59 protein-coding genes, 1 tRNA gene and 7 pseudogenes (2 of these 67 only partly in view) are annotated in these 57,501 nt (G+C 44.4%); 40 read left to right on the forward strand and 27 right to left on the reverse strand.

Annotated features, from left to right (window positions below; all coding sequences use genetic code 11):
- From VY86_RS22565 to pgm, 3 genes and pseudogenes are all read left to right on the forward strand, one after another.
- A pseudogene (locus VY86_RS22565) lies at positions 1 to 174 on the forward strand (IS630 family transposase) (its annotated part extends 152 nt beyond the left edge of the window); the annotation flags it as partial.
- Positions 175 to 529: 355 nt separating this feature from the next.
- On the forward strand, positions 530 to 1,054 hold the full coding sequence (gene seqA / locus VY86_RS11410) for a replication initiation negative regulator SeqA (protein WP_046975034.1): 525 nt from the start codon (positions 530 to 532) through the stop codon (positions 1,052 to 1,054).
- A 56-nt stretch (positions 1,055 to 1,110) separates the two neighbouring features.
- Complete coding sequence (gene pgm, locus VY86_RS11415; RefSeq protein ID WP_046975035.1) at positions 1,111 to 2,751, forward strand: phosphoglucomutase (alpha-D-glucose-1,6-bisphosphate-dependent); 1,641 nt, start codon at positions 1,111 to 1,113, stop codon at positions 2,749 to 2,751.
- A 107-nt stretch (positions 2,752 to 2,858) separates the two neighbouring features.
- Here pgm and VY86_RS11420 read toward each other — a convergent pair.
- Positions 2,859 to 3,014 (reverse strand): annotated as a pseudogene (locus tag VY86_RS11420) (EamA family transporter); the annotation flags it as partial.
- A gap of 746 nt (positions 3,015 to 3,760) precedes the next feature.
- Between VY86_RS11420 and VY86_RS11425 the strand changes: the two are divergent.
- The 4 genes from VY86_RS11425 to VY86_RS11440 all read left to right on the forward strand — a co-directional run bounded on the left by VY86_RS11425 (position 3,761) and on the right by VY86_RS11440 (position 7,931).
- Entirely contained in the window at positions 3,761 to 4,903 is a 1,143-nt protein-coding gene (locus VY86_RS11425; protein ID WP_228940217.1) for an MFS transporter, read from the forward strand.
- Positions 4,869 to 5,264, forward strand: coding sequence for a ParB N-terminal domain-containing protein (locus VY86_RS11430; protein WP_046975037.1), 396 nt, complete (start codon positions 4,869 to 4,871; stop codon positions 5,262 to 5,264). Before VY86_RS11425 ends, VY86_RS11430 begins: the two co-directional genes overlap by 35 nt.
- On the forward strand, positions 5,257 to 6,453 hold the full coding sequence (locus VY86_RS11435) for a SidA/IucD/PvdA family monooxygenase (RefSeq protein WP_046975038.1): 1,197 nt from the start codon (positions 5,257 to 5,259) through the stop codon (positions 6,451 to 6,453). The genes VY86_RS11430 and VY86_RS11435 overlap by 8 nt, the downstream gene beginning before the upstream one ends.
- A gap of 107 nt (positions 6,454 to 6,560) precedes the next feature.
- On the forward strand, positions 6,561 to 7,931 hold the full coding sequence (locus tag VY86_RS11440) for an aminotransferase class I/II-fold pyridoxal phosphate-dependent enzyme (protein WP_193386949.1): 1,371 nt from the start codon (positions 6,561 to 6,563) through the stop codon (positions 7,929 to 7,931).
- On the opposite strand, the gene VY86_RS11445 is transcribed toward VY86_RS11440, so the two are convergent.
- Positions 7,906 to 8,937: an IS630 family transposase gene (locus VY86_RS11445; protein ID WP_046976622.1), complete on the reverse strand. Its 1,032-nt coding sequence runs from the start codon at positions 8,935 to 8,937 to the stop codon at positions 7,906 to 7,908. The genes VY86_RS11440 and VY86_RS11445 overlap by 26 nt on opposite strands.
- A 21-nt stretch (positions 8,938 to 8,958) precedes the next feature.
- Here VY86_RS11445 and VY86_RS11450 point away from each other — a divergent pair, with 21 nt between their 5' ends.
- Genes VY86_RS11450 through VY86_RS11460 form a run of 3 tightly spaced genes read left to right on the forward strand, consistent with a single transcriptional unit; the run spans position 8,959 to position 11,044 of the window.
- The gene (locus VY86_RS11450) at positions 8,959 to 9,516 is read left to right on the forward strand and encodes an aminotransferase class I/II-fold pyridoxal phosphate-dependent enzyme (RefSeq protein ID WP_052760824.1); all 558 of its coding nucleotides are present in this window, start codon (positions 8,959 to 8,961) and stop codon (positions 9,514 to 9,516) included.
- A complete protein-coding gene (locus VY86_RS11455; RefSeq protein ID WP_046975039.1) occupies positions 9,513 to 10,187 on the forward strand; it encodes a formyl transferase in 675 nt (224 codons plus the stop codon). Before VY86_RS11450 ends, VY86_RS11455 begins: the two co-directional genes overlap by 4 nt.
- Before the next feature lie 35 nt (positions 10,188 to 10,222).
- Positions 10,223 to 11,044, forward strand: a complete 822-nt coding sequence (locus VY86_RS11460; protein ID WP_046975040.1) for a Cof-type HAD-IIB family hydrolase — start codon at positions 10,223 to 10,225, stop codon at positions 11,042 to 11,044.
- A 60-nt stretch (positions 11,045 to 11,104) separates the two neighbouring features.
- Here the strand turns inward: VY86_RS11460 and kdpE are convergent, their stop codons facing one another.
- Genes kdpE through kdpF form a run of 6 tightly spaced genes read right to left on the reverse strand, consistent with a single transcriptional unit; the run spans position 11,105 to position 18,988 of the window.
- Positions 11,105 to 11,791 carry a two-component system response regulator KdpE gene (gene kdpE, locus VY86_RS11465; protein ID WP_046975041.1) on the reverse strand — a complete coding sequence of 229 codons (687 nt, stop codon included), beginning with the start codon at positions 11,789 to 11,791 and terminating at the stop codon, positions 11,105 to 11,107.
- On the reverse strand, positions 11,767 to 14,493 hold the full coding sequence (kdpD, locus tag VY86_RS11470) for a two-component system sensor histidine kinase KdpD (protein WP_046975042.1): 2,727 nt from the start codon (positions 14,491 to 14,493) through the stop codon (positions 11,767 to 11,769). The genes kdpE and kdpD overlap by 25 nt, the downstream gene beginning before the upstream one ends.
- Positions 14,494 to 14,502: 9 nt before the next feature.
- Positions 14,503 to 15,084: a potassium-transporting ATPase subunit KdpC gene (gene kdpC / locus VY86_RS11475; RefSeq protein WP_046975043.1), complete on the reverse strand. Its 582-nt coding sequence runs from the start codon at positions 15,082 to 15,084 to the stop codon at positions 14,503 to 14,505.
- Between the two features lie 11 nt (positions 15,085 to 15,095).
- Positions 15,096 to 17,162: a potassium-transporting ATPase subunit KdpB gene (kdpB, locus tag VY86_RS11480; RefSeq protein ID WP_046975044.1), complete on the reverse strand. Its 2,067-nt coding sequence runs from the start codon at positions 17,160 to 17,162 to the stop codon at positions 15,096 to 15,098.
- A gap of 32 nt (positions 17,163 to 17,194) precedes the next feature.
- Positions 17,195 to 18,898, reverse strand: coding sequence for a potassium-transporting ATPase subunit KdpA (gene kdpA / locus VY86_RS11485; protein WP_046975045.1), 1,704 nt, complete (start codon positions 18,896 to 18,898; stop codon positions 17,195 to 17,197).
- Positions 18,899 to 18,988: a K(+)-transporting ATPase subunit F gene (gene kdpF, locus VY86_RS11490; RefSeq protein WP_036850612.1), complete on the reverse strand. Its 90-nt coding sequence runs from the start codon at positions 18,986 to 18,988 to the stop codon at positions 18,899 to 18,901.
- Between the two features lie 539 nt (positions 18,989 to 19,527).
- Here kdpF and VY86_RS11495 point away from each other — a divergent pair.
- Both VY86_RS11495 and VY86_RS11500 read left to right on the forward strand, forming a co-directional pair.
- Entirely contained in the window at positions 19,528 to 20,478 is a 951-nt protein-coding gene (locus tag VY86_RS11495; RefSeq protein WP_046976834.1) for an Rpn family recombination-promoting nuclease/putative transposase, read from the forward strand.
- Positions 20,479 to 20,737: 259 nt separating this feature from the next.
- Positions 20,738 to 21,775, forward strand: coding sequence for an IS5 family transposase (locus VY86_RS11500; RefSeq protein ID WP_046976644.1), 1,038 nt, complete (start codon positions 20,738 to 20,740; stop codon positions 21,773 to 21,775).
- A 103-nt stretch (positions 21,776 to 21,878) separates the two neighbouring features.
- Here the strand turns inward: VY86_RS11500 and VY86_RS11505 are convergent, their stop codons facing one another.
- The 10 genes and pseudogenes from VY86_RS11505 to VY86_RS11550 all read right to left on the reverse strand — a co-directional run bounded on the left by VY86_RS11505 (position 21,879) and on the right by VY86_RS11550 (position 30,592).
- Positions 21,879 to 22,646, reverse strand: a complete 768-nt coding sequence (locus tag VY86_RS11505; protein WP_046975046.1) for a cyclase family protein — start codon at positions 22,644 to 22,646, stop codon at positions 21,879 to 21,881.
- 274 nt (positions 22,647 to 22,920) lie between these two features.
- Positions 22,921 to 23,052: a hypothetical protein gene (locus VY86_RS26200; protein ID WP_274521074.1), complete on the reverse strand. Its 132-nt coding sequence runs from the start codon at positions 23,050 to 23,052 to the stop codon at positions 22,921 to 22,923.
- Positions 23,043 to 24,254: an IS701 family transposase gene (locus VY86_RS11510; protein ID WP_238591457.1), complete on the reverse strand. Its 1,212-nt coding sequence runs from the start codon at positions 24,252 to 24,254 to the stop codon at positions 23,043 to 23,045. Before VY86_RS11510 ends, VY86_RS26200 begins: the two co-directional genes overlap by 10 nt.
- A 76-nt stretch (positions 24,255 to 24,330) precedes the next feature.
- Positions 24,331 to 25,136 (reverse strand): annotated as a pseudogene (locus VY86_RS24125) (IS5 family transposase).
- A gap of 659 nt (positions 25,137 to 25,795) precedes the next feature.
- A tRNA-OTHER gene (locus VY86_RS24730) sits at positions 25,796 to 25,898 on the reverse strand.
- A 2-nt stretch (positions 25,899 to 25,900) separates the two neighbouring features.
- Positions 25,901 to 27,187, reverse strand: a pseudogene (locus VY86_RS24735) (Arm DNA-binding domain-containing protein).
- The gene (locus VY86_RS11535) at positions 27,139 to 27,354 is read right to left on the reverse strand and encodes a hypothetical protein (protein WP_046975048.1); all 216 of its coding nucleotides are present in this window, start codon (positions 27,352 to 27,354) and stop codon (positions 27,139 to 27,141) included. Before VY86_RS11535 ends, VY86_RS24735 begins: the two are co-directional and overlap by 49 nt.
- Before the next feature lie 744 nt (positions 27,355 to 28,098).
- Positions 28,099 to 28,287, reverse strand: a complete 189-nt coding sequence (locus VY86_RS11540; protein ID WP_040149348.1) for a hypothetical protein — start codon at positions 28,285 to 28,287, stop codon at positions 28,099 to 28,101.
- Positions 28,288 to 28,338: 51 nt separating this feature from the next.
- Positions 28,339 to 28,835: pseudogene (locus VY86_RS11545) on the reverse strand (siphovirus Gp157 family protein).
- Positions 28,832 to 30,592, reverse strand: a complete 1,761-nt coding sequence (locus tag VY86_RS11550; RefSeq protein ID WP_011147662.1) for a hypothetical protein — start codon at positions 30,590 to 30,592, stop codon at positions 28,832 to 28,834. Before VY86_RS11550 ends, VY86_RS11545 begins: the two are co-directional and overlap by 4 nt.
- Positions 30,593 to 30,742: 150 nt before the next feature.
- Here VY86_RS11550 and VY86_RS11555 point away from each other — a divergent pair, with 150 nt between their 5' ends.
- Positions 30,743 to 31,852, forward strand: a complete 1,110-nt coding sequence (locus tag VY86_RS11555; RefSeq protein ID WP_046973751.1) for an ISAs1 family transposase — start codon at positions 30,743 to 30,745, stop codon at positions 31,850 to 31,852.
- Here VY86_RS11555 and VY86_RS11560 read toward each other — a convergent pair.
- The 3 genes from VY86_RS11560 to VY86_RS25865 form a co-directional block, all read right to left on the reverse strand.
- Positions 31,825 to 32,097 carry a hypothetical protein gene (locus tag VY86_RS11560; protein WP_046975049.1) on the reverse strand — a complete coding sequence of 91 codons (273 nt, stop codon included), beginning with the start codon at positions 32,095 to 32,097 and terminating at the stop codon, positions 31,825 to 31,827. The genes VY86_RS11555 and VY86_RS11560 overlap by 28 nt on opposite strands.
- 15 nt (positions 32,098 to 32,112) lie before the next feature.
- Entirely contained in the window at positions 32,113 to 32,457 is a 345-nt protein-coding gene (locus VY86_RS11565; protein WP_046975050.1) for a hypothetical protein, read from the reverse strand.
- Between the two features lie 1,025 nt (positions 32,458 to 33,482).
- Positions 33,483 to 33,848: a hypothetical protein gene (locus tag VY86_RS25865; protein WP_052760825.1), complete on the reverse strand. Its 366-nt coding sequence runs from the start codon at positions 33,846 to 33,848 to the stop codon at positions 33,483 to 33,485.
- 146 nt (positions 33,849 to 33,994) lie between these two features.
- Between VY86_RS25865 and VY86_RS11575 the strand changes: the two genes are divergently transcribed.
- From VY86_RS11575 to VY86_RS11645, 15 genes and pseudogenes are all read left to right on the forward strand, one after another.
- Positions 33,995 to 34,222, forward strand: a complete 228-nt coding sequence (locus tag VY86_RS11575) for a transcriptional regulator (protein ID WP_041380257.1) — start codon at positions 33,995 to 33,997, stop codon at positions 34,220 to 34,222.
- Positions 34,223 to 34,279: 57 nt separating this feature from the next.
- Entirely contained in the window at positions 34,280 to 34,729 is a 450-nt protein-coding gene (locus VY86_RS11580) for a toxin YdaT family protein (protein ID WP_046975051.1), read from the forward strand.
- A gap of 14 nt (positions 34,730 to 34,743) precedes the next feature.
- A complete protein-coding gene (locus VY86_RS11585; RefSeq protein ID WP_011147655.1) occupies positions 34,744 to 34,968 on the forward strand; it encodes a hypothetical protein in 225 nt (74 codons plus the stop codon).
- Positions 34,969 to 34,970: 2 nt separating this feature from the next.
- On the forward strand, positions 34,971 to 35,723 hold the full coding sequence (locus VY86_RS11590) for a helix-turn-helix domain-containing protein (protein ID WP_011147654.1): 753 nt from the start codon (positions 34,971 to 34,973) through the stop codon (positions 35,721 to 35,723).
- 8 nt (positions 35,724 to 35,731) lie between these two features.
- Positions 35,732 to 36,316: an ATP-binding protein gene (locus tag VY86_RS11595; RefSeq protein WP_011147653.1), complete on the forward strand. Its 585-nt coding sequence runs from the start codon at positions 35,732 to 35,734 to the stop codon at positions 36,314 to 36,316.
- 1 nt (position 36,317) lies between these two features.
- A complete protein-coding gene (locus VY86_RS11600; protein ID WP_052760826.1) occupies positions 36,318 to 37,535 on the forward strand; it encodes a replicative DNA helicase in 1,218 nt (405 codons plus the stop codon).
- Positions 37,536 to 37,620: 85 nt separating this feature from the next.
- Positions 37,621 to 38,378 (forward strand): annotated as a pseudogene (locus VY86_RS24130) (IS5 family transposase).
- 133 nt (positions 38,379 to 38,511) lie between these two features.
- Positions 38,512 to 38,697, forward strand: a pseudogene (locus VY86_RS11615) (replicative DNA helicase); the annotation flags it as partial.
- Between the two features lie 426 nt (positions 38,698 to 39,123).
- Entirely contained in the window at positions 39,124 to 39,795 is a 672-nt protein-coding gene (locus VY86_RS11620) for a hypothetical protein (protein WP_046975052.1), read from the forward strand.
- 15 nt (positions 39,796 to 39,810) lie between these two features.
- Complete coding sequence (locus VY86_RS11625) at positions 39,811 to 41,010, forward strand: helix-turn-helix domain-containing protein (protein ID WP_046975053.1); 1,200 nt, start codon at positions 39,811 to 39,813, stop codon at positions 41,008 to 41,010.
- Between the two features lie 100 nt (positions 41,011 to 41,110).
- On the forward strand, positions 41,111 to 41,704 hold the full coding sequence (locus VY86_RS11630; RefSeq protein ID WP_011147649.1) for a DUF1367 family protein: 594 nt from the start codon (positions 41,111 to 41,113) through the stop codon (positions 41,702 to 41,704).
- A 15-nt stretch (positions 41,705 to 41,719) separates the two neighbouring features.
- Complete coding sequence (locus VY86_RS23395; RefSeq protein ID WP_387696039.1) at positions 41,720 to 41,887, forward strand: hypothetical protein; 168 nt, start codon at positions 41,720 to 41,722, stop codon at positions 41,885 to 41,887.
- 24 nt (positions 41,888 to 41,911) lie between these two features.
- Positions 41,912 to 42,223 (forward strand): antiterminator Q family protein, encoded by a 312-nt coding sequence (locus VY86_RS11635; RefSeq protein WP_158019946.1) that lies wholly within the window; start codon positions 41,912 to 41,914, stop codon positions 42,221 to 42,223.
- A gap of 510 nt (positions 42,224 to 42,733) precedes the next feature.
- Positions 42,734 to 42,934 carry a hypothetical protein gene (locus VY86_RS23400; protein WP_011147645.1) on the forward strand — a complete coding sequence of 67 codons (201 nt, stop codon included), beginning with the start codon at positions 42,734 to 42,736 and terminating at the stop codon, positions 42,932 to 42,934.
- A 100-nt stretch (positions 42,935 to 43,034) separates the two neighbouring features.
- Positions 43,035 to 44,078, forward strand: coding sequence for a DNA-methyltransferase (locus VY86_RS11645; protein WP_193386951.1), 1,044 nt, complete (start codon positions 43,035 to 43,037; stop codon positions 44,076 to 44,078).
- A gap of 43 nt (positions 44,079 to 44,121) precedes the next feature.
- On the opposite strand, the gene VY86_RS23405 is transcribed toward VY86_RS11645, so the two are convergent.
- Positions 44,122 to 44,523, reverse strand: a complete 402-nt coding sequence (locus tag VY86_RS23405) for a YjaA family stress response protein (RefSeq protein WP_011147598.1) — start codon at positions 44,521 to 44,523, stop codon at positions 44,122 to 44,124.
- Positions 44,524 to 44,683: 160 nt separating this feature from the next.
- On the opposite strand from VY86_RS23405, the gene VY86_RS11650 reads away from it, so the two are divergent.
- The 5 genes from VY86_RS11650 (at position 44,684) to VY86_RS11670 (ending at position 47,025) form a co-directional block, all read left to right on the forward strand.
- A complete protein-coding gene (locus tag VY86_RS11650; protein ID WP_046975055.1) occupies positions 44,684 to 44,863 on the forward strand; it encodes a phage holin family protein in 180 nt (59 codons plus the stop codon).
- Positions 44,850 to 45,386 carry a lysozyme gene (locus VY86_RS11655; RefSeq protein WP_011147596.1) on the forward strand — a complete coding sequence of 179 codons (537 nt, stop codon included), beginning with the start codon at positions 44,850 to 44,852 and terminating at the stop codon, positions 45,384 to 45,386. Before VY86_RS11650 ends, VY86_RS11655 begins: the two co-directional genes overlap by 14 nt.
- A gap of 92 nt (positions 45,387 to 45,478) precedes the next feature.
- Positions 45,479 to 45,940: a lysis protein gene (locus VY86_RS11660; protein ID WP_046976839.1), complete on the forward strand. Its 462-nt coding sequence runs from the start codon at positions 45,479 to 45,481 to the stop codon at positions 45,938 to 45,940.
- Positions 45,937 to 46,233: a hypothetical protein gene (locus VY86_RS11665; protein WP_046975056.1), complete on the forward strand. Its 297-nt coding sequence runs from the start codon at positions 45,937 to 45,939 to the stop codon at positions 46,231 to 46,233. The genes VY86_RS11660 and VY86_RS11665 overlap by 4 nt, the downstream gene beginning before the upstream one ends.
- 213 nt (positions 46,234 to 46,446) lie before the next feature.
- A complete protein-coding gene (locus VY86_RS11670; RefSeq protein ID WP_046975057.1) occupies positions 46,447 to 47,025 on the forward strand; it encodes a sce7726 family protein in 579 nt (192 codons plus the stop codon).
- On the opposite strand, the gene VY86_RS11675 is transcribed toward VY86_RS11670, so the two are convergent.
- Complete coding sequence (locus VY86_RS11675) at positions 46,985 to 48,088, reverse strand: beta family protein (protein WP_046975058.1); 1,104 nt, start codon at positions 48,086 to 48,088, stop codon at positions 46,985 to 46,987. The two genes, VY86_RS11670 and VY86_RS11675, sit on opposite strands and share 41 nt — an antisense overlap.
- A gap of 299 nt (positions 48,089 to 48,387) precedes the next feature.
- Between VY86_RS11675 and VY86_RS11680 the strand changes: the two genes are divergently transcribed.
- The 5 genes from VY86_RS11680 (at position 48,388) to VY86_RS24745 (ending at position 50,764) form a co-directional block, all read left to right on the forward strand.
- On the forward strand, positions 48,388 to 48,705 hold the full coding sequence (locus VY86_RS11680) for a hypothetical protein (protein WP_046975059.1): 318 nt from the start codon (positions 48,388 to 48,390) through the stop codon (positions 48,703 to 48,705).
- Between the two features lie 78 nt (positions 48,706 to 48,783).
- Entirely contained in the window at positions 48,784 to 49,500 is a 717-nt protein-coding gene (locus VY86_RS11685) for a terminase small subunit (RefSeq protein WP_046975060.1), read from the forward strand.
- 8 nt (positions 49,501 to 49,508) lie between these two features.
- Complete coding sequence (locus tag VY86_RS11690; RefSeq protein WP_046975061.1) at positions 49,509 to 49,820, forward strand: phage terminase large subunit; 312 nt, start codon at positions 49,509 to 49,511, stop codon at positions 49,818 to 49,820.
- 47 nt (positions 49,821 to 49,867) lie between these two features.
- Positions 49,868 to 50,011, forward strand: a complete 144-nt coding sequence (locus tag VY86_RS24740; protein ID WP_158019888.1) for a hypothetical protein — start codon at positions 49,868 to 49,870, stop codon at positions 50,009 to 50,011.
- Positions 50,012 to 50,302: 291 nt separating this feature from the next.
- The gene (locus VY86_RS24745) at positions 50,303 to 50,764 is read left to right on the forward strand and encodes a hypothetical protein (protein WP_158019899.1); all 462 of its coding nucleotides are present in this window, start codon (positions 50,303 to 50,305) and stop codon (positions 50,762 to 50,764) included.
- On the opposite strand, the gene xerC is transcribed toward VY86_RS24745, so the two are convergent.
- On the reverse strand, positions 50,696 to 51,697 hold the full coding sequence (gene xerC / locus VY86_RS11700; protein ID WP_046976652.1) for a site-specific tyrosine recombinase XerC: 1,002 nt from the start codon (positions 51,695 to 51,697) through the stop codon (positions 50,696 to 50,698). The genes VY86_RS24745 and xerC overlap by 69 nt on opposite strands.
- 746 nt (positions 51,698 to 52,443) lie before the next feature.
- A complete protein-coding gene (locus VY86_RS11705) occupies positions 52,444 to 55,356 on the reverse strand; it encodes a CHC2 zinc finger domain-containing protein (protein ID WP_046973911.1) in 2,913 nt (970 codons plus the stop codon).
- Between the two features lie 121 nt (positions 55,357 to 55,477).
- On the opposite strand from VY86_RS11705, the gene VY86_RS11710 reads away from it, so the two are divergent.
- On the forward strand, positions 55,478 to 55,882 hold the full coding sequence (locus tag VY86_RS11710) for a helix-turn-helix domain-containing protein (RefSeq protein WP_046973910.1): 405 nt from the start codon (positions 55,478 to 55,480) through the stop codon (positions 55,880 to 55,882).
- Positions 55,883 to 55,955: 73 nt separating this feature from the next.
- Positions 55,956 to 56,276 carry a SymE family type I addiction module toxin gene (locus VY86_RS11715; RefSeq protein WP_046973909.1) on the forward strand — a complete coding sequence of 107 codons (321 nt, stop codon included), beginning with the start codon at positions 55,956 to 55,958 and terminating at the stop codon, positions 56,274 to 56,276.
- 95 nt (positions 56,277 to 56,371) lie between these two features.
- Here the strand turns inward: VY86_RS11715 and VY86_RS11720 are convergent, their stop codons facing one another.
- Positions 56,372 to 56,779 (reverse strand): hypothetical protein, encoded by a 408-nt coding sequence (locus tag VY86_RS11720; protein WP_046973908.1) that lies wholly within the window; start codon positions 56,777 to 56,779, stop codon positions 56,372 to 56,374.
- Between the two features lie 8 nt (positions 56,780 to 56,787).
- On the reverse strand, positions 56,788 to 57,501 hold the final stretch of the coding sequence (locus VY86_RS11725) for an RHS repeat-associated core domain-containing protein (protein ID WP_238591458.1). The gene runs 3,489 nt beyond the window's last position; the window shows 714 of its 4,203 coding nt (coding positions 3,490–4,203); the start codon falls outside the window, past its right edge; it ends in the stop codon at positions 56,788 to 56,790.

Genomic DNA, 57,501 nt, shown 5'->3' on the forward strand with positions numbered 1-57,501 from the left:
GGTAAAGGACTGGCTGGCACGACATCCAAAATTTACTCTGTTGTTTTTACCCGTCTATTCACCGTGGTTAAATAAAATAGAACGGTTATGGCAATCGCTCCATGAGACAATAACACAAAATCATTGTTGTCAATTTTGGCATCGTTTTCATCACAGCAAAAACCAGGAAGGTAAAAAATGAGTGTAGCACTATTATGAAACCTTATTTATAAAGCTTGGTTCGAATTTAGATATGGTTAACTTTTCTTCTCTGTTGAATCAGAACGTAAATGATATACGAAGGTAAAAAATTATTGCTTCTCAATTTTATCGGTTGCGGTAGAAATAGCCATTACTTATTGGTTATCTCTATCATACCCACAATATCCATGTAACTGATTGATTTGTTTTAGATGAAAATCGCCTGCTTTGTCATATCGTTTTTCACGCTGAAACACTTTTAAGTTATTGAAATTTTACCTATTTTGTTTTCTCCTTTTATACTTTATAATCCGGCTAAACTTTTTATTTAGAACAGTACTGGATAGAAATGAAAACGATAGAAGTTGATGAAGACCTTTACCGCTATATTGCCAGCCACACACAACATATCGGTGAAAGTGCATCTGACATTTTACGGCGGATGCTGAAATTTAACGCCGAGCAGCCAGTACAAAATGTCCAGCCTCTTAGCGCTGTGGAGAAAACATCAGTATCCCGTCCGCGTGATTCTGTTCGTGTAATACGTGAATTGTTACTTTCAGATGACTATTCTGAGAAGAAAAAATCAGTTGATCGCTTTATGTCGATCTTATCCACGTTATACAGCTTGAACAGTGAAAGTTTTTCTCAGACAACCGATGCTATGCATGGTCGTACCCGTGTTTATTTTGCCGGTGATCAACAGACGCTGCTTGCCAGTGGCAAACAAACCAAACCTCGTCATATTCCGGGCACACCTTTTTGGGTCATTACTAACACCAATACTGACCGTAAGCGTAATATGGTTGAACAAATTATGCAGGATATGCAATTCTCAGCCAATCTTATTGAAAAGGTGTGTGGCACGATTTAACTGACTAAAGCTGTGCTGCAACAGTCAAGGCGGTGCAGCCATCCAGGAGAGATAAAGTGGCAAATCATCCGCGCGCAGGGCAACTTGCCCGCCAAAGTGATCTGATAAATGTAGCGCAACTGACTTCACAGTATTACACCTTACATCCTCAGCCGGAAAACCCGGTGCATAAGGTTAAATTCGGTACATCCGGCCATCGGGGCAGCTCTCAGCGCAGTAGCTTTAATGAAGCGCATATTCTGGCAATTGCTCAGGCAGTTGTGGAAGCCCGTAAGCAGCGGGGAATAAACGGACCTTGCTATGTGGGTAAAGATACCCATGCGTTGTCAGAAGCGGCTTTTATTTCTGTGCTGGAAGTGTTGACCGCCAATAATGTGCATGTGATTGTGCAGGAAAATAATGGATTTACGCCAACCCCGGCGATTTCTCATGCCATCCTCTGCTATAACCGTCAGGGTAAGGCGCTGGCGGATGGGATCGTGATTACGCCATCCCATAATCCACCGGAAGATGGCGGTATTAAATATAATCCACCTGATGGCGGTCCTGCCGATACGGATCTGACCGCGATTATTGAACGTCGTGCTAACGAGTTGCTCGAAGAAAGTCTGAAAAGTGTTAAGCGTCTGCCATTTGTTCAGGCATTAAGCAGTGAATATCTGCACCAGCAGGATTTAGTCGAGCCATATGTCGTTGCGCTGGGTGATGTGGTTGATATGGCCGCTATCCAGAAAGCCGGGCTGAAAATCGGTATCGATCCGTTGGGTGGTTCCGGCATTGCGTTCTGGCAGCGTATTGGTGAGCACTACAACCTGGATCTGACATTGGTGAATGATCAGGTGGATCAGACGTTCCGTTTTATGCATCTGGATCATGATGGTGTCATTCGCATGGATTGCTCATCCCCTTGGGCAATGGCAGGCTTGCTGGCAATGCGCGATAAGTTTGATCTGGCTTTCGCCAACGATCCTGATTATGACCGTCACGGTATTGTCACACCAGCCGGTTTGATGAATCCGAACCACTATCTGGCAACCGCGATAGATTACTTGTTCCGTCATCGTCCGCAATGGTCAGAAAGCGTTGCGGTAGGTAAAACCCTGGTTTCCAGTGCCATGATTGATCGGGTGGTTGCTGATCTTGGCCGTAAATTGGTGGAAGTGCCGGTCGGTTTTAAGTGGTTTGTTGACGGTTTGCATCAAGGTAAATTGGGCTTTGGCGGTGAGGAGAGCGCAGGGGCTTCTTTCCTGCGTTTCGATGGTACGCCGTGGTCCACGGATAAAGATGGGATTATCCTCTGTTTGCTGGCGGCAGAAATGACTGCCGTGACAGGAGAGAATCCACAGCAGCGTTACAATGAGTTAGCCGCCCGTTTTGGTACACCGAGCTACAGCCGTATTCAGGCGCCCGCAAGCCATCAACAGAAGGCGTTGTTAGCCAAGTTGTCACCAGAAATGGTGAAAGCAGATAAGCTGGCAGGTGATCCTATCACTGCCCGGTTGACGAAAGCTGCCGGTAACGGAGCATCAATCGGTGGCCTGAAAGTGATGACAGAAAATGGCTGGTTTGCCGCCCGTCCATCAGGAACGGAGGAAGCCTATAAGATTTACTGTGAAAGTTTCCTTGGTCCTGAACATCGGGAGAAGATTGAACGCGAAGCGCAGGATATTGTTAACCAGGTTTTTGCCGCCGTTTGATATTTGATTCGATTGAATAATCCGCAATAGCTGTCACAGGTTATTGCGGATTTTTGTTTTTCAGCCCAGAGCGACCATTAAGGCACCGGCGGTAATCAGCGCGATGTTCCCGCTACACCACTTAGCATGATAAAAAGCAACGCCTGGCGATTTGCTAGTATTTCACCGATCAGGTTTAATTTCCCCTGTACTACAACAATACCGACCAGGAATAACGCCATAATGACCGCACGTATTGCGGTTGCGGTGTTTAATATCAAATGAGCTGAGATGATAAGACAATTCTCTCTGCTTAAATATATCATTACTCTCATTAATGAAACTAAAGAATAAACTCATTACTAATCTCAGTTTTAGTGAGTGAATATTTTGGGGCTGTGGAATGGTTTCCAGTTTTATCTTAGATGGCCTTATATAAATCTATAAATAATAATTATCCCTACCAGAGTTTAGCTATTAAACTAAAATACAATTTTATTTATCTATTTCATTCTGAATATAATATTACAGCTTATTTTTTGGTTGGATTAAGCTGAGTTTTTCCATTAATTGATCAATATTTGAATAGATAAGATTGAACTAAAAGGTTTTTATCTAAGATTAAGGGCCCTTTTTATCTGTGTTTTCGCCTGTTAAAGTGCAAAGTACTTATGTCATTATGTTGCTCATTAACATCACAAGCATTTGCTCTGCGTTTAACGTGTAACAAAAGTGTCATATTTTGTTTGCAATTAACATCTGTTTTGATAATATATTAAAGACAAGTTATACATCGTTGAATTTGCTTTATCGTACAGATCATCCTAATGCTTGCTTCTACATTTGATTTTTGTAGAGGCAAGTGGGTTTTATGGACTTTCATAAATATTTTAAATGCTTGGTTTAAACGATACCAATAAAATAATATAAGAACATAACAATGAAAAATTTTTCTCTTAAGAGTTATACATCCATCCCGGCATGTATATGGGGTCTATTTCTGGGGACTTTTATAACAAGGTCAACATCAATGATGGTATGGCCTTTTATCTCCATCATATTATATACAAAGTTCCATTTTACTGCATCGATGATTGGGTTAGTTCTCTCTCTATCCATTGCGATTTCATCAATATTAAGTTTTTATGCAGGTTACTTCTCTGATAAAGTTGGCCGGGCCAAGATAATTATCATTGGCTGTCTTATATCTTCACTGGCATATTTAATATTATGGCTATCCGAGCATCAGTCTGGTTTTATTCTTGGCACGTTATTAGCGAATATCTCTTGGGCGCTGGTTAACAATCCAATAAAAGCAGTTATCGGCGATATTATCGAAGAAAAACAGGTAAGAGAGAATGCCATGTATTTAAGGTATTTATTTCTGAATGCGGGTGCGGTAGTCGGACCTTATTTAGGGGTAAAGTTAAGCCTGGATATTAATTCTATCTCTTTTCTGATTGTATCGGTATCCTATGTAACTTTTATGATCCCGGTTTATCTATTTGGGAAGAAAATAAAAATAAACTTAACTAATGATGATGATTTTAAAGGCACGATAAAGATTTTATTGAATGATCGGGTGTTTTTAATGTTGGTCATCAATAATATTCTCATGATGTTTATTTTTGGTCATTTTGATTCAACTCTGCCGCAGTTAATTACTTCATTAGGGTTTAGTGGATATGCTGAGTTTATTGCTTCGCTTATTATGCTGCATGCGGTAACCATTGTGATTATGCAGTTGCCGTTTTCCATGTTAACGCAGCAAATGTCATTGGAAACGAAGATAAAAATAGGCACTGTATTACTCATTTTATCTGAATTAATGTTCTTTATTTCATTCAAGTATTATGATGTCTATTTATTGTGGTATCTGGCTGCGTTTACCATGAGTATCAGTCAAACTATTTTATTTCCATGTGTGAATGTTTTTATTGATCGTTTGGCACCAAATGATTTACGTGGTGCATATTTTGGCGCAGCATCACTTTATAGTATCGGCTTTTCTATCTCTCCATTAGTGGGTGGTACTGTTATTCAATTCTTTGATGGTGGCGTGTTATTTCAATTATTAGCGATATTAAGTGTGTTGGTGTTGGTAATTTTTTGCCGTATGTTTAAACTAAGGGATAAACATGAAATTAATATTAGAAGAAGTCTCGAATCTTAGACCAACTGAATTACATTGTCCTGTTCGTGTTGAGCAGTTAATAGATAAAGTTAAACTTGAAGGTTTTTGGACTCAACCCATCTGGATTGATGAAGCAACGAATGTGGTGATTGATGGTCATCATAGACTTGAATTAGCCAAAACACTTAAGTTAAGTTGTATTCCTTGTCTGGCATTTGATTACCAGAAGGAGCTGTTGGTTTATTCACGTAATGAGAATAAAACAATTAGTCATAATGATGTTATTCAGGCGGGTCTGGATGGGCAACCACTGGGTTATAAACAGACTCGTCATGAGTTTGCCGGGAATGTTATTGAAACACAAATTTCGTTAAAAATGTTAGGGTTTATCAATGAATAAGCAGTTTTATGATGTTGTAATGTGTGGTGCAGGTCCTGCAAATATCTCTTTAATTCCAGATTTATTAAAAGATGAAGCCATAAGAAATTGTCTGATTTTAGAAAAAACCGAGATGGTCGGCTCTGGCGCATTAAAGAAATATAAAATTACTGCGAACTCTTTAGGTAGTGTATTTTTAGAGAAGTTTGACGGTTGTGATGATGAATTGAGTCAATATATAAGATCAACCTCAGAATGGGAATATTTTAGTGCCAATAGAGATAAACCGGTTGAATTGAGGTTTGTCGGTCAATATTTAGAGAGAATTGCACGTTTTATTCAGGAAAATAAATATGGTGATCAGTTTTGCGTATTGACCGGTACGGAAGTAAAAAAGATCAAGCAGAATGAAAATGGTGACTATGATATAACTTATCATAAAGATAATGAAGACTATATTGTATCAACACGAAAAGTCCTGTTTAATATAGGTGGAAACCCGAACGAATCCAGATTATTACATAATAGTAATAATATGACTTCAGGTGATTTCATTAAAGGTGTTTATGATGAGGTCATCAATAAAGGTGATATAAAAAGTATATCCATATTAGGTTCGTCACACAGTTCTGTTTCCTGTTTGATTCGGCTGATAGAACAATTAAAGTTTACCGGCAAGATAAATGTTCTGGTTAATAAAGATTTCAAGCTGTTTTTTGATTCACCTGCAAGTGCTGAATCTTACAGCTATGATTTCACCCAAGAAGATATCTGTCCTTTAAGTGGCCGGGTTAATCGATATTCAGGTCTGAGATATGACTCTTTTATATTTGCACAAGAACTTAAAGCAAGAAAACATAAAAATATCTCTATTTTAAATATCTCAGAAATATCTGGTGATGAGGTTATTCAACGTATTAATTGTGACGATTTATTAATTCACTGTACGGGGTACCACTCTAAACTTGTTGAAATCATTGATAAAAATAATATTCCTCTTGAATTTAAAAGTGATAAATATGGTTTGCTGACTAATACAAAATTAAATCCTATATCAACATCGGGTGAAACGCTCAATAATTTTCATACATTTGGCCTGGGGTCGGGTGTAAAGACCGGTGGTGAAATTGGTGGCGAAGCAAGTTTCCACGGACGAATTGACGGGGTTTGGGTATATCAGCATGTTATATATGACGCTGTATTTAATTGATAAATAAATATCAATCTTACATTATTAACAGGCTATATTTTAGGTTAATTCTTATTTAAGAATACCGATAGCTTTCTAACATCTATTTAAAATAAATTATCAAAACTATGAATGAAAAAACAGTAATACTGCTTTGTGCAGGAAGAGGTAGCCGGTTATCTACCAGAACATCAAATAAACCAAAGCCTTTGGTAGAAACAAATCAAATATCACTTATCGATAATGCACTGAAAAATATCGAATCTGTCGGTATTAAGAAAGTGATTATTGTGGTGGGTTATAAAAGTGATGTTTTAATGTCTCATATTAAACAAAAGACATATAACCTGGATATTGAATTTGTTAATAGTGAAAAATGGGAATCGACCAATAATCTCTACTCTTTATATCTTGCCAGAAACTGGATTAAGCAAGATACGCTGATCCTGGAAGGCGATATATTCTTCACCAAGAAATGCTTGGAAACAGTGATATTAAAAGCAGGAGATCTCAATGTCTTGGTTTCTCCTCTTAGTGGGAATATGGAAGGGACTTATGCAAAAATAGATAAAGATAATATTATTGCATTAAATTCCACCAAGGATAGTAATTATCAGATTGAAGATGGGCAATATAAGACAGTAAATATTTATCATATTTGCAGCGCAAATTTTGCAGAATATGTGAATAAAGAGTTAGAAAATTACGTTAATAATGGATTAACCGGGCTATATTATGAAGATATATTTAAAAAATCTTTATTGGATAATATAGCTGAATTTAAGGCAAGTATTGTTGATCATTCTCAATGGTATGAAGTCGATAATACTTATGATCTTGCTATTTGTGATTTCATTTCAAGTAATAACAAGCTGGATCTTGTGCAGAATAGACATGGTGGATATTGGCGTTATCCTATTATTGATTTTGCATTAATTTATAATTTCAACTTTCCACCTAAAAAATTGAAAGATGAAATGAAGAATAATTTTGATGAGATATTACTCAATTATCCTGGTGGAAATCGTTTAGTTGAATACGCTTTATCTGAATTTCTAGGCATAGAAAAAACGAAATTATGTATTTCAAATGGTGCTGCTGAAATAATAAAACGGCTACCTGAGATTTATACAGGTAAAGTATTAGTCACTGTGCCATCATTTAATGAGTATGCTAATTGCTTTGGTAAAGACAGAACAATATTTAGCTATAGCAAAGAGAGCAGAGATTTTGAGATAGATGTTGATGAATTATTAATGTTGGCGAAAGAAGAAAAGCCAGGTGTGGTGGTAATTGAGTCACCAAATAACCCGACAGGTAAACTGACGCCGATTAATAGTTTGTTATATCTGGCAGGCGAGTTATTGACATTAAATATAGATTTGATTGTTGATGAATCTTTCTTGGATTTTTCTAAAATGCGTGATGATACAATGTTAATGCATTTAGATAATTATAATAATTTATACCCGCTTAACTTGAAGATGCAGTATTCATAACCTGGAAGTTGTCATTAATACGGCACGACAGGTTCCCGGCCAGTTCCGGTAATATTTCCGTAAAAAAGCGATGTATTGCCTGCTTGAACAAGGTCGTCGAGGCGAAATAATGGTTATTCCTGACTTGTTCATTCATCACCTTCCACAGCCTTTCTATCGGGTTCAGATTCGGGCTGTACGGTGGCAGGTAATGAAGCTCAATATTCATCACATAAGCCCAGTCTTTCACCAGCCTGCTTCGGTGGTAACCAGCTCCGTCAAGGATAATATGAACCTTCTGACTGACCGGATAGGTTTCACGCAGAGCAATGAAAAACTCTGCGATGTGATAACTGTCGATACGGTCATACTCGCGTACTACCGTTTTACTAATATCAGCCAGATTAAGGGCCCCCATCAGGTTCAGACGGGTACGGCTTCCCGTGGTTTTCACCGCGGTTTTCTGGCCTTTTCGCATCCAGCCATAAGCCAGTTTCGTCCCCTGCGTGGGATGGACGCCATCAATGAACAGGATGGGCTCATGGTCTCCGGCTTCCTGCTTGAGTTTCCCGTAGGTTTCTATAAAGGCCCGCTGCTGTTCCGCGTTGAACTTGTGTGGCACGCCGGTCGGCTTTTTATAACTGAATCCCTGGTGGTGCAGCCATTTATTCATGCCGGGAACGGTGTAACGGATATCCCACGCTTCTTTGACAAGGCGGATAACCGCCTGTGTGGTGGGCAGAAGATTTGCGGTCAGATAGGCGATAAGTTCCTGAGTCTGTGTTTCGCTGAGATGGCTCTGAGAGCCGCCATTTTCGGGCTTGATTTTACGGTGATTAAGGTAATCGCTGATATGACGATGAACGGTCGTTTCATGAAGACGCAGGGCCTGAGCGATCATGACAGAACTCCAGCCCTCAGAGGCCAGGAGGACCGCTTTGATGCGATCACACTCTCTCTTATCACGGCAGGTGTGATGGAGATGTTCAAGTTCGGCTTTTTGTTCATCGGTAATGAATATTTTCATGACAGATACCATGAACCTCATTTGGGCGAAAATCAAGCAGTTTCAATGATTACGGGTATATCTGTTATTCGCAGCATGAGTAAAACCTTTGGCATTGGTGGTATTCGGATAGGATATATTACAACCGCGAATCAAGCATTATTGGGTAAAGTGAGATCAGTATTGCCTATTTGGAATATTAATGGTTTTGCTGAAGAGTTTTTATTGCGGTTGCCACAATATAGAGAGAGCTATAAATTAAGCTGTGAACAGGTGATTATTGATACGTTAAAATTACAGCAAGAATTAAATTCAATCGAAGGTATTACTGCCTATGAAACGGATTCTAATTTTGTTTACTGTAAATTCCATGTTTCCGATGCAAAAACGGTATCACAGTTACTTTTAGATATTCATGGCGTGTATATAAAAGAGTGCTCCGGGAAAGGAAATGCCGATTCTGATCTATATTGCCGGATATCTTGCCGGACACAAAGTGACAATGAAATTTTAATCCATTCATTGCGCATGGTGATACAGGGGCTGATTAATATTAGTGATATTAGCACGATTAAGGAAATTAACGAGGTCTGCGAATGAGTCATCCAAAAACAGTAGTGATTTGTGGTAAAGGAGAATTGGCAATTTTCATTTGTCAGTATTTCTTAAATCATAAAGATTATCAAATATTGCACGTTGTGGCAGATAAATTTGAACCTGTCAGTACTGAGCAGACATTAATAGATTTCTGTCATGAAAATAATATTTCTATTATTGAAGACAATAAAGTTGAAAATCTACCCGGTTATGAAAATGGTGATTTTAATTGTGATTTGTGCTTTGTTGTATTTCATAAGCGGATATTGCCGTCAAAATTCATTAATTCTTGTAAAAGAATATTGAATATTCATTTATCCCATTTACCTAAATATCGCGGCGTCAGGCCAGTAAACTGGGCTTTGAAAAATGGCGAGTCATCTCATGGTGTGACGATTCATGAAATTAATGAAGGTATTGATGCAGGTCCAATTGTGAATCAGGTTTCATTTTCTATTTATCCAGAGTTTGAAGAGGTTATTGATACTTATACCCGGGCTGTTAGTTATGCCAGACAATTATTCCTTGATACCATGCCAATGGTGGAAAAAATAAGTCCAAGACCTCAAATGGATTCAGAGGCCAGTATTTATTATGAGAGAGATAATCATAAGTTGGCAGAAAGGATGACATTTACCAAGAAAGCATCGCTTGAATTGCTGAATAAAGCATAGATAATAATTGCTTTTAATGTACCGGGGAAGTGCTCATGTATAATCTTATTGCTACGGATCTTGATGGAACTCTGTTACTTCAGGGGGATACGGTAGGTAAATTTACCCGCCAAGTGTTGACTGATTTGTCAAATACGGGAAAGCAGATCGTATTTGCCACCGGCAGGCATCATGCTGATGTGAACGCCATTATTGGTGATTTTGATATCCCTGTACACTTGATTACGTCTAATGGCGCCAGATTGACAAGTGCCTGTAAAAAGTTGGATATCAGACAATATCTACCAAGTAATGTAGTAAAAAGATTAATTGAGGAAACGCAGGCAGATCAGGATGTAGTGATTAATATGTATTGTGGTTCCCAATGGTTAACCAGTGAATTACATCATAGCTTCAGTGATTTTAATCAGAATGATAATTTTAATCCAACCATCAGACCGGCTGATGAAATGCCTTGTGATGCTGTTGAAAAAGTTTTTTTCATTCATAAGCGCCGAGATCACGATGCGTTGGTTAAATTGGAACGCCATTTAATTGAGCTATTTTCTGATAGTGTCAGTATCGCTTTCTCATTCCCCTGGTGTCTGGAAGTGATGGACAGCGGTGTTTCTAAGGGACAGGCTTTAATTCAGTTAGCCGGGTTTCTTGGGATTCCAATCAATCAAACTATCGCGTTTGGCGATGGTATGAATGACGTGGAAATGCTTTCAACCGCCGCTAAAGGGGTCATCATGGGAACGGCTCAGGATAGGGTTAAACAAGCGCTGCCTCATGCGGATGTTATTGGCTCCTGCCGCGAAGAGTCTGTCGCTTATTATTTATCTGAACATGTATGTCAGGTGAATAATCTGCCCTAAACTTTGCTGAGAGCAGTTAATTGCCTGAGACATGAAGAGATTTGGTTCGTGTCTCAGGCATTAAGGCATAAACCGATAGCCAATGCCGGTTTCAGTGAGCAAATGTTTTGGCCTGGTGGGGTCAGTTTCCAATTTTTGCCGCAGATGCCCCATATAAATCCGCAAGTAATGGTTATGTTCAACATAATTAGGCCCCCAGACCTGATTGAGTAACTGGCGTTGTGTCAGTACCTTGCCGCTATTTACCAATAATTCACCCAGCAAACGAAACTCAATCGGCGTCAGATGCAACTCTTCATCGCTTTTGGTTATCCGGCGGTTAACCAGATCGACAATCACATCAGAAAAATAGACGATAGATTCTTCTTGATTGGTTCTGGCAAAGTGGCGCAGGGCAACGCGTACTCTTGCTAACAATTCACTGATGCCAAACGGTTTACTCAGATAATCATCAGCGCCGGCATCCAGTGCGGCAACTTTATCAGCTTCTGCGTCACGGGCAGAAAGAACAATCACGGGAATGGTGCTCCATTGGCGCAGATCACGGATCAAATTAATGCCGTCACCATCGGGCAGCCCCAAATCAAGAATAATCAAGTCAGGTTTACGGGTTCCCGCTTCAATTAAGCCCCGTTTCAGCGTCTCACTTTCAAATACACGACAGCCTTCTCCTTCCAGTGCCAGCCGGACAAAGCGTCGGATCTCTTTTTCATCTTCGATAATTAAGATGGTGTTATTGCTGGTAATAGTGACACCTCTTCAGTCATTTCTTCAATTTCAGGCGGTTTCTCTAACGGTAGAACAAAGTGAAAACTTGCTCCACCTTTTTCGTTATTGGCAGCCCAAATCTTTCCATTGTGAATTTCAATAATTGCACGACAGATTGCCAGCCCAAGGCCCACTCCCGGAATGGCAGATTCTTTGCGGGCGCGGGAAAATTTATCGAAAATTAACTGTTCCTGCTCCGGTGGAATACCTTTACCAGCATCCCAGACTTCAATATGAACCTGATTTTTTTCTGTTGTCGCCTTAATGCCCAGGGGGGTTTGTTCATCGGTGTATTTGATCGCGTTTTCCAATAAATTGATAAATACCCGTTCCAGCAGGCTGGCATCACAATGCAAGAGTAAATCAGATGGCAGGGAAACGGTGACCGGATGGCGATTAAGCGCATATTCCAGTGAACGCAAGGTACTGCCGACGATCTCTTCCAGTGATTGCCATTCCAGATTCAGTTGAATTCCCCCCGATTGGATACGCGCCATATCTAACAAGTTATTGACCAGACGGGAAGTGCTGAGAATTTGCTGACGGATTTGATTCACCTGCTTGGTATGCGGGGAACCTTCGGCAGATAAATCCAGCATCAGGATTTCTGCTTGCCCGAAAAGGACCGTCAAAGGGGTACGTAAATCGTGAGAGAGTGCCGCCAGAAGTGAGTTACGTAACTGCTCCCGCTCGGCATCCAGTTTCGCCGATTCTGCCCGGCGGGAGAGGTGCAATCTTTCCAACGCATTGGCAATCAGGCCGGTAAATGTTTGCAATAATCGCTGTTGCTCCGGGATGAGCAGCTGGCGTAAATAGGATGGCTCAATCGCCAGCACAGCAAACGTTTGTGAAGGTGTTGCGATAGGCAATAGCTGGTAAGGTACGCTGGGCAAGGTATCGGTTCCTGCGCCCGCCGGCAGATTTTTATCAAAACTCCATTTGGCAATGGCATCGTCAATCAGCATATGACCGCCATTGTTTGTTGTGAGTTGGCGTAAATCGCCATTATCGCTCGGTAAAAACAGGCCGGTTTTCGCCTGAAAACCATTGGCAAGGAAATGGTAGCTGGTACGGGCAATATCTGCTTCATTCAATGCCCGGCTGAGTTCACGGGTCATTTCATAGAGATGGCGGGTTCGCTGTTCGCGGTAACGGGCAATTCGCGCTTGATATCTCATTCCCGCTGTCAGATTTCCGACCACAACCCCGACGATCAGCATGACCGTGAAAGTCAGCAGATACTGCATATCCGTGACGGCAAGCGACCAGTGGGGTTGTACAAAGAAGATATCGAAACTGATGACGTTAATAAAAGCCGCGAATATTGATGGCCGGCGTCCATAAAACAGCGCAATGATGACAACGCCAAGCAGATAAAGCGTAACCAGGTTAGCTTTATCGAGAGTCAGCAAGAATGTCCGGGAGAACAGGGTGATCAGCGTGCAGAGGGCGATTGCGATCAGGCAACCCTGAATCTGTATCCGCCATTTTTCACTGACAGAACGGCTGTCTTGTTCTTTATCCCATTGGCTGCGATCTTCCAGCGCGACAATCACTAAATCCAAATCCGGCCCCAGTTTTCCTAACCGATCAGCAAAACCAGGGCGCCATTTCCAGTTAAGCAGCTTATGTTTGGATTCACAGCGGCGGCCTATCAAAATTTTGCCGAGGTTATGTTCTCTGGCATAACGTAATACCGCTTTTTCTTTGTTGGGATCGGCGAGGGTTGCTGTTTCCGCTCCCAATTCATGGGCTAATTTGAGCGCGGTTAAAATCGTGCGCCGTTTACCTTCCGGCAATTGGTGCAGTTTTGGGGTTTCAACATAAATTGCATGCCAGATACAGCCTAACCGGGCAGCAAGCCGGGCGGCGGTACGAACCAGTTTTTCATTGCCCGCGCTGTTACCGATGCACAGCAGAAGATTATCACGGGTGTGCCAGACCGGTTCATGCCCTTGGGTGTCGCGGAAAGCGCGCATTTGATCATCAACGCGATCAGCGGTACGACGCAAAGCCAGTTCCCGCAGGGCAATCAGATTGCCTTTGCGGAAGAAATGTTCAATGGCGCGTTCCGCCTGGCTGGAAATATAGACCTTCCCTTCATTGAGCCGTTGGCGCAGATCATCCGGTGGCAGATCAACCAGGACAATTTCAGTAGCCTGATCAAAGATGTGGTCAGGGATGGTCTCCCTGACCTGGATACCGGTAATATCACCAACCACATCATTAAGGCTTTCCAGATGCTGAACGTTAATGGTCGTCAGCACATCGATTCCTGCTTCCAGTAATTCTTCAACATCCTGCCAGCGCTTGGGATGACGGCTGCCGTGAGGATTGCTGAATGCCAGTTCATCCATCAGAATCATCGCCGGGTGGCGGGCAATAGCGGCATCAAGATCAAAGACGGTGGTTCTGCGCTTGCGGTAGTGGATCGGTTTAAGTGGCAATTGTGGCAGACCATCAACTAAAGCGGCTGTTCCTTGCCGCTCATGGGTTTCTACTACCCCGATAATCACATCCAGCCCTTGAGCACGCAATCTTTGTGCTTCTTGCAACATGGCATAAGTTTTTCCCACGCCAGCGCAGGCGCCGAAAAATATTTTTAATTTACCGCGCGGTTTCTCATTAACCAGTGTCAGTAATTCATCAGGGTCAGGGCGTTGTGGTTCGTGTTGATCCATCTTTCAGCCTTACTGTTTTTTCTTTTGCAAATTATCAAGGGCAAGATTGAGTTTTAACACATTAATCACCGGTTCACCGAGAAATTCCGATGGCGGGGTTTCAGTATTATTCCGGATTAATTGTTTTACTGCTTTAACGGGTAAACGGCGTGCGTCAGCCACTCTTTGTACCTGAAAATCAGCTGCTGCGGGTGAAATATGAGGATCAAGGCCGCTGGCGGACGCGGTGACCAGATCAACCGGCACAGGCATGTTTGGCTGGCGATTAAATTGGCGCAAATGTTCAACTCTGCGCTTGATTTCATCATCCAATACCGGGTTAGAAACCGCTAAATTACTGCCACCGGATAACATCGTGTTATAAGGGTAGTCCATCGTCGCGGAAGGGCGTCCCTGAAAATAGATATCTTTAGTGAAGGGTTGACCAATCAGTTCAGAACCCACTATCTGACCGTCTTGTTTCACCATAGAACCTTGGGACTGGTAAGGAAACATCAGTTCTGACAAACCTGTTGCCAGCAACGGGTAAGCCACACCAGTAATCAGAGTCAGGAATAGCAACAATACAACAGAAGAACGTAACCAAATCATTTTCGTCACCTTTATTTAAATATCAGCAAAGTCAGCAACATATCTATCAGTTTGATGCCGATGAAAGGCGCTATTAGACCACCCAAACCATAAATCCACAGATTGCGGCGTAAGAGTGACAATGCGTTCATGGGGCGGTAGCTCACGCCTTTCAGAGCCAATGGGATCAGGAAGACAATAATTAGTGCATTGAATATAACTGTCGATAAAACCGCCGATGTTGGCGAATACAGATGCATGATATTCAAGACATTTAACTGTGGATATGTGACAGCAAATGCCGCCGGGATAATGGCGAAATATTTTGCGATATCATTGGCGATACTAAACGTGGTCAGAGAACCTCGTGTCATCAGCATCTGTTTACCAATACGGACGACTTCAATCAGTTTGGTTGGGTTGGAGTCCAGATCCACCATATTGCCGGCCTCCTTGGCTGCCTGAGTGCCTGAATTCATGGCAACCGCAACATCAGCCTGAGCAAGCGCGGGTGCATCATTAGTACCGTCGCCGGTCATGGCGACCAGACGGCCTTCGGATTGATACTGGCGGATAAGCGCCAGTTTGGCTTCGGGTGTGGCTTCCGCCAGAAAATCATCAACGCCGGCTTCAGCCGCGATCGCGGCGGCAGTCAGGCGGTTATCGCCGGTAATCATCACGGTTTTGATGCCCATCCGGCGCATTTCGCTGAATCGCTCTTTGATGCCGCCTTTTACGATATCTTTCAGTGCAACAACACCCAGTACCCGCTGATTTTCTGCGACAACCAGCGGTGTCCCCCCTTTACGTGCTACGGTCTGTACCAGGATCTCGACTGCTTCAGGGAATTTGCCATGATTAACTTCAATATGACGGCGGATGGCATCTACAGCCCCTTTACGGATCATACGATTTTCCACATTTACGCCGCTCATTCTGGTCATGGCAGAGAAAGGCACAAAACTGGCATTCAGTGAGCGTAGATCACGTTCGCGCAGATTGAAGCGCTGTTTTGCCAGAATGACAATGCTGCGGCCTTCCGGTGTTTCATCGGCCAGAGAAGAGAGCTGGGCGGCATCTGCCAGCTGTTGTTCTGTCACGCCGGGAACCGGCAGAAACTGAGATGCCTGGCGATTTCCCAGGGTGATAGTGCCGGTTTTATCCAACAGCAGTACGTCCACATCCCCCGCTGCTTCAACGGCCCGGCCGCTGGTGGCAATAACATTCGCACCCAGCATTCGGCTCATGCCTGCGACACCGATCGCAGAAAGTAAACCACCAATGGTGGTCGGAATAAGACAAACCAGTAATGCGACCAATACCGTGATGGTGATAGGTTGACCAGATTGGTTGGTTTCCACACTGAATATTGAGAATGGCAATAGGGTGACACACACCAGGAGAAAGATAATCGTCAGCGCTGTCAGCAGAATCGTCAGGGCGATCTCGTTTGGCGTTTTTCGCCGTTTAGCTCCTTCCACCATTGAAATCATGCGATCAAGAAAGGTTTCACCGGGATTGACCGAACACTCGACTATCAGCCAATCAGACAGCACGCGTGTACCGCCGGTAACCGAGGAAAAGTCACCGCCGGATTCGCGGATAACCGGGGCAGATTCTCCAGTGATGGCACTTTCATCAACGGAAGCACCGCCTTCAATAACTTCACCATCACAAGGAATGGTTTCATTGGCTGCAATAATGACGATGTCGCCTTTGCGCAGGCTGTCAGAAGGGACTTTTTCTCTCGTTGCATCATGGCTGGCTGAGGCGAGTTTCGTTGCCCAACTGGTTTTTCTCACCCCTTTAAGGCTGGCGGCCTGCGCTTTGCTTCTGCCTTCCGCCAGTGCTTCGGCAAAGTTAGCGAACAGTAAGGTAAACCATAGCCATAAGGCGATATTACCGGTAAACAGCGTATTTCCCTGAAACTGACCAGCCAACATGGCAATCCATAAAATTGTGGTTAACCCACTGCCCAGATAGACCACAAACATCACCGGATTACGCCATTGTGCGGCCGGATGGCATTTTTTTACTGAATCAATAAGCGCATTACGCATCAAAGAGGGTTCGAATAATGTCTGTTGTTTGTTTGTCATGGTGTTCCTCTCTCTATTCCTCATGTCGGCACTTACCGGGACAGCCAGATTTGTAAATGTTCAATTACCGGGCCAAGGATCAGTGCCGGAATAAAAGTCAATGCACCAATTAACATAATGGTCAGGATTAATAAGCCGATAAACAGCGGGCCACTGGTGGGGAGTGTGCCGTTGCTGACAGGCTGGCGTTTTTTCACTACCAGAGAACCAGCAATAGCAAGTACCGGCAGGATCACGCCAAAACGGCCAAAAAACAGGGTGGCTGCTAGCAGTAGGTTATAGAACACGCTGTTGGTATTGAGGCCCGCGAAAGCACCGCCATTATTGTTGGCGGCAGAGGAGAGGGCATAAAGCACTTCACTGAAACCATGAGCGCCGGGGTTCAGAATACCGGCACGTCCACTGGTTGTGGATATGACAAGTGCCGAGCCTAAAAGTACCAGTGTCGGGGTGACCAGAATCGCCAGTGCGACCATTTTCATCTCGAATACTTCGATTTTTTTACCGAGATATTCAGGCGCCCGGCCGATCATTAAACCGCCAATAAACACCGTCAGCAGAACGAACAGCAACATACCGTATAAACCGGAACCCACGCCGCCGAACACGACTTCGCCAATTTGTATCAACCACATGGGGATCATGCCGCCAAGCGCGGTGAAAGAATCATGCATAGCATTGACTGCCCCACAGGAGGCCGCGGTTGTCACTACCGCATAAATTGAGGTTGCAAGGATACCGAAGCGATTCTCTTTACCTTCCAGATTGATATTACTGGCAGCACCCAGCAGACTGAAATGGGGATTGCCTTTGAGTTCAGCGTACATCACTCCCACCGTAGCAACGACGAAGATGATACACATCGCCCATAATAAAGCGTGTCCCTGATGGTTATCGCCAATGACCTGACCAAAGGCAAAGCAGAGCGCGCAGGGGATCAGCAGGATAGATAATATCTGAATAAAATTGCTGATAGCGGTCGGATTTTCAAACGGATGAGCTGAACTGGCGCCAAAGAATCCACCGCCATTGGTTCCCAATAACTTAATGGCTTCCTGTGAGGCGACAGGTCCCATCGGGATCAATTGCTGTTGGTCTTCAATGGTATGAGCTAATTGATAGGGTTCGAAATTCTGTATCACACCCTGACTGACAAAAACCAGCGCGATAATTATAGACAGCGGTAGCAGCAGATAAAGTGTAATACGGGTGATATCAATCCAAGCGTTCCCCACGGTTTTGACGCCATGACGGGAAAATGCGCGTATCAGCGCAAATACCACAGCGATACCGGTCGCGGCAGAAAGAAAGTTTTGCACGGTTAAACCTGTCATCTGACTAAAGTAGCTTAACGTGTTTTCTCCACTGTAGGCTTGCCAGTCAGTATTGGTGATAAAGCTGACCGCGGTATTCAGCGCCAGGTCCCATTTGAGCCCGGGAAAATGTTCAGGATTTAGAGGAAGGACGCGTTGGGCGACCAGAAGGGTAAATAACAGTAATAATCCAGTCAGATTAAAAATAATGATCGCTAATGCGTATTGTCGCCAGCTCATTTCTTTCACTGTGCCGCCAGGCTTCTGTAAACCACAGCAACGCCAAAGGCCAGATTCTGCTTTAGTCAGCCAGAGCGGAATATCACCGTTGATCATATTGGCGATAATATTGCCAAGCGGTTTTGCCAGCAGCAGCAAAATCAGTAAGAAACTTGCGATCAGTAAAAAAGCGGATGATGCCATTTAAAAATCCTCCGCATGAAGTAACGCGTAAATCAGATAAACCAGTAACAGGGCTACTAATAACGCACCGGAAATCAGAAATATGCTCACTGCTTATCTCTCCTGAGAATTTGGATAGGCCAAGGTTAGGCAAGGTGGTGCAAAGAAGCTGATAAAAGAGTGAGTGGATGTGTAAAAAAAGTGTAAAAATGACTGATAAAGGAAGACTCAGAAGAGTGGCGGTCGAAGGCTATTCTGCTTAGTTAACCTGAACTTCTCTAAGAAGAAAATGAAAGTACCTGAGATACGATCAACGTTTTTGTCAAAGAAAATTCAAAGCATCTCAGTCCGCTTGGTTTCTTGCTTAATATTCCTTCAATAGGGCAGATAGGGATTGAGTGAGTCAGCAATATCATCCTACGTGAAAACGGGCAGACTTCGGCTGGGTTTTTCTTAACGAGATAATTTGATCAACCTTTTATACAACGCTGAGGCAGATCGATCGCAAACTCGTGTTATGGCTGACCCGCAAACATAAGCGTCTCCGTGGCCATAGACGACGAGCCAGCCACTGGCTGGCGAGGGTGACGCGGAAGGAAACGAAGTTGTTTGCCCACTGGCCGCTACTCTGGGGGCGGGGCCATAGTGATATGGCCCTGCTACCCGACCAGTTTTTAAGTCATATTGATACGGCCAGAGACTTTTTGGAGATTTATTTGCCTGCGACATTACGGGCAGTTTGTGATCTGGATACATTGCGGTTGGAATCAGGGTCATTTATTGAAGACAATCTGCGAGCGCATTATTCCGACATTTTGTATTCATTGAAAACAGCGCGGGGTGACGGTTATGTGTATTGCGTGATCGAGCACCAGAGTTCCCCGGACAAAATGATAGCATTTCGACTTATGCGTTACAGTATTTCAGCCATGCAACGGCATCTGGAGCAGGGACATGAAAAATTGCCACTGGTCATTCCGGTGTTGTTCTATCACGGGAAAATACAGCCGTATCCCTGGAGTACCAATTGGCTCGACTGTTTCGATGATCCGGCCCTGGCGGAGGAAATCTATTCCAATAAATTCCCGCTGGTAGATGTGACGGTAATCCCGGACGATGAAATCCTGACGCATAAACGGGTCGCGCTACTGGAAATAGTGCAAAAGCATATCCGGCAGCGAGATATGGCGGAGTTACTGCAAGAGTTGGTCATACTGCTGGCGTATGATTACTATACGGATGAACAGTTAAAAAGCGTGCTAAACTACTTATTACAGGCGGGAGATACCGCCGATCCAGAGGGTTTTATCCGGCGACTGGCAGAACAGTCCCCGAGGTATGAGGAGGTACTGATGACAATAGCGCAGAAACTGGAGCAGAAAGGGTACAAGGAAGGATACCAGAGAGGGTACCGGAAAGGGTTTCTTGAAGGGTACCAGGAAGGACTTATTGAAGGGCGCAGAGAGGCAACTTTAAAAATCGCTCATGCATTGCTGAACAGCGGAATCGACCGTGAAACGGTGATGAAAACTACCGGGTTGAGCCAGAGTGAGCTTGAACAAATGTCCGGCAAACTTACTGTTGATACGTTATCAGCATAAAAATGCTTGAGTTAATGCACGAAACGCATAGAAGCGGCACATTTACATTCCAAGTGATAAGACCGAGTCTGAATTTACGTGCTTCTGAAATCTCTGTTCTTACAGTAGAGCTGAAGTTAGTTATACCGCCGTATTTCCCTTTTCCAAGAGATACGGCACCGGGGAGCAATTACGGAAGGGAACCTCTAAAAACTTTTCACAGCCACAAAATTGAGTAAAATGTAGGCACAGTACATCTCTGCAAGGTAGCGCTGTCATGATACCGCCTCGTTCTGCTTTAAAAAAAGACAAGCTGGCATCCGAATATCACCGTCGAAAAATCGATGAATTAGGTGATCCGCTACTTGTTCTTGATAAGTATGTTGATTTCTCGGCACTGGCTGACACCATAGACCTTGTCGCGCCACGTATTATTTCTCCCAAAGGTGGACGCCCGCCATTCCCGACTGAGGTGATGGTTCGCATCATTATCCTGAAACATTTCCATAATCTTTCCGATGAAAAGATGGAATATCAATTGCTTGACCGAATGAGCTGGCAACGTTTTTGTCGCTTGACCGATGTCATTAATATTCCAGACCGTAACACGATTTGGTGTTTCGAAAAACGGATTGGCCAGGCAGGTGCCAGAGCGTTGTTTGAAGAGGCGAAGCATCAGCTTTCGACACAGGGATTCATTCCTAGAGGGGGTCAAATCATTGATGCCACGTTGATTCCAGTTCCTAAGCAGCACAATAAGAAGGAAGAGAATGAACAAATCCGTCAGGGTAAAACCCCGGATAACTGGACAGCAAACAAACGATGCCAGAAAGACACCGAGGCAACCTGGACGAAAAAGAACGGTAAAAGTTATTTTGGCTATAAACTGACCATTAATGTCGATACAAAATATAAAGTGATCCGCCACATCGCGACAGGAACCGCAGCTGTCCATGACAGCCAGTTTTTTGAAGCCGTTTTGGATCGGTCAAATACAAGTCGGGACATTTATGCTGATAAAGGGTATGCCAGCCAGATGCGTGAACGTGAGCTGAAGGAACAGGGCTATCGTGTTCATATTCAGAGGAAAGCGTCACGCAATAAGCCCTTATCAGACTGTCAGAAAGGCCGAAATAAGAAAATAGCGAAAACCCGGGCACGAGTAGAACATATCTTTGGCTCATTCTCTCAGATGGGTGAAAAATTTATCCGAACGATAGGCCAGCTGCGAGCCACTTTTGCGATGACTCTGAAGGCAACCTGCTATAATTTACAACGTTTGGTTTATTTTGGAAAATCCGGCATTCATGCCTTTTAATTCCGGTATGTGATGAAAAAGCGATGAGTTTATTTTTTCCCCTGAAAAAGCAAGAAAAAGTCATACACAATAAGGTCATTTATTGGTGAGTGCAAAATTGATCTTATTTTTTGTATTGAGAGTTTTTAGAGGTTCCCGGAAGTATGGCAAACGAACGAACGGGAAAACCAGATGCTTTTTTAGGTTTGGCTACAATGTTGAAAATGATCGCACCACGTACAGGTACCTGGTCCAAATTAGCCAAAAGTTCTATCTGATAAGTATCTTGCTTCAATACATAATCTTCGCCCAACAACGCATTATTCTTTCTAAAATCTTTGGCGGCGTCGGTATCAAATGTTTCATGCCCAATGGCTTTAACATGACGCTCCTCAAATAAAAATTTCAGGGCATCCATTCCCCATCCGGGTATTTGGTTATTGCCACTATCATCTTTATTATCCATGGCTTCCTGAGATGACCAGCGTTTACTCCAATCAGTTCTGAGCGCAACGAAAGTACCTGCCTCAATAATTCCATATTCTTCTTCAAATTTAAGAATATCTTCTTTAGACAGTGAAAAATTAGGATCCTGTTTTGCCCTTTCTGACTGATTAAGTACGATTAAAGGTAAAACTAATTCTTTTAATTCCAGCTCATCAAGATAACGGGCATTAGGAACAAAATGGCAGGGAGCATCAATATGAGTCCCATATTGGCCGGGAAAAGAGAATTGTTGAGCAAAAAAGCCATCCTTATAATCAAACAGCGTCTTAAACTCGGCTGGATCAAACATAAAAAAATGGGGAGAATCTTTATCAAAGCTATGGGTCAAATCGACCCATCTTTTCGATTTCAGTAAAGTGAGTGCTTGTAAGATGTTATTTGACATAAAAACCTCATTTTTGATAACTGTTGATATTATTTTTACCGCTATAGTTATTTTATTTAAAAAAAACAAATATATAGATTTTCATCAATTTAAAGAGTTGACTATTTCTTCAAATTTTTCATTTGAGTCTATTGCCTGATAGAAACCATTTTCGACATGCATTGGTGTAACTATAGTCGTATTTTTCAATATTGGTTTATTATTAAAGAAGACAGATAGTTTGTTTCCTACGTTTTGCTTTATAAGAAGATTAAATGGTTTGCTGCAATGATCGCTATTTCTTAGTACTACAGCCGTACTTATCCTGAGGGTGGGCTCCCCCCTCTGCGACGGTAGTGACACTGCTGAGCACGGTACTGGTGCCTCCGCCTCCAGAGAGACCAATGCAGAATGTGTTCAACGACATCTTGGGTTTTCCACATCAGTCGTGATAGTAGCCTGCGCAACTCCGGGACGCTCAACGCAATCAGCCCCGGCACCGTTTTTTTTCTCCTGCACCCGCAAGGCTACCAGCACCGCGTGGGCTAACAAGGACAGCGTGATGTGGCGATACCAGCCCTGCCAGCGCCGCACTTCGTATTGCGCCAGACCGCACTCCCCCTTGGTGGCTTCGAAACCCGTCTCTATCTCCCAACGCCGGCCCGCCACCTGCGCCAGCGTCTTGAGCTTCGCCTTCTTTCGTGGGGCATACACCACGTAGTAGGCTAATTCCTGTTTCTCATCACGACTGCGACGCACGAGCAGGTAGTGACCGAAACGCCGTTCTTCCCGCGTTAATTGCAGGCGCCACAGCGGGGTAAACGCCCAGTCGTATCGACGTTCGCCTTTGGCGCCGGTTCCCGCAGACCGGCACTTCCAGGCTCGGGGCGTCAGCGATTTGGCGATGGCCTGCGCACTCATGAACACCGGTCCCTTCCACCACAGCGGCTCATTCCGGGCGACGCCCAGTACAAAGGGCTGTTGGCGCGACTCCAGCCAGACCCGCAGGCGGCGGTCACCGCCATAGACACTGTCGCCCGCGACCCAGCCACAGGGGACGCCGGCATCCAGTGCCCGCTCAAGCATCCGGCGGGCCAGCTGGGGTTTCGTGGCAAACTTCACTTCCGTGGGGATACCCGCCGCCTCACGCCGTGGCGGGTCATCAACCCACTGACGGGGCAGATATAACTCCCGGTCAATGAAGGCACTGCCCCCACCGCCGGCATAGCACAGGAAGACGCCAATCTGGCTGTTCTCCACCCGTCCGGCGGTGCCGCTGTACTGGCGCTGTACGCCGGCGGAGTACTGCCCTTTCTTGATGAATCCGGTCTCATCGACAATCAGCACGCTGTTGTCATCCCTCAGGTGGCCGACAACGTAGTCACACAAGATATCGCGGGCCGCGTCGGCATCCCACAAGGCACGTTCAAGCAGATGCTGTACCCCGTCAGGCGTGGCTTCGCCCATCCACTCAGCCAGTTGCCAGCCGTTCTTGCGTTCGACGTTGCTGAGGAGTCCCTTAAGGTAGGCCAGACTGCGCTGTCGGGGTTCGGAGCGTTTGAACAGGGGAGCTAAACGGGCGTGTAATGTATCCAGCTCCTGTGTCCACAGGGTCAACGGTGTTTGCATCGAATCTTTCGCTATGTTGGCATGAGAACTTGGCGCATTATGACACAATATCTATCTACGGCTGTAGTATTAGAGCCTATCCCAATAGGATTTTGTTCCAGACTATAATCCCGCAGGCAAAATGTAACATAGCTTCATAGTTTTCGACCTTCTTTTCCCATCGGATCAGTATCCGACGAAAGCGATTCATCCAGCTATGCGTCCTCTCGATAACCCATCTTTGAGCTTTAAAGTCCGTATTTTGGCAGGCATCTGATTCCTCCTTGCGAGACTGAATATGCGGCTCGTAATGCCGACTTCGTAGATAGTCTTTCAGCCATTTAGCATCATATCCCTTATCCAGACACAGCCTGACCTTTTTACCCGGCTTGCCTGTCTGAAGTGCATCGAGCGTATCTGCAACCAGTTTGATATCGTGCGTATTTGCTGCGCCAACAACGAGTGAAAGAGGAAGCCCGTTAGCCTCGGTCATGAGGCTGCGTTTTACGCCTTGTTTCCCTCTGTCTGTGGGGTTACGACCTGTTTTTTTGTCCCCGCTAAAGGGGATTTGGTCATGCAACCATCCAGTGATAACCACGACCAGTCGATGATCGCGAGGTGCTTGCAGGCCAGCAAACCGTTCTGCCAGAAGCGTTCAAAAACGCCGGCGTCACGCCATTCCTGAAAACGACGGTGAGCCGAACTTGACGAGCATATTCCTGTTGCATTCAGGGCATTCCATTGGCAGCCTGTTCTGAGCACAAAGAAGATGGCATCCATAGCGGCGCGGTTATCAACCCGTTTGCGATGTGTACCTAGCGGATGCTGAGTTTTATGTTCGGGGATAAGTGGCATCATTTTTTCCCAAAGCTCATCACTGAGCCGCCATTTGTTGTTTGTCATACTCTCTATACCTTCAGAAATTATCCGTTCTAGAATATTATACAACATGACAATTCCTTTTGGGATAGGTTCTAATACTACAGCCGTAGATACCAGAAAGTTGCATTTTCCTTGATGCTCACCACTCTGAGAAACCGCATGAATTAAGCTTTTCTATGAGTGTCTTTTCTGTTGAAAAAAGTAAGTACGGCTGTAGTACTAAGTTATGAGGTTCGAGTTGAGTAGACCTGCCGGTTACCCGGACAGGCCCCTCCTCAGAACCGGACTTGCGGAACTACCGCATCCGGCTCCCGGCAGACCCGTGTCCCCACACATATTCAGCGTGAATTGAACGATGCATTAGCTAAAGCAGCCATAAATCTTGGCAGTTCGCTGGGGGGAAGGGCAGGCATATTTTGCTTTTTATACAGAACTGAAATTGTTTTCTCCTTTTGCATTATGACAAGGAAGAAAGTGAAAGCATTAATTAAAGTACTCTTAATTCATTAATAAGCGTAAGGCTACGTTCAAGTATCTTAAGTAGTTTCAGTGATGAACCAGAGGGAATGCGGTGGTGCAGGTAGTGTCCATTGATGCCCATAAAAATAAAATGGGTGGAAGCAAAGTGGACATAGGCAAAGAAAAAGGGGCTACGCTTCCGCGTAACCCCTTGATTTATTTGGTGGAGCTGGCGGGAGTTGAACCCGCGTTATTTGTTTTGCATCTTATTGTTATAAATAATATTTTTATGAAATATCTTCGCTGCGTATCCTTTGCAGCTCCTTTCATGTCCCACCACTGACCTGTTTGGGTTTGTATGTGCTGCCGTCATAGTCTTTCAGATATGATCCATAATGTCTGAAAAGCATCTCTGGGCCTTTATGTCCCATTTGAGCGGCAAGCCAGAAAAGATTAACTCCCTGGCTAATGTGTTTTGTTGCAAATGTGTGCCTTGTCTGATATGGGTTGCGATACCGAATTCCAGCCTTTCTCAGTGTAGGCACCCAGGCTTTTTTACGAATTGCATCTGCACCTGCCCAAGCCTCGCCTGTTTTAGGATCTTCAAATATCACGTTGCCTTTCATGAAAGTGAATGCCTTCTGATTTAATAGGGCCGACATAGCGTCTGTGTTCAGTTCGACTTTTCTGGTACCGGCTTTTGTCTTCGTTCCTTTTATTATTCCCACAACTTTTGCCGACTGGACATGTGCGGTTTTGCCAATAAAGTCGATATCTTGCCACCGAAGCGCACATAACTCGGAGCTTCTAAGTCCTGTATGTATCGCAAAAAGGAATAAATTTTCCCATTGCTTTTGTTTATTGCCTGCTGCTGACAGTAATGCAGTAACCTCGTTAGGAGATAGGGGGTCAACAATATATTCGCTATCATTTTCTATTCGTTCAGTTTGATACCGTGATGCTGTGACTAAATTCACAGGATTCATACAATCAGGCAATCAGTAACTGCTTCATCTATGGCGCTTCGTAAAAATGACAGATTGTTCCTGATTGTTTTCAGAGCAGTTGATCGTTTTTGAATCCAAGTTTTTAATATTGCTGGTGTTAAATAAGATTCCAAAATAGCGCTACATCTTATACTACTCATAATTCTATATATAACAATGGGTTGAAGAAGGCCATGTGTAGCAAAATTATGAAATGTTATTTAACTCTATAACGGGAATTTTATGTAATTCAGATAGAGCAGTTTTACATTTTTTATATCCATTAATTGTGGATGGTGATAAATTTCGGGTTTCACAGATTTTTAAATACTCATCTAAATAATCTTTTATTGTTCTACCTTTATTGACATTTCCGAATATTTTTAGACGTGATGAATTAGGGAAAAATTCAGCATAAATAAAAATATCCCGTTCAATTTTATTGTATATTTCGCCGAGTTTACGCTCGGCATATTTAATATTTTTGGGCGTCACTTCCAGATTTGAGAGGGGTTCTCGGCATTTAACCCCCTTATATGTAAAAGAGATATTTATAGTTTCACCAGAACGATGTTTCCTTACTGTAATGCCTCTGGGCAATTTGCTATACTGTTTTTCCTGGCCCACTTAGCTACCTCATTTAAATCAATCCAGCGTTCCTTAACACCTTCAACTTTCAGTACATGTACGCCATCAAGCCAAACACCGCGCTGAATGCGTTTATTAATTGCATCAACTGTTTCCCCTGTTGCATAGCAATAAGTGGATATGGGAACACATTCAATATTTACCATTTATTTACCTCACATGGTTTTGCCTCATCATTGATATAATGATCAGATCAACGGCAGCACAAACACGGGTAATATCACCTTGATTGCAAGATGTATTTTTGACACTGGCTGCTAATCTTCCCAATTTGATATCGAAGTTGGTTAATAACTGTTGTCCTGGTTGCCAGGGTTGCATGATGGTTCTCCGGTCAATGGATTTACCATCATGCTATTCATTGTGTTACCTGATTTCTGATTAAGCTTAATCAGTTTTGAGTGTGAATTATGGCCTCAATGGGTAAACACTCAAAAATTCCAGGGCCTTGCATCCCCATATCTGCTATGAAATTTTTTTCATCCTGGTAAATATGGCCGTAAGGAATGTACTGGCAGTTTATCGAAGAACATACAAGTAGAAACAGACCGTATATCATTTTCGGTCCCTCATTTTCTCGATAGCTTGAGAATTGGATACTGGAACTATTTTAACGTCAAATGGGAAATCATAGAGTACATTACAACTCCTATCGATAATGATGATCCCATTGCGACCATCAGGTAGCGTTAATTTAACAATTTCATTTTTGCTGTGTGAATGTCTTAACATTGGTCTGTCTCTTTTAATTTACCTTCAATTTCGCATTCTGCTGCATGTTTTTTATCTAATAGACACATGACGAGAAATACAAACGTAAATTCTACATGCTTGTCGGATTTATTTTTTGACATTACCCACTTGTGTTAATTTAAGGTAATGCTAAATATCTAATGGAGGTAATATTGGTTATTTCCAGTTAATTCATTTTCCATTGAGGCCAGTAATTTATTTTTTAATTGAGCAATGATTTTCTTTTCTTCATCTGTAATATCTTGACTTTCTCCTGTTATCCATTCTACTTGGTATTTATTTAGGTTTTCATCAAATGAGATAATGATTTCTAATCGTGCAGCCATAAATCACTCCATATTATTTATTGCCCCAGTATTTGTGGGATGTAATGAATATTAACGTACTTGCAGGCTTCTCTGGCCGATTTCAATATGAGCTCCCGGTACATTGATACCGTTTTCAATAGCTTCTTTGATGGCTTTTTGTCCGGGGCGGTAATTGTCTGCACATCAACTAACTCATCAGGTAATTTTGACTCATCATCAATGATGACATTCATAATACCTTTTCTGGCTGTGAACGTGTTTCTGGTAGTTCGTAGTGAATCCATGCCGGCTTTCAGTAAACAGTCCAGCGCATACTTTTTTAGGTTTTTTACTTGCCTTTCGAATGATTTTTTACGGTCAGTGAGTCGCTTAGACTCATCCGCAAGAATCTTGGCTTGGCCTTCTATATTGCGAACATGGATCATGATAGCGTCAAGTTTATCACCGATAGTACATTCGATACTTTCAAGTGTATCGGCGATATCTTCTGGCGAGAACTCGCCGGTTTCTACCAACTGTTGTAATTTTTCATAATCTGCTGCTAATGCAATTGCGGTTGTGGTCATTGGTTTGCCTCTTCTAATTGGGTTAAACATTCTTTCTCTATTTCATTCAAGCGACGCAGACGACCAGATAAGTACTTTTCATAATCCTTGTCTCCTTTGGCCTTGGAATTGCCTAAATGAATGCTTAATTCACGGATAAGGGTAGATGCTATGCCGCGAATTTCATTTTTGCTGACAGCGGTGCGCATAGTTTCTGTATTACGGGTGAACTTATCGTCTAGTTCCTTGCGTAATCTGACTAGATCCTCGGCCTTATCACTGGCGGCCTTGATTTCAAATTCAATATTATTGTCAGCCAGATATTCAGGGTTGTCATGCATACCCATAAATACATCAGCAGAAAATCCAAGCATCGATAACGCTTTCTTTATAGCATCGGTGAGTGATTTCTTGATGGCCTCTCCATCTGTTTTAATTCCATATTTGGTTCTGTACATGTATGGTGTTGCACCATAACTTTCAATTTCAGCACAAATGTCACATTCAACCAGATACCAAAAGAGAATTTTGATAGAGTGATTTTGTTCACATATTAATGTGCCGTCAGAATCACGTAAGAATCGGCTCCCAATTTGTTTATTTTTGTCGTCATAGATAGGTTCTGACATGGGTGCACCATTGATCAGTTTTTCTTCTGTGACATTACAGCCCCATCCATAACCGAATGGTCCGAATAGTTCTGTTGCCCGCATAAACATATAGTTACTGTTTATGCTTGTACCATTGAACCCCATTCCCTCCAATGGTTTTGTAAAGTGGGGATCGGTACGTTGGACAGCCTTCCAGATACGGAGATTAGTTTGCTGTTCATTGCCTTGTGCCTTGATAGTTTCTTCCAGCAAATTGGCCCGATGTTGGAAGTTATCATCATTGGTGCTCAGGGTGGCGACAGGAGGCAATGAGGTGACTTCATCATCCGCCGTAGTGTTGTCTTGTGCAGTCTCTTCTACTGCTTTGTCCTCTTTGGTTTGCTTGGTTTTTCTGGTCTTGAGAGACTTGGCTTCGCTTTTTTTCTCCTTAACCTGTAGCGCTGCCTGTTGGGTTTCAACTTCATCTGGAGTGACATCTGTTATTGAGGCTTCTGATGTTGACACCGAATAATTGGAAACCTTGGGTTTCTCTTCTGGTAATTCAACGGGTATGTCGGTATCACTTAAAGTACAGTTTAAGAATTCCTTAATAGCGACGGCATCGGTCAGAAATTCAGGGTGGTGTTTACCTTCACGTACGACTCTGAAAAGCGTTTCCCGTGGAATGGACAGAGCGTCGGTTCTGATACGAAATGCGGTAGACCACTGCCGCCATGCTTCATTGTTATTTGTTATCAGTTGCTTAGCTTCTTTCATACTGTGTGACATAATCGCCCAGCAATGAAAGTCACCGTCTAGTAATGCCAGTGCAATTTCCAGATCTAACGTGGCGTAAGTGTGATTAAAATCACGTGTAGTAATAGATGGGTTTTTCTTTGGTTCGAGCGTTCTAGCCTGCCATGTGGTGCCGTTGAACTCGTATTCAGTAGCAAATTTTTCATCAAATTTACCAATTGGTGGGCGAGGGAAGCCTTGTATATCTTTACAAATAATCGGTTTTGATGTGTTGAAGTTGCTCATATCGTCCGCGTACTCTTCCCCAAGGTAAACAATGGCCATAGCTTTAGCCATTTTTTCGGAATTGGCTTCGAGTGCAATTGCAAGTGGTACGGCTCCATTTTTTTGAGCTTTTTTTGTCGGCTCAAAGACACAGATATATGTGAACATTGGTCTTGCCTCTTTAATAAATTGCTTTTTTTGCCAATCTTATTGCTGCCTTAATCCCAGGGCGCGAGCATACTTTTTTACCCCCCCCCCCTTGAATGAACCGTAATTATATGATCTCATTCTCCTTATTTTTCTTTTTAATACTCGCCCATGAATCCGAACCAGACCCTGATTGAACATTTAACCGTTGTGAAAGAAACTCGTTCTGACATCAATCGTCAATACGAGCTGATTGATGTTATTTTTCTTGTCATCAGCGCCATTCTCGCTGGCGCTGAAGGTTGGCAAGATATTGAAACTTATGGTCGGGCCAAAATTACGTGGCTGAAAAAATATCGCCCCTTTCTCAGTGGAATACCATGCCGACACACGGTTGCCAGAATTGTGCGCGCTATTGAACTTGATTCGCTGTTGGAGGCTTTGCTCAACTGGATCAATGAACAACGTGAACAGGCAGGGAAACCGGTCATTGCCTTCGATGGAAAAGTTCTGCGACGCGCCTACCGTAATGAAAAGCAAAACGCCGTCCAACTGGTCACGGCATATGATACGGAACAAGGATTAGTCCTGAGCCAGAAAGCCACTGCCACGAAAAACGGGGAAATCAGTATCGTGCGGCAGATGTTGGATATCCTTGACCTGAAAGGCAGCATCGTCACGCTGGATGCTTTGCATTGTCAGCGCCAAACGCTGGAAAAAATCAGCGAAAAGAAAGCCCATGTCGTGGTTCAGGTGAAAAAAAATCAACCCCATCTGTGGGAAGCCGTCCAATCGCAATTTCAGGCGGTGTTTGATGCCGGTAAAGAAAAAATTATCACGGAAGTTAAGCAAGAAGCCCATGGCCGGCGTGAAGAGCGTTATGTGTTTCAGTTAAAGCCCCAATTTACGGCAGAATTAATCGAGAAATGGCCGACCATTCGTAGCATTATCGCCGTAGAACGTCACCGGACACAAAATGGCAAAGGAACGGTGGACACGTCTTATTATGTGAGTTCCCTTTCGCCCAAGCATAAATCACTGGGATATTATATTCGCCAGCATTGGCGGATTGAAAATACCCAGCACTATATTCTTGATGTGGTCTTTAAAGAAGATGATTCACGAATTGTTCTGGAGGGTGCAGTTGAGAATCTGGCCTTATTCCGTCGTATCGTCCTGAATCTGGTCAAACAATGCGATTGCGGGGCACCGAGCCAAAGGAACAAGCTTAAAAAAGCGGGTTGGTGCGATGATTATCGGGCAAGAGTTTTCTTTGGATGAATAGCAGTCAAAGTATGCTCGTGCCCTGCCTTAATCCCGGCTTTTGGCATTTTGACTTTTGGATATAATCCCTTGACAGCATTTGAATAAACCATTCCTGTCGTTGGGTAATATTCAACTCGCCTTTTGCCACCGATAATAGATATATGCATAGTTGCGTTTGTTGTATCGCTATTATTTTCATGCTCAATAGCAATTAAATCATTATCTAGGATTAAATTAATTACATCATTTATGTTTTTCATAAATACACCTGAGCCTTAATCAGGTATTTTTTCATCAGATTTAGACATTGGTTTTTCTTCAATGCATAACAATGATTGAATATGGCCCTCAAGTTCAGAGGCTTTAGCATGAGCTTCCGCAAGAACTTTATTTTGTTCTTTCTTTAGAGTATCAATTTGTGAGTTTATAAAGTCTGGACGACTAATATTTGGATATGGGATTTCTATATCATGAATAGTGACAACTGTACCAAAGATCGATGCATTTCCGTGTTTACTTGCGTCATGTGGTAAGACTGTGATGTTCATTTTTCGTGAAATATTATTTTCGATAGCGTGAACATAGAGCTTTACTTGTATTGTTTCTTGTTGTGCTTTCATAGCAACTCCTGATATATTGTTAGCGATCAATGATGGAAATCATTGGTCTTGCCTCTTCTAACGAGTTGGTCCTCGTTAGTAGAAATTCCCGGTTAGCTTTGGTCGGCGATCCGGGGTAAAAGAACCCGCCACTTCGGTGGGTTTTTTTACATCTGTTGATTCTTAGTTTTTCCCCATATTGGTATTAGTTGGTACGGATTGATCAACGATAAATACCATTCAGAGGTTATGGTTTTAATAAATGTTTCAAACAGACCGATGAATTGGCCTAATTTGATATTCTGCATATCATTACACATAAGAACTGTTGTTCGATTGGTTAATGTGCGGGTCTTTCCCCGCCGTCCGTTGATTCACGCAGTTTCTAAGAAACCCGGCAAGAAGAACCGTAACGCACCAACTGCCAGTGTTTTTGTACCATTCCCACCGCTGGCTGGGGAATCCTGGTGTTGGTTGATCTTTCCTGTTCCACTTTCTGGTAAATACAGTTGTTATATGTGGTAATCATGGCAGGTCACATTGAACCCTGCTCTTCTCCTCCCTCATGACAATTGAAACTGTAAATTCGGTTTTGAACACTTAACCTAAACGGCTGCTGTGCCGTGCTACTGATTAGCAAATCATCTACCTCTTCGTATGTCGGTAGCGACTACTGCGTGGGCGTCCTGCCTGTTTGCTGTTGAAATTGAGTTCAGTAATTGATAAACGAAAAGTAAAGTAAAAATTAAATAATAAGAAGGGCTTATCAAAGTGTTAAGTTTAACCATTTGATTTATTTTAATTTTTATATTTATTTCAAGGTGTGAACTGAATGAATTTTCCCTTGGTGATAGCACTGTGAAATAGGATGGCCAAGATAGTTTTAGAGATTCGCTATGCATATAGCATGATAGTTTTTGGGTGTTGGCTGAAGGTTAATTAATTTTTGGATTGGGTGATTGAGGTTAACGGTTTATTCCGTAGGGTTCAGGGTAAGATAAAAATCTTGTTGATAAATAAGAAAAAAGTCGGATGGCGACTTTTTTCTATGCTTTCTTTTGCCTCTTTTTATGTAATAATTCTTCTAGTAAATTATCATAATGCCGTTTTTTATCTTCAAGATTTTTTATTAGATCATCGGCATCACTATCTGGCAGTTCGTCGAATAGCTCTAGAAGAACTTTTTGCTTAGGAGTCAATGTTACTTGTAGTGGATTTCCTAATTGGTGGGTGTTTGTATCGGCGTCTAAATAACCATCTGGCATTCGATAGTCTTGTTCTAAACGTCTCGCGGCTTTTTCGCCGAAAGATGCTTTACCATTCATAAGCTGTGACAAATAACTCTTCTCTTTTTCAGGAAGAGTTTTATCGGAAAACCAATCTCTTAGGCGTTGTTGCCTGATGTTCTTCATGCTCATTTTATTTATAAGAACCTATATATCTAGGGATTTCACTATTTTTCTACCAGTTAAATTGTGATTAGTATTCACTAAATAAGCAAATGCTTGACAAATGTTTAGTATTTATTAAACTTTCTGTATTTCTAAAAGGGGTAGTTATGAAACTAAATGATTACATTTCTAATTTAAAGCGAGGTGAAGCCAAACTTCTTGCTGAGAAGCTTGGGGTATCCAGTTCCTATTTATCGCAAATGGCACATGGTTATGCTCCAGTTCCTCCCGCCAGATGTTTTGATATAGAAAATGCAACCAATGGAAAAGTGACAAGACAAGATCTTCGTCCCCATGACTGGCAGAAAATATGGCCTGAAATAAATGCTAACTGAGCAGTCAGTATAAAAACTGATTCTCAATAATCAATATTGCGACAGGAGACGTAAACAGTGGAACAAAACATCAACGCCCTGAAAGCCGAAGTTGAGGCGTGGGCGGCAGAGAAGGGGCAGGAGTATGTAGCAATCGAAATAAGCCGAATGTACTTCTTGCTTTGTGAAAGAACGGTATCAGCCAAGTTGCATCCCATTGAAATAAATGGGAATGCTAATTGGAAAGCTATCAATAACAACAGGCAGCAAATTTTCAGGTGGTTGCGCAGTGATTCAAGGGCTGCACGAAGAAAAGTATCAGAGTTGTTACCCGCTATCCAATCAGCCCTTCCACTTGAACGCAAAGCCAGAGTTAACGGTGAAACAACTAATTATTTGATATCTGTTGCGATTCGTGAATTTACGGCGGTGATAATTGCAATCCTATTGGGAGGTTTAGGAGGTAGTGACGTATCACAACAAATAACCGTTGCGATATCAGCACTGAATGCTTTGACAAACGTTTAAAAGAGGCAAGACCAATGCTTAAAACCATAGAAAAGATCACCTATTGTAATAAGTTTCGTCTGAATGGTGAGCTTGTAACTATAGAACAAATCTCAGAAATTTATGAAGGATGTAGAGAAGCTGAGTTAAATATCTGGGAACAGTATGAACGGCAAAAGGCCAAATTGCTGGAGGAGTCTCTTACCTTTGAACGGTGTAAGTCAGTTTGCCGTCAGATTGCTAAAATACTTGGAGCTTGATTATGAGTATGTCATTGATGGTAAAAGCTATGAGTATCAAAGTTGGTAATCCTCTTCGTAAATTGGTACTGATTAAGTTGGCTGATAACGCTAATGACCAGGGAGAGTGCTGGCCGTCAGTTGCTTACATTGCTGAACAATGCGAAATATCAGAACGTTCTGTTCAAAATCACATTAAGCAATTGGTAAAAGATGGCATTGTCTGTGTTGCAGAACGGAAGACACAAAATGGACTGAATCAATCAAATGTCTATTTCCTGAATCTGGATAAATCCAGTCATGGCTATAGTGAAAATGTTGCACCATATGGTGCATCTCTTGCACCCAGTGGTGCAAATTCTGCGGGGGTTAGTGGTGCAGGAGATGCACCCAGAACCAGTCACCCTTTTGAACCAGTCACGGAACCTAAAACCCCCCTTACCCCCCGTAAGGGGAAACGGGAGAAATTAAAATTCGATCCCATCACGGCAAAGCCTAAAAACGTTAGCGATGAAGTATGGGCTGATTGGGTCACTTTTCGGCTAGAAATTAAAAAGCCGCTGACAGAAACCATGTGTAAGCAGCAAGAGAAAAAACTAGCAGATTGCACGAATCCTGATTCAGTGATTTGCACGTCAATTGCGAATGGGTGGCAAGGGTTGTTTCCTGAAAAGTCTCAAAACATCAAACCTAAATTTACTCAAAATACGCATACAAGCTATGAGGGTATAACCTACGAACCACAGGATTCTTATTGGTCAGAAAATATTGATTAGGGGGAGAAATGAACTCTAATAGCTTACTTGACAGTATCAACATTGCCCCACGTTTTGAACATGCCAGCTTTGAAAATTATCAGCCTATAAACAAAGCTGCTCAACATAATCTGAAGATCTGCCAAAGTTATGTTCAGACTTGGAAAGAACGCAAAGTTGCGGGTGAGGGGATCATCATGTGTGGCCGTCTTGGTACCGGGAAAACTCATCTGGCTGTTGCGACATGCCGTGAAATAGTCACTCAGAACGGTATCAGTGCGTTTATTACAACCGCATCACGTATTATCAGGGCATTTCGTCGTTCATGGAGTAATGATGCTGACACCAACGAGTTCGAGACACTGAGGTTTTACAGTGAGTTGGATTTGCTGATCATCGATGAGATTGGCGTTCAATACGGCACTGAATCAGAGCGAAATATCTTGTTTGAGGTGATTAATAACCGATATGAAGATTTATTACCAACGATCCTGATCAGTAATTTGCCAATGAATGACCTGCCGGTGTTTTTAGGGGACCGAGTATTAGATCGTGTGTTACAGGGTGGGGTAGTGTTGGCTTTTGACTGGGATAGTTACCGGAGGGGGCAGTAGTATGAATGAGCTCAATCTAGAGTCTGCGGTTATAAGCGGATTGTTGTCAGGTGGTGCAACGCAGGATGCTTATGATGTTTTTGCAACGTTGTCAGAAGAGGCGTTTAGTTCAAGTTTTTTGCGTCGTGTCTACGTTGAAATCAAAAAACAAGCGTTCAGTAGTTCCCTGATTGATCCGATATTCATCGCTGAGGCTATGAGTGGAGATGGTAATACATTAGCTAATATCCTGGAGTTGAGTAAGAGTCCTGTTTGGAATGCAAACCTGAAAGGCTATGCCAATAAAGTTAGTGAATATTGGTATGTTCGGCGGGTTACAGCAGTGATCAACGCTGGCCAACAGGCGTTACTGGAAACTAAAAATCATATTCAAGCACAACATGTTATAACGGGCTTTATGTCCACTATGGGGGAGCTAATACGAGATACTGGCAACCTGGCTCCCGTGCACATCAAGACATTGATTGAAGGGTACATTGACACACTGGGGAGGCGTAACTTAGGTGAGGATAGTCGCGGTATGATTATGACAGGTATTGAGCCATTTGACTCGTTGACGGGGGGATTTAACCCAACTGATTTAATTCTCATCGGTGGTCGTCCCGGCATGGGCAAAACAGAACTGGCACTTTGCATGATTGAGGGTATGACTAGGAATGGAGGGGCGGTATTGCTGTTTTCAATGGAAATGGCAGCACAACAAATTACAGAACGTATAGTTGCTGGTTCTGTCCAGTTGTCAGTTTCGAAATTGAGACGTGGTGAATTTTATGATGAAGATTGGGCTCGTATATCTAACGCAATAAGCGAGTTAATAGATCGCGATATTCATATTCTTGATGCTAGTGAATTAAGCGCTGAACAGATATGTGCTATCAGTGAAACGCATAAGCGCAGGTACCCGAATCTGAAAGGTATTTTTGTTGATTATCTTGGGTTGATAGAAAGGCCCAAAGCCGAGCGTAATGACCTTGCTATCGCTCAAATATCCAGGGCCCTCAAGGGACTAGCTAAGCGATTGCATACACCTGTTACAGCATTGAGTCAGTTATCAAGAGACGTTGATAAACGGCCTATACATCAGCGTCGTCCTGTTGCAGCGGATTTACGAGACTCAGGTAGCCTAGAGCAAGATGCAGATCGAATTATTTTTACTTATCGTGATGTTGTTTATAACCCACTAAGAACCTATCCCAAAAGGAATTGTCATGTTGTATAATATTCTAGAACGGATAATTTCTGAAGGTATAGAGAGTATGACAAACAACAAATGGCGGCTCAGTGATGAGCTTTGGGAAAAAATGATGCCACTTATCCCCGAACATAAAACTCAGCATCCGCTAGGTACACATCGCAAACGGGTTGATAACCGCGCCGCTATGGATGCCATCTTCTTTGTGCTCAGAACAGGCTGCCAATGGAATGCCCTGAATGCAACAGGAATATGCTCGTCAAGTTCGGCTCACCGTCGTTTTCAGGAATGGCGTGACGCCGGCGTTTTTGAACGCTTCTGGCAGAACGGTTTGCTGGCCTGCAAGCACCTCGCGATCATCGACTGGTCGTGGTTATCACTGGATGGTTGCATGACCAAATCCCCTTTAGCGGGGACAAAAAAACAGGTCGTAACCCCACAGACAGAGGGAAACAAGGCGTAAAACGCAGCCTCATGACCGAGGCTAACGGGCTTCCTCTTTCACTCGTTGTTGGCGCAGCAAACACGCACGATATCAAACTGGTTGCAGATACGCTCGATGCACTTCAGACAGGCAAGCCGGGTAAAAAGGTCAGGCTGTGTCTGGATAAGGGATATGATGCTAAATGGCTGAAAGACTATCTACGAAGTCGGCATTACGAGCCGCATATTCAGTCTCGCAAGGAGGAATCAGATGCCTGCCAAAATACGGACTTTAAAGCTCAAAGATGGGTTATCGAGAGGACGCATAGCTGGATGAATCGCTTTCGTCGGATACTGATCCGATGGGAAAAGAAGGTCGAAAACTATGAAGCTATGTTACATTTTGCCTGCGGGATTATAGTCTGGAACAAAATCCTATTGGGATAGGCTCTAATACTACAGCCGTAGATACCAGAAAGTTGCATTTTCCTTGATGCTCACAACTCTGAGAAACCGCATGAATTAAGCTTTTCTATGAGTGTCTTTTCTGTTGAAAAAAGTAAGTACGGCTGTAGTACTAAGTCCAGCCAGAAATTATGCCGAGATTATTTTGGATAAGAATCGTCACGGTGAAACCGGAACGATATTCCAGGAATTTAAAAACGGGCATTACTTACCAACTGATCAAATTGTTGCTGCTGAAATATGTCGTACACAGCAACAGGCTAAACAAAAAGAGCGCCGATACGCAGACAAAGCATTTTAACTAAAGACCAAAAGAGGCAGATCAAAATGACCATAAACAGTAAACTGATTTTATTAGATAATTTGGGTAGTTATGAATTATCCCGTTTTGGGTGCAGTGCTGAAAGCATCGTTATCTTACAAATTTAGACTTAAAAGCTAGTCGATTCAACGTAAACGCCAGCAGGATGCTGGCTTTACCAAAATTGCTGGTGGATAACTAGGAGCTGGAGATGCTGAAGCGCAATTGTACTCTTCGAAGGCGGGAGAAAGCCTTTCTGTAGCTGAATATTGTTTTTCTAGTGAAGTGGCCTGATGGAACACACTGGGATGGTATAAGAGTTGAAGTTGTATTTGTAACGTACAAATTACATATCAAGTATATTGCTTGCGTTCAAAACGAAAAAAAAATACCATAAAATCTGCTTAACGCAATCAGGGTATCTAAATGAGCATTAACGACACACAAAGTGATATTACCGATTTGATAATAAACGCTTTCAGGCGTGATTTTTGGCTTAACGTACAAGATGCATTATATGCTAAGTATGCTGCAGCACAGGAAGTAACTGTAGGCAATATATTAAAACTTGGTGAACCGGAGCAACGTAGATTTAGGCCTCAGGCTAGGCACTATGGCCTTAATTCAGCATTGAGGGAGGCCGCAAGTCGCTCTGGTTATCTTTGTTACGATGCTGATACATCCCCGAAAGGGGAGCATTACATTATTATCGATTCAGAAGGTGTTAAAATTAGCCGTATTGGGTTAAATCACGATGAGCGCCATATAAGAGGTGCTAAACATCGTTCATTGATAGCCCAATTGAATGAAAAATTTGAAGGCTATACTCCAGATCTTTTTAGAGAAGAAGATAGTAAACATCATAATGACATTGATACGTTAGGTGTGTTGTTAATAAATATTAATCCACCATATCATGAATCTCAGGCCAGCATGATGGATTTAAGGATTGTGGTTCCTTTTACCAATATGAAAGGTTTTCACTATAATAAATCTGTAACGGAGCTTTTAGCCCTCTATACTGGAGAGAAGAAGATAGTCATTCCTGATATGGTTTTACCTAAGCTCAAGAAGCGCCTGAAGGATCAGGAAAAATAGAATAGGTGAGACATTATGAGAGTGGGAATTTCTGGTTTCCAATCTGAAAGGTTGACACAGATAAGAGAAGCGAGGGGATTATCGAAAATTAACCTTGGTAGGTTAGTAGATCGTTCGCCATCAACTATTACCAAATGGGAAAACGGTAATCATTCCCCCGATGCAGAAGTATTGCATAGCTTAAGTCAGATTCTTAATTGCCCGGTAAGTTGGTTCACAAAGCCTATTGTTAAGTACGAAAAAAAACCAGTATTCTTCCGAACACTTTCAACCACGGCAAAAGACTTATGTATCGCCTCAGAGCGATACATGGGGTGGTTTCAAGAGTTATCATGTAAGATGCAAGAATATCTTGATTATCCAGAGGTTAACATTCCTCATCTTAACGTAAAGGATTACAGAGCGATAGATGATCAATTGATTGAAAGAATGGCTTTTGAGTGTAGGAAAGCTTGGGGATTAGGTATTGCACCGATAGATGATCTATTACTGGTAATGGAGAATGCGGGGATAGTCTGTTCCAGATTTGAACAAGGTAGTTCTGTAATGGATGGCTATTCTCAATGGAATGATTTAGAGAATAGACCGTATGTGGTTTTAGCTAGTGATAAAGATAACTATTATCGTAGTCGATTTGATGCTGCTCATGAATTAGGTCATATAGTCTTACATCGATATATAAATAAATTTGATAATATCAATTTTAATCCAATAGAAGAGCAAGCACATAAGTTTGCGTCGAGTTTCATGCTGCCGGAAGAGTCATTTTCTGTAGAGCTTCCTCCATATCCTACATTGCAGAATTTCATATCTCTAAAAAATCGCTGGGGGATGTCGGCACAATCTATGATCCTTAGAGCGAGAAATTTAGAATTAATATCTTCTCTGGAATATCAGAGGTTATATAAAAATATTTCTGCTAGAGGTTGGCGAAAAGGAGAGCCGCTTGATGATCTTAGAAAACCAGAGTCGGTTCGTTTGTTACCTAGGTGCTTAAATCTATTATTGGATTCTAGAACTTTTAGTAAAAAAACACTTCTTGAGGAATTTGGTTTCCCAAAAGGAGATTTAGAGGATTTATGTTCAGTTCCTAAGGGATTCTTGTCAGAATCACAGGTACTTGATTTCCAATCCAGAATACAATTGAAGAATAGTATTAATATATCTACTACACAACAAGATACAAACGTCGTCAATTTATTTAATAGAAAGTAAAATTGGGAATTAATACTAACACCTGTTATTCTGTTCGTATCGGCCTGAACATCTGATAACCTAAACAAAAGCTGCTGTGTCATAACTTTGAGGATAAGTAATGACGCAGCATAGTTTTATCAAAATTTCGAATGACACCCTGAGACCTGCGACTCCCGCAGCCAGGGAATACCTGCACTCCAAAGTGAAGTGGGGCGATGTGCTCTATGCGGATTTTAAGAAAGCACGTAACCCGCGTTTCCATCGTAAATATTTTGCCCTTCTGAATCTCGGCTATGAATACTGGGAACCTGCTGGGGGTACCATTTCCCCGGAAGAGAAAGCGCTTGTGCGTGGCTACGTACAATTTCTTGCACACTTCGCGGGCAGTGAAGATGTCTTACAATCCGCTGCGGATGAATATCTTGCTGGCATATCTAAAAACCGAGCCCAGAATATTACTGCCACCAAATCCTTTGATGCCTTTCGGCGCTGGGCAACAGTGGAATCAGGGCACTATGACATTTACGAAATGCCCAACGGCAGTCTGTACCGTGAACCTCGTTCAGTCAGTTTCGCCAAAATGGAAGAGATGGAATTTCAGGAACTTTATAAAGATACATTAAACGTGCTTTGGAACTTTATTTTGTATCGCAATTTCCCGACCCGAAACGCCGCTGAACATGCAGCTTCTCAGTTGTCCGATTTTATGTAATGAGAGGCAGAGCCAATGGCTAAAAGTGAAAAACAGTGGCTTTCTAATGTGACATTACTGGGATGTATCTGTTGTCGGAATATGGGGTTGGGAGTAATACTTGCGGAAATTCATCATGTGAGAGTGGTACAAGATATGGCAAGCAATCCACAGTATGGCAACGGAACTATTGCCCCAAGTTAAAAGGGAAGTTGAAGAGGTACGGTTATGTCGGGTGTGATATTTTCAACGGATGGGCTGCAATTGACTCAGGCACAAGAAATTTGGTTGCAGGACTGGTTATCCAAGTTCGGTGCATGGGTGTATTCTGGCAGGCTTGATAAACGTCAGAGCAGTATGATTGCTGAGCTTATGGCGACGGTAGAGCTGAGAGGTTATCCAGAATGTCCGATATGCAATGATGATGACGGAATGCTAATCGCTAGGGTAGTAGACCATATTTACCACATTGATCGGGTTGCATTTGGGATGTTGCTTAGTACTACAGCCGTAGATACCAGAAAGTTGCATTTTCCTTGATGCTCACAACTCTGAGAAACCGCATGAATTAAGCTTTTCTATGAGTGTCTTTTCTGTTGAAAAAAGTAAGTACGGCTGTAGTATTAGTCGATATGTTTATTGTGTATCTGATAGAGCAATTGCCAAACATTATCATGCAACGGTTCAGCCAAGAATTATGATCCGCAGAAATGGTATGTTGCGTAAGCGAAAGCCATCAATGTCAACTTGTCGGCGTGAGGTTGAGGAAATATTAAGAGCAACGGAATATTTGATTTATCAACCATTGCAAGATGCCTTTATAAGACGGTAACAGGAAAGAAAATCAAGACTTTTGTCACGAACGTGTTGACATCTTTGAACTTATGAACCACTATTTCAGTATATGTTGTGATAGTAGTATTCGTGACTGATAGCCTCGCCCAGTGCGGGGTTTTTTATTGCCTGAAATTCAGATAAGACTTGCTGTTGTCATTGGTCAGAGTTACATGTGTGTCTATGCACAATAACTGACCAAAGGTTTAAATTATCATGCTAAAACATGAAGATATGACAACAACAGCCTCATGTGTTTTAGAAACAGTACCAATGTATGACTGGGTTTCTATTCCCGATGTTTCAACTCTGACGGGGCTATCAACACCGCGTTGCCAATTACTTTTAACTCAATTTTGTCTGGCTGGCTTGATGGAAAGCCGGGACAACGACACCTTTTTCAAGCGTTGCCTTTGATGGGGTGACTTCTTAAGCGGTGAAATGGATGGCTGGTGGAGTTGACGACACCAGCCATTCGCCTGTTCTGTGCTAACCAGAGAGTAAGCTAGTATCGATTATGGAAAATATTGTGAATTTAAGTGGTATCACATTAATTAATGACGACTCTCTACGATTTATCAAAACGTTACCAGACAACTGCATAGACTTAATCGCCACCGATCCCCCCTATTTTCGGGTAAAAGAGTGTGGTTGGGACAGACAATGGGAGGATGTAACGGCTTATCTTGCGTGGCTGGATGAAGTACTGACTGAATTCTGGCGTGTGCTGAAACCCAACGGCAGTTTGTATATATTTTGTGGTTCGCGTTTGGCGTCTGATACGGAAATCCTTGTTCGTGAACGGTTCAATGTGCTTAACCACATTATCTGGGCAAAACCTTCTGGTCCGTGGCGCAGGCAGAATAAAGAAAGTTTAAGGGCTTATTTCCCTTCTACTGAACGGATCATATTTGCTGAACATTATCAGGGGCCTTATCAACCTAAAGGTGATGGGTATTTCCACAAATGCCGCGAACTTAAGCAATATGTCTTTAAACCGCTTGTGGACTACTTTCGCAATGCACGAAAGGTGTTGGGTGTCACAGCAAAAGAAATTAACGCTGCCACAGGAAAACAGATGGCCAGTCACTGGTTCAGTGATAGCCAGTGGCAATTACCCAATGAAGTGGATTACCAAAAACTGCGGATATTGTTCGCTCGAATAGCCAGAGAAAAACACCAGAACGGAGAATTAAACAGGCCATATCATGAGTTAGGAGAATCTCATCTTACTTTGTCACGCCAATATGAGGAATTGAGTCTGGAATATGGGCTGCTGCGCCGTCCGTTCTCGGTGACGGTAGATGTGCCTTATACTGATGTCTGGTCTTTTCCACCTGTTCAGTATTACCCAGGTAAACATCCTTGCGAAAAGCCGGCAGACTTGATGGCGCATATTATCCGATCCAGTAGTCGGGAAGGGGATTTGGTGGCGGACTTCTTTATGGGATCAGGCTCAACACTAAAAGCGGCACTGAAGCTGAATCGTAGGGTCTTGGGTGTAGAACTGGAAGAAGAGTACTTTAACCAAACTAAGCGGGAAATTGGGGCGATGATATGAATAACTACCTCGCTGCGGTGAGGGGTTATTTGAGTTTCTCTCATTAGTTATTATGGCGAAATAGTGAATTGCTGGATAGTATTTGACGGATTTCATTGTCAGAAAGTGGTTGTGATCTCGGTGAACAGAGATTAACTTTTTGACTTGAAGTAATGCTCTTAGCGAGATCTATATAAGCTCTAAATTCAACTTGGCTGTGTCCACCTTCATTCATTTCCATCGGCTGAATAATCACATGATGGTTTGACAAAAAAAAGTTATACCAAGTATTTTTTCTCACTTTCTTTATTAATTTTTTAAGCAAAAACATTGCAGGTATCATTTGCCCTAGTAATAAACGAGATGTGGTAAAGGGAGTGTCGGGGGTACCAGAGACTTCTTTACCAGTGCTGACGTTGCGAACAACAATTTTATTAATATATAGTCGTATGTAAATTAAGCTCATAAAAATGTGTATGTCAGGTAATTCAAATTTGTTGCAAGTATACGTTCTTCTCTTAATGCAGTGAAGTCTGATGCTTATTGAGTCTTTTAAATCAATACAGGGCAAATCAGCCCAAGTAATTAAATTAACTAAATGATCACTCCATCAGTGGGATGGAATTATGCGTATGGACAAATACACCAGCCCCACTGCATACACTTGGGGCACATTTACAGCAATGCTTAGTGCTCTGTCGCTGAACGACTGGGCCATCATTATTGGCATTATCTGCACTGTTGGCACCTTTGGGGTCAACTGGTACTACAAGCATCGGGAGCTTAGCCGCAATGACAAAGACTAGTAAGTTAAGTGCTGCGGTTATCGGTCTGGTTCTCTCTGGTGCAGGTGCCACGGCGATATTGTCTCAGTTCTTGGACGAGAAAGAGGGTAACCGGCTATCAGCGTATCAAGATGCGGGGGGAGTCTGGACAATCTGCCGAGGTGTTACTCGGATTGATGGAACTCCCGCTCGTCAGGGGATGAGGTTAATGCCGAATCAGTGCCGTGACCTCAATGCACAAGAAGCAAAGCAGGCTATTGCATGGGTAAAACGCAATGTGCGGGTGCCATTAACTGAACCTCAGATAGCAGGTATTGCCAGCTTTTGCCCATATAACATTGGCCCATCGAAATGCTTCTCTTCCACATTCTATAGAAAGCTGAATGCCGGAGATAAGAAAGGCGCTTGTGCTGAGATAAAACGTTGGGTATTTGATAATGGTCGAGACTGTCGACAGACCAAAGGGCAGGCAAACGGCTGTTATGGTCAAGTTGAGCGACGTGCCCAGGAATCGGAATTAACTTGCTGGGGGCTGGATGAATAGACATTCGTTGGCCAGGATATTGTTTCTGTTTGGCTTCTTTCTTGCTTTGATAGGTAGAGATGGATGGAGCTGGTTTCTGGGGTGTTGTTGCTATGAAATTTAGCTTTCATTACTACACTATACTAGCGTTGCTCCTTATTTCATTGACAGCGTATTACTATCACTTTGAGTTACAGAAAGAACAGCATATTACAAAACAGCGGCAATCAGAAATCCAACAGCTTACGGATGCGCTTGATTATCAAAACTCACATATCACTATGCTGCGCGAACTTGATGTGAAACACACTCAGGAACTTGCTAATGCCAAATCTGAAATTGATGTTCTTCGCAATGATGTTGCTGCCGGTCGTCGCAAGCTGCGTATCCAAGCCACCTGTCCCGTGCGTGAGGCCACTATCTCCGGCGGCGTGGGCACTACAACCACAGTCGAACTCACTGGAGAAACTGGATCAATTGTTCTTGATATCCGAGAAGGCATCATCAATGACCGAGCAAAATTAAGATATTTGCAGGATTACATAAAAACTGAATGTTACAAGGTGACAAAATGAAAACAGAAGTTGATCTGATTTACTTCGAGAAAGACAGGGAAACGCAAACACGACTCAGTAAATACTATGTATCGCATAACAATTCAGAGACGATCCTTGACCAAACGCTTATCATCAGCAAAGACGAATTCGGTAAATACATTGCAAAAATGGCGTTTACTAATTTCCCTAAACTGAAATCAGAGAAAGAGACAGCATTAAAATTGGCGGACCGGATGAAACACATGAGTGAAGTGATAGAAGAACACTGGCAGGATAAGATACCGCATCCAGAGGCAGCTCCTTCTAATTGAGGAATAGAACACATTGCCACTTCAGAGCAAATGATACTGGGGTGGCAGGAGTATGTTAGGGGCAGTGCATTAACTGAGTATTGGAATTTTTTCTTAAAATCGGCTTTACGTCAGAGGACGAAGAAAAAAAATAGTGCTATATATTCAGTTAGCGTTTAAAGTTCCCGACCTCAAAAACGGTTACATTAACACCTTGGAAAGAAAGACAAGATAATGAAAGACATAGACGTACGGCGTGCTGTTCATTCTAAGATACTGAAGGAGCATCACAAAGATCCTGATACATTGATTATTGACGAGTTCACAATGAGTCTCGGAGCAAGCCGTGCTGATATTACGGTGATTAATGGACTTATGCATGGTTATGAAATCAAAAGTAAAAGTGATAACTTGCTCCGTTTACCATTACAGATTCAATATTATTCATCGGTTATGGATAAGGTAACTCTTGTCGTTTCTGAAACTCACTCTAAGCCAGCAATGGAGATTATTCCTGATTGGTGGGGAGTTAAGATAGTAACGCAAGGTGCAAGAAATGGTATACATTTACACACTGAGCGCCACAATCGCCTTAATCCGTCTATAGATAAAGTATCCCTTTCTATGTTGCTATGGAAAGAGGAAATGCTGGAAATTTTCTCTGATTTAGGTAAAGGCCGTGGTCTAAAAAGCAAACCACGGCGTGTGTTATGGAATAAATTAGCCGAAACTTTAGATACAGATGAGCTTCGTGATTTGGTCAGGAAAAAGCTTAAAGCCCGTACAAATTGGAAAGCTGAGAGACTACCTTAGTAATATGGTGGTTTTGTCCAATTCTCCTCCAAACTTCTGGACTGCCAAATTTGTGATTTCCCGCAGGATCTTGAAGGTATTGCGTGTATTCTCTCGCGTAATTATCAATATCTCTATCACCCGTAGAGAATGAATTTCCTGAGTATTCAGGGTGGGTCACAATTGCTTTACTATGAGCGCCATACTGTTCATAGCCATATCGATTCGCAACTTGTCCTCTAAATACTAAAAAATCACTATCGGCAGTATATCGAACACTGGCGGTAACACTGGGGAATCGAGTTGCAAGGCGAGAATAATCAGGGTGCTGTATACCATAGTCACTATAAATGATGTTTCTTAATAACTGTCCGCTAGAGTGAAGAGCTTTCCACAATCTCCATTCCAAGCGAGTTTGAGAGTAAGTTCCTAACGGTATGCCGCTCAAATCAATAGGGAAAGATCCTGATGCTAATGATATAGAACGGAATCTCTGTAGGTTGCTAAAGTTATTAATCAAGCCCAACGCAAGTATTTTGCTATGCCCTGAGCTGACATCACTTTCTGATAGCATATCTCGTAGATCGATAATTACATCAATATGCTCAGGGGTAATTTGTAATTCATGGATATAATCAGTAATTAGCTGAGGATTGACTAAATCAGTGGTTGTTAATCTGAAGCAAATTTCGCCCTGCACAAGGGTGCTGATAGATTGTTTATAATCGACTGATCTGGTCGGAGATGTTACCGGAATCACTCTAAACCCAGCGTTTCTTGCTTGGATTATAGCATTTTCAATCGGATATGTGTCTGTTGAAGCAATAAATTGCTCTTCGATTAAAATCCCATCTAAAAATACTATAGGAATACCATCACACCCAGAAAGAATTTTTCTCTCAAACTCATTTAGCATTTCATTATATGTTTTATCTGGGATATCTGTGTCAGGGTCTATGGGAACTGGCTCAATTTCTAATAGAGGAATAATCTTTGATTTCGTAAAAGTGTCGAGTTGATTTAATGCATTAAATTCAGCTCTTTTGGTCTTTAAGATAGGGATATATGAAATTGTTTCAAGCACTGTTTATCTCCTAATTTTGATAAGGTTAAAGAATAGACAGTCTATTACCTTTCGTTAGATAACACATAGAGAGCTGGATCGTATTTTCTTAAATAGATGAAGATATGCATTAGTAATCGTGATGTTATTCATGTTTCTTTACTAACATAATTTTCTAACGATAAATTCTTATTTCTGTGTCCATTCCCTGAATAGCTACAGGAATATCCGCATGCCATCACATCTCGTGGTGGCATTTTGTATCTATCGCGTACTAGTGATAATGCTGATGTATAATCCTCCCATGCAAGGAGGAAGTGATGTTAAAAATATTCAATTGCGTAAAACTTATCGGATTGCTGATTGTTTTTATTTTACCTTGTATCGGGTACTCGGAAACCCAATACGTAGATCCTATGACAACATGTCTAAATGATTATGTCCTTCCTAAATTATCAGCAGACATACTGCCTGAAAAGTTAGTGGATGATGCTTTTATTACGTGCAAATTTCAGGTTGATGAGTGGCTTAAGCCTTTTGAGGCTATTGATAAACGTGAAGAAAACTATAAATCTATGCATGATTTTTATGCTCGAATGGTAAATATCAGACGGAAAGCCGAATTAAGCAATAACTGAATGATGATTATTTGTTATTGAATAAATATTGTATGTTGACCACCTTCCACGGTGGTTTTTATATTTTAAGGGAAAGAAATGGCAAAAAATACTGACTGGGAGGGAATAGAGCGTGATTACCGTTCCGGCCTTCTCTCAATCAGGGAGATTGCTAAACAATATGGCATCAGTGATGCAGCGATTCGAAAAAGAGCGAAAACTGAGGGATGGGTTCGCACTATTGTTGAAAGTACGCAGTGCGAACCTGATGCGAACCAAGCGGAAAGTCAGGTAGCAAGTAACACCAGTAATATCTTGGAGTCTGAAAAGTTCGCAGAGAGTTCGCAAGGAACCGCAGGGATTCTAAAGCCGCAATACGAACAGTTTGCTCAAAACATAGCGGCGGGTATGCCGATGAAAGAGGCGGCAATTTGTGCGGGTTACTCTCCAGCCCGTGCTGATTCTCAATCATCCATATTGATACGCAGACCGGAAATAAAAGCCCGCATTCGAGAACTGAGAAACGAAGCGGCGTTGCTTGTTTCATTCAATGCTGGACACTTGGCTGAATTGTCGTTTCGTGCTGGGAAGGAAGCGTTAGCAGATAAGAAATTCGGGCAGGTTGCCCCAAATATTAAAAATGCCGCGCAACTTACCGGTATCGATATGAGCAGCAATAAAACTGAGGTCAATGTTGATCTCGCTGGTCTGAGTTATGGCAAGGTCTGCATTGTCACTCCCGCCAATTGCCCGGCTGATGTCTGGTCAACATATATGGAGAAATTGCGCGAGGGAAAACAGATAGCCCGGTCATAATTGATGGTGTGCTGTACGCCTTTAGTAGTGACTGGGCGACAGAGGTTTTATATGACCGAGCATTGGGTTCTGTTCGCTGGCGTTGGACATATGGCGGGCGTGGTGGCGGTAAATCGGTAGAGATTGCTCGTGCGCTGGTATTGTTGGGTGCTATAGAACCAATGACGATTCTTTGTGCCCGTGAATTCCAGAACTCAATCAATGATTCTGTTCTTGCCCTGCTTGAGGCACAAATCATTGATCTTGGACTGTCCCACGTCTATAAGGTCTTAGGGACTATCCCGACGCCATCATACAGTTTAGCGGACCTTTCCCCCTGATTTAGCAGCCTTTTTCTCCACCGTTTTTTCCCACCCTGTTAAAGAACATGCCAACTGGCCCCGACGGGCACTTTCCCGATGTTAGCGCATTTTTTCCCCGACGTCAGCGCCGGGTTTCGCCCCGCTTTGCCTGCCGGAACCGGGTTTTATTGGGAACCCGTGGCGGCGGTGCAGCTTGTCTGCGCCGCTGACGCGGGTTGGCCGGGTGCGGGCTGGCGAAGCCCGCAGGTGAAGCTTTTCAGCGGGGAGCCCCCGCTCGCGGGGGCGGACGGGGCGGAGATGGCGAGTACGGGAACGAGCGAGGAGCCTGCGACTGCGAGCCGGACGCAGCCAGTGCAGCAGGGTTGGGCGGGGGCCATAAATTGCGCCAGCTTGCTGGCCTGCCTTCAGGGCGGTTGACCTTGACGGACTGACCGACAACGGTTTAAGGCGGATTTTCGCCCCGGAGCCGCCACGGACGGCGGCGACTGCGGCGGCCGGTTTTGGCTCTGGGGCTGACAGCAGCGGGTGAGCGGGCGAACCCGGTGCGCCACACTGCTCTGAGAAGCTCAACCCGGCGGCCAGCCGCGCACCGGGGCCAAGGTAACCGCGCAGCGCCCATGGGTGGGCGGTGCCGACATAATGTGCCGTTAAGCGTTGTGGGCCGTGTAGGCCCATTTCGCTTAATGCCACATTATGTTGAATGGCGGCTGACCGGCAACGATTGTCACCGAGAACGCCGATGTTCAGCGCCGGGCGGCCGGCATTTACTGCCGGGCACTCAGAAGGTGGGCAGGCAGTCTGTGCGCAGGGACGCGCGCAGTCTGCCTTTCACTGCACCCCACGCGCTCACAGGGAACCGGCTAACATTAAGATTGTCCGGCAACACAGCGCGTTCAGACCGGCTTCGGGCTGTCCGGCTTGTCACTCTCCGCCTGCTTATCGTCTGGCGTTGCCTGCTTTGACTGCCGTTCTGCCGGGTGGGTCTGCTCATGCACTTGCTTTAAGTGACCGATGGCCACCCGCGTATAGATTTGCGTCGTCTCCAGTTTCTCATGCCCCAGTATCGCCTGGATGTGCCGGGTGTCCGCGCCGTTCTCCAGCATCTGGGTTGCCATTGAGTGGCGGAACAGATGACAGGCCCCCGGTTTAGTCAGTTGCGCCTGTTTACGGATGCTGTCGGCGGCTATCCAGGTTAACGTGCCCTTTGCCAGTCCCCGGCCTTTCCTGGTGATAAACAGGTGTCCACTGTCACCCCGCCGCGTTAACTCGGGCCGGACGCTGAGCCAGCGGCTTAACCAGTGCAGCGCCTGTTCGCCGATGGGCACCACCCTATCTTTACGGCCTTTACCCTGTCTGACCAGCACCACCCCGCGCCCGAAGTCCACCTCGCTTAACAGCAGGTTGGCTACTTCCATCCGCCGGATACCGGTACTCCACAGTACTTCAAGGATAGCGCGATTTCTCAGCCCGGTTGGGGTGTTGATATCCGTTGCGGCTAAGACCGTGTGGGTTTCGTCTTCATTCATCACCTGTGCTGGCAGCCGTTTTTCTTCTCTTGGCAATACCATGTTATCCGTCGGGTTATACAGGATATGGTGACGTTGCAACAGCCAGCGGAACCACTGACGTAAGACACTCAGGCGGTCCCGCTGACTGCCCGGGCTGTAGGGCTGGCCGTTCGCTTTACGGGCGCTTCTCAGCCAGCGCTGGTAACTTTCCAGTAACGGCAGGCTGACCTGCGGTGCCGTCATCACGCCACGCGCTTCGCACCAGTTGACGAACGGCAACAGCCGCTCTTCATAGGACTCTTGTGTCCGTTCGCTTAAGCCCTGTCCTCGTACGGCTTCCAGCCAGGCGGCCAGATGCTGGCGTAAAGTGGCGAAGCGGGCTGGGATGGCGTCGGGTTGACCGTGGGTCTCCGTCACCGAGGGACGTTTTTTTCTGTCTGGTGAGGCGAGGGTTGCCGCCGGGCTGGTCGGGATAGCGTGCTGTTGCTGCAACCAGTCGAACCACAGGCGTAAGGCCCGCAGGCGTCGGCGCTGACTGTCCGGCGGGTAGGGCTGGCCGTTGGCCTTGCGGTATTGGGTCAGATACTGCTGCCAGTTTGCCAGTAACGGCCCGGTGACCTGAGCGGCGGATATTACGCCCTGTTCCTCGCACCAGCTGACGAACGGCGACAGCCGTTCATGACGGGCGGACTGGCTCTTTTGACTCGCCCCCTGCAACAGCAGGTTATCCAGATACGCCTCCAGATGCTGGCGCAGGGTCAGCCGGGCAGGTTCAGATTGACGTTTAACGGGTGATGACATGATGGGATTTCCTGTAGAGAACAGCGGTTAGTGTTATCAGTGTGTGATACATCACTACGGTACGATGGCTTGATTCTTAAGTGGCCGGAACAGTCCTTTTCTGTCTGCCCAGACTTGCGAGTCATTCAGCCCTTTGCTACTGCGGCTTGCAGCCGGTTTTGGCGAACCAGACTTGACCCCGACTTGGGGCAGACTTGACCCTGACTTGCCTTCATTTGAGCCAGACTTGCACCCGTCATATTCACGCTTTCCTTTATCCGGCTTTCGGGTTCGTTGATGAAGGGACAGTACGGTACGACGGCCTGATTTTTAGGGGGCCGGAACAGTCCTTTTCAGGCTCGCCCGACTTGCGAACCGTTCAGCCCTTTGTCACTGTGGCTTGCAGCCGGTTTTGGCGAGCCAGACTTGGCCCTGACTTGGGGCAGACTTGACCCCGACTTGCTTTCATCCGGGCCAGACTTGCATGAGTCATATACACTATTGGCAGCCTGATTTTCCGGTTCAATCAGACCGCACAGGTGGGCTTCCTCCGCTTTATCGCCATTCCAGAGCAGTTCATATTGCAACAGATGGCCGCGACTGCCGCCGTGTGTCAGCAGGTATTCCATGTCACTCAGGCGCTGACAGTGGAGTTTAAGCTGGCTGTCACTCCAGTGGGTATAACTGCGGATATCCCGGCGGGTAAAGCGGATATCTTTCACCGGGCGTTGTTGCGCTGCCGCCGTCTCTTTCACCATTTGCTGTATCAGCAGCAACAGTTTCCTTGTCTGGGGCGGCATCTCATCCAGCGTGCGGCCTAATATCTCGTGGGCCAGCCGGTTTGCTAAGCGAATATCGTCTTTGGTCACCTCGATATATTCAAGCCGTTTGCCCCGGTGTTCCGCGGTCTTCACCTCGCGCTGGTGCTGATGCAGCAGGGCGATACTTTGTATCAGGGTGAGATATTTCATGTGGTCGCGTCGGGTGCGGGTTTTATCGCTCATGAACGTTAACTGTGAGGCATAAGGGTTAACCACATTCAGCGGGCGCAACAGCCGCTGGGCGTTTTGATGCAGTTCGGTGATATATGCCTTTTCATTCTCGGCCAGTAGACCTTCCAGCGTTTGTTTATGGCGCTGCAAGGCGTGGATAGCTTCGGTCTGCTCCCGCGATTCGTTTACCGTCAGCACCAGACAGCGGTTTAACAGCTCTTCATCGACATCTATCGCGGTGGTGGTGAGCATCAGCATCACCGGCCCTTTCACCGTGTACTGTTTGGTGACCAGATTCCCGCTGGCATCGTCTTTACCGGTACTGGCAATGGTCAGTTCGCCGTCGCTTTGCAACAGTTTGAGCGCATAGGCGGCCTGCCTGACGCCTTCCTCTTCGGCAATGGCTAAGATTTTATGCTGGAGATTGGTTTCCCCCAGATAGAACAGACTCTGGCCGGTCATGGCGCTGTATTGCAGCCGTTCTTCTTCCGGTATCAGATTGAGTACCGCATCCATTAAGCTGCTTTTCCCTGCCGCCGAACTGCTTTGTATCAGCACGGCCAGCGGACGGTCCAGCTTGCGACTGACGGCGGCTAAGTAACCGGCCAGCAGGTTAGTGGATTCGCCCACCACGCCACAGGCGGCTAAGTCAACGGTGACGCGCTCACTCAGTTGGGGGTCTTGCAGCAGTGCCAGCGCCGCTGCCCGCTGGTCCTCGCTCAGTTCGGGAACCGGCGGGGTTTCAGTTTGTTCACTGACACCGGCCTGTTGACACTGTTCCAGTACCAGCAACACCTGCCCCAGTGCCCGGCGCAGGTCACCTTCGGCCAGTCCCAGTTCGGTAGCGGCCAGTCGCGCATACCCGCTCCGGCTGCGGGCGCTCATCATGTCCACGCTGTCGGCGAACATCACGCCGCTGTCGGTATCAACCACCTGAACATTGACTTTCATCACTGCCGCCCCGGCTTTCACCTGTGACAGGCCCCGGATACCCCACTGTTGTGTGCCCAGCGTGAGGGATATCTCGCCGTTAGCGCCGGTTTCCCAGACCACATTGGGCATTGACGGCAACGCAGCTATCCCGGCGGCTAAGGTGCTGACCGTTTCCGGCACCGGAACCGGCTGATGTTCAGCCAGTGCGGCCCGCTCTGTGGCGGTGGTTGTCTGTATTTCCGCCGCCGCCTGCATCGGCACGGCACTGTCGAGCAGCAACCCGAAGGCCCGTTCCGGCTCGGCGACCTGACACAGATAGCCGTTGGCGTCCATGCCTTCGGGGAACCCCACCCGGAACACGGTGAGGCCGTCGGCAGTCAGTTCGGCGGCCAGTTTTACCGCCGCCTCATTGCCTGCCGGATCGTTGTCGTAGGCGATCAAGACCTGTTTAACGCCATGCCGCCGGAACGCCTGCCGCATCTCATCGGTGAAGCCGTTCACCCCATACGCGGCGGTGACATGGCGGTGACCGGCCACCCAGAATGACAGGGCGTCGATCAACGATTCGCAGAGGATGACCGCCCCTGAACTGATCAGCGCCGGCTCATTCCATATCCCGCCATGTGCGCCGGGAAGGTACAGATGCAGTGGCGTTCCGCTGCGTAAGCGGTCGGTGATTTTGCGCCCGTAGATCTCGCGGATCTGACCGTTCGGGTCGATAACCGGTATCACCAGCGAACCGGTAAAGTGTTCGTGTCCACTGTCGCGCATAATCCCCACGGCCCGAAGACGGGCGCGGATCTGTGCGCCGGCCTGCACGGCCTTGATGGGCAGGCGATAGGCTAACGTGCGGTTGGCAAAGCCCAGTTTAAACCGGGCGACTAATTCCGGGTGGTTGAGCCGGCGTTTTTCCAGATAAGCCAGGGCTTCGGGGGCATTCAGCAGCGTATGATGGTAGAACCCGACGACCCGACTGAGCAGCGCCTGCCGTCCGGCGTCATTATCGGCCAGCATGGCCGGTTCATCCGGTTGCACCAGCGGGGCCACAGAGGGGTTATCTCCCAGTATCCCGCGCAACTGTTCCACGGCCCGGCGCAGACTTAAGCCCCTGGTTTTCATTACCCAGTCCAGCACGGAGCCGCCGGCGTCACAGCCAAAACAGTGATAGAGATTTTTTGCCGGTGAGATAACCATTGACGGGGTTTTCTCCTGATGGAACGGGCACAGCAGCACGTAATCTTTGCCGCGTTTAAAGAGCTGTCGCCCCTGTTGCTCCACCACGGCCACTAAGGAGACAGCGGCTTTCAGGTGCTGTAATTCTGCGTCGGGTATCCGTGCCATGTTGTTGACTCCTAAATCCTGTCAAGATTTAAATTGACTCTTAATTGGATTTATTTATAATCCTTTTAGGAGTTACTTGCAACCCCTAATTCAGACAAGCCCTTACACTAACGGAGTCACTATGCAAACAGAGTTTTTGATTATGCAAAATGCTGAACTCCGCAAAGAATTTGGGGTACGTCTCAAGGCGCTACGTAAGCAGAAGGGATGGCCTCAGAAAGAACTGGCTGGGAAAGTTGAGATCCGTTTTCAACAACTGAACAAGTACGAGAGCGGACTTAACATACCTCCCGCTGAGATGATGGTTAAGCTGGCTGATGTGTTAGGGGTCACGGTGGATTATCTGCTGACAGGCAATCCTGTTGAAGATTCACCGTTGGCTAACTCTCGATTATTTAGGCGTTTTCAGGTTCTGGAACAACTGGCACAGGAAGATCAGGAAACAGTTATCAAGATCATTGATGCCATGATTGCCAAGCAACGTATGGAGTCTGCATTGCTGCCCGTTGATGAACCGGAGGGATAAAAATAGCGCGGCGCTGATGTGTTGAGACCACACCAACGCCGCTCACCACAAGCAACTAAAAGAGGTAGTTACTATGGCTAAGGCGCATTCTAGGCAAAACCGTGCCGTAAATAAAGCAACAAAAACAGAGCGTTTTTATACCGTGGGATACGTGCCGCAAAATAACAAGGCCACCGCCCCACCTGCGATACACCTTAAAGGTCAGTGGCTCAAGGCGGCCGGATTCGATAAGGGTTGCACCCTGACCGTGAAGATTATGGAGGGCTGTCTGGTGCTGATCCCTGACAGTGACGACACCCGCACCATCCGGCAACAGTACCAGCGCCAGCAAGACCAGCTCAGTGACATTAAGCTGCGGATGCGGGAGCTGATTGGGGATTACAACAGCAACTAAGGGCAGGGACTGAGCGGCTCTAAAAAAAGAAAGCCGGAAGATCATGGGATCTTTCCGGCTTTTTAATAGAACTATATTACAGTATGTTATATAAACTATGTAATACGTTGTTGATATCTATCTATAGCTTGAGATTTGACAAAATCACTTGGGTCGCTCTCTGACATTTCTTTTAAGATAGAAATAGGTAATCCCTTGTTATACGTTAGCCTTGCTCTAATTCCCTCATCAGGATCTTTTGATAGAGATAAGTAAATATCCATATCCAACGGATATTTAGCTGCAATAGCATCCCTGACAATTGGATTATCATCTTTAGAAAGGGCAACTATAATTTCTTTCGGTATAGTTTTATTTCTTGCAACCCAAACCCTCATGTCTGGTTTTTTTTCAATGAGTTCTTTCCAAATTAAGAGAGGTGCCTCATCTACTCCGGCTCTCATATATTCAGCGGGAATATTACTGTTCCTTAATCTTACGAATTCCTCAATTGTATGAATCATAAGCAATCTCATCTAACAGATACACTTTTACAACCTTTCTTAGGTATGGTTTTGCCTGTATTTCCTTTATGTTTTTCAGGCATAAATTGGCCATCTTTATCAGCATCAGCAATCCATTCTAAAGAAGTTGAAGTTTCTCTATATACTTTATAAGCAGATCCACCATGGCCTGTTGTATCTTTCGACCACCATAGCCCTGTCTTACTATCTTTATAATATTTTTCTTTAAACGGGCCACCTTGTAAAACAGCTGATGTTCTCTCCCCGTCTATTTGCCAGCCATTCAATCCCCAAGGATCAATCCAACTCATCGGATTAGGGGCATACTGATACAGGTTTATTCCGCCCGCTAACCCTATAGGATCGGGCGTTATGAACCGACCTATTTCAGGGGCATAAAATCGATAAGTATTAAAATGCAGCCCCGTCTCTTTGTCAAAGTATTGTCCTGCATAGCGCAGGTTTTGTCGGAAGCCAAAGCCCTTCGATGACAGGGCTGGATCAGTGAAGTAAGCCAGCGGCGGGCCATCCAGTTCACCAAAAACGTTATATTTCCCCGCCCACGCAATTTTGCCGTCCTCGTCCGTCACTTCCAGCGGCGCTCCGTTGATATCGGTGTGATACCAGAAGTAGTCGTGTATGGTTCCTCTCGTGACGATGCTGGCCAGCGGGGTGTAGCTGTCATGGGATTCGTAACAGTAGGTCTGCGTTTCGCCGCTTTT

The organism is Photorhabdus thracensis, assembly GCF_001010285.1.
In the GTDB taxonomy this organism is placed as follows: domain Bacteria; phylum Pseudomonadota; class Gammaproteobacteria; order Enterobacterales; family Enterobacteriaceae; genus Photorhabdus; species Photorhabdus temperata.

Coding starts and splice junctions, on each gene's coding strand:
- VY86_RS11495 (WP_046976834.1), top strand. CDS start 19,528: ATGGCCCTGCTACCCGACCAGTTTTTAAGTCATATTGATACGGCCAGA.
- VY86_RS11425 (WP_228940217.1), top strand. CDS start 3,761: ATGATGGTATGGCCTTTTATCTCCATCATATTATATACAAAGTTCCAT.
- VY86_RS11620 (WP_046975052.1), top strand. CDS start 39,124: ATGAGCATTAACGACACACAAAGTGATATTACCGATTTGATAATAAAC.
- VY86_RS11600 (WP_052760826.1), top strand. CDS start 36,318: ATGAATGAGCTCAATCTAGAGTCTGCGGTTATAAGCGGATTGTTGTCA.
- VY86_RS23395 (WP_387696039.1), top strand. CDS start 41,720: ATGGCTAAAAGTGAAAAACAGTGGCTTTCTAATGTGACATTACTGGGA.
- VY86_RS11710 (WP_046973910.1), top strand. CDS start 55,478: ATGCAAACAGAGTTTTTGATTATGCAAAATGCTGAACTCCGCAAAGAA.
- VY86_RS11655 (WP_011147596.1), top strand. CDS start 44,850: ATGACAAAGACTAGTAAGTTAAGTGCTGCGGTTATCGGTCTGGTTCTC.
- VY86_RS11510 (WP_238591457.1), bottom strand. CDS start 24,254: ATGCAAACACCGTTGACCCTGTGGACACAGGAGCTGGATACATTACAC.
- VY86_RS11720 (WP_046973908.1), bottom strand. CDS start 56,779: ATGATTCATACAATTGAGGAATTCGTAAGATTAAGGAACAGTAATATT.
- VY86_RS11430 (WP_046975037.1), top strand. CDS start 4,869: ATGAAATTAATATTAGAAGAAGTCTCGAATCTTAGACCAACTGAATTA.
- VY86_RS25865 (WP_052760825.1), bottom strand. CDS start 33,848: ATGAAGAACATCAGGCAACAACGCCTAAGAGATTGGTTTTCCGATAAA.
- VY86_RS24740 (WP_158019888.1), top strand. CDS start 49,868: ATGCCAACTGGCCCCGACGGGCACTTTCCCGATGTTAGCGCATTTTTT.
- kdpD (WP_046975042.1), bottom strand. CDS start 14,493: ATGGATCAACACGAACCACAACGCCCTGACCCTGATGAATTACTGACA.
- VY86_RS11625 (WP_046975053.1), top strand. CDS start 39,811: ATGAGAGTGGGAATTTCTGGTTTCCAATCTGAAAGGTTGACACAGATA.
- VY86_RS23405 (WP_011147598.1), bottom strand. CDS start 44,523: ATGAGCTTAATTTACATACGACTATATATTAATAAAATTGTTGTTCGC.
- VY86_RS11435 (WP_046975038.1), top strand. CDS start 5,257: ATGAATAAGCAGTTTTATGATGTTGTAATGTGTGGTGCAGGTCCTGCA.
- VY86_RS11440 (WP_193386949.1), top strand. CDS start 6,561: ATGAATGAAAAAACAGTAATACTGCTTTGTGCAGGAAGAGGTAGCCGG.
- VY86_RS23400 (WP_011147645.1), top strand. CDS start 42,734: ATGCTAAAACATGAAGATATGACAACAACAGCCTCATGTGTTTTAGAA.
- VY86_RS11630 (WP_011147649.1), top strand. CDS start 41,111: ATGACGCAGCATAGTTTTATCAAAATTTCGAATGACACCCTGAGACCT.
- kdpB (WP_046975044.1), bottom strand. CDS start 17,162: ATGACAAACAAACAACAGACATTATTCGAACCCTCTTTGATGCGTAAT.
- VY86_RS11715 (WP_046973909.1), top strand. CDS start 55,956: ATGGCTAAGGCGCATTCTAGGCAAAACCGTGCCGTAAATAAAGCAACA.
- VY86_RS11565 (WP_046975050.1), bottom strand. CDS start 32,457: ATGAAAGCACAACAAGAAACAATACAAGTAAAGCTCTATGTTCACGCT.
- VY86_RS11650 (WP_046975055.1), top strand. CDS start 44,684: ATGCGTATGGACAAATACACCAGCCCCACTGCATACACTTGGGGCACA.
- VY86_RS11685 (WP_046975060.1), top strand. CDS start 48,784: ATGGCAAAAAATACTGACTGGGAGGGAATAGAGCGTGATTACCGTTCC.
- VY86_RS26200 (WP_274521074.1), bottom strand. CDS start 23,052: ATGTCGTTGAACACATTCTGCATTGGTCTCTCTGGAGGCGGAGGCACC.
- VY86_RS11645 (WP_193386951.1), top strand. CDS start 43,035: ATGGAAAATATTGTGAATTTAAGTGGTATCACATTAATTAATGACGAC.
- VY86_RS11635 (WP_158019946.1), top strand. CDS start 41,912: ATGTCGGGTGTGATATTTTCAACGGATGGGCTGCAATTGACTCAGGCA.
- VY86_RS11670 (WP_046975057.1), top strand. CDS start 46,447: ATGAAAGACATAGACGTACGGCGTGCTGTTCATTCTAAGATACTGAAG.
- VY86_RS11540 (WP_040149348.1), bottom strand. CDS start 28,287: ATGGCTGCACGATTAGAAATCATTATCTCATTTGATGAAAACCTAAAT.
- VY86_RS11560 (WP_046975049.1), bottom strand. CDS start 32,097: ATGAAAAACATAAATGATGTAATTAATTTAATCCTAGATAATGATTTA.
- VY86_RS11460 (WP_046975040.1), top strand. CDS start 10,223: ATGTATAATCTTATTGCTACGGATCTTGATGGAACTCTGTTACTTCAG.
- VY86_RS11705 (WP_046973911.1), bottom strand. CDS start 55,356: ATGGCACGGATACCCGACGCAGAATTACAGCACCTGAAAGCCGCTGTC.
- VY86_RS11585 (WP_011147655.1), top strand. CDS start 34,744: ATGCTTAAAACCATAGAAAAGATCACCTATTGTAATAAGTTTCGTCTG.
- kdpA (WP_046975045.1), bottom strand. CDS start 18,898: ATGGCATCATCCGCTTTTTTACTGATCGCAAGTTTCTTACTGATTTTG.
- VY86_RS11445 (WP_046976622.1), bottom strand. CDS start 8,937: ATGAAAATATTCATTACCGATGAACAAAAAGCCGAACTTGAACATCTC.
- VY86_RS11595 (WP_011147653.1), top strand. CDS start 35,732: ATGAACTCTAATAGCTTACTTGACAGTATCAACATTGCCCCACGTTTT.
- VY86_RS11680 (WP_046975059.1), top strand. CDS start 48,388: ATGTTAAAAATATTCAATTGCGTAAAACTTATCGGATTGCTGATTGTT.
- VY86_RS11455 (WP_046975039.1), top strand. CDS start 9,513: ATGAGTCATCCAAAAACAGTAGTGATTTGTGGTAAAGGAGAATTGGCA.
- VY86_RS11535 (WP_046975048.1), bottom strand. CDS start 27,354: ATGGTAAATATTGAATGTGTTCCCATATCCACTTATTGCTATGCAACA.
- VY86_RS11575 (WP_041380257.1), top strand. CDS start 33,995: ATGAAACTAAATGATTACATTTCTAATTTAAAGCGAGGTGAAGCCAAA.
- VY86_RS11590 (WP_011147654.1), top strand. CDS start 34,971: ATGAGTATGTCATTGATGGTAAAAGCTATGAGTATCAAAGTTGGTAAT.
- kdpC (WP_046975043.1), bottom strand. CDS start 15,084: ATGATTTGGTTACGTTCTTCTGTTGTATTGTTGCTATTCCTGACTCTG.
- VY86_RS11555 (WP_046973751.1), top strand. CDS start 30,743: ATGAATCCGAACCAGACCCTGATTGAACATTTAACCGTTGTGAAAGAA.
- VY86_RS11505 (WP_046975046.1), bottom strand. CDS start 22,646: ATGTCAAATAACATCTTACAAGCACTCACTTTACTGAAATCGAAAAGA.
- VY86_RS11660 (WP_046976839.1), top strand. CDS start 45,479: ATGAAATTTAGCTTTCATTACTACACTATACTAGCGTTGCTCCTTATT.
- VY86_RS11550 (WP_011147662.1), bottom strand. CDS start 30,592: ATGTTCACATATATCTGTGTCTTTGAGCCGACAAAAAAAGCTCAAAAA.
- VY86_RS11665 (WP_046975056.1), top strand. CDS start 45,937: ATGAAAACAGAAGTTGATCTGATTTACTTCGAGAAAGACAGGGAAACG.
- seqA (WP_046975034.1), top strand. CDS start 530: ATGAAAACGATAGAAGTTGATGAAGACCTTTACCGCTATATTGCCAGC.